The organism is Streptomyces sp. NPDC005438 (assembly GCF_040606315.1).
Lineage (GTDB): Bacteria > Actinomycetota > Actinomycetes > Streptomycetales > Streptomycetaceae > Streptomyces.
In genome coordinates, this window is sequence record NZ_JBEXEP010000002.1 from 1 (window position 1) to 57671 (window position 57671).

At 72.3% G+C, this 57671-nt stretch carries 43 protein-coding genes and 1 pseudogene (1 of these 44 running past the window's edge); 16 read left to right on the forward strand and 28 right to left on the reverse strand.

From position 1 onward, the window contains the following. Positions 1-115 precede the first annotated feature (115 nt). On the reverse strand, positions 116-838 hold the full coding sequence (locus ABZT14_RS04855; RefSeq protein ID WP_356297116.1) for an RDD family protein: 723 nt from the start codon (positions 836-838) through the stop codon (positions 116-118). A 359-nt stretch (positions 839-1197) separates the two neighbouring features. On the opposite strand from ABZT14_RS04855, the gene ABZT14_RS04860 reads away from it, so the two are divergent. The 5 genes and pseudogenes from ABZT14_RS04860 to ABZT14_RS04880 all read left to right on the forward strand — a co-directional run bounded on the left by ABZT14_RS04860 (position 1198) and on the right by ABZT14_RS04880 (position 6202). Beyond that, entirely contained in the window at positions 1198-2052 is an 855-nt protein-coding gene (locus tag ABZT14_RS04860; protein WP_356297119.1) for a bifunctional methylenetetrahydrofolate dehydrogenase/methenyltetrahydrofolate cyclohydrolase, read from the forward strand. Further along, entirely contained in the window at positions 2042-2575 is a 534-nt protein-coding gene (locus ABZT14_RS04865; RefSeq protein WP_356297122.1) for a DUF3017 domain-containing protein, read from the forward strand. The genes ABZT14_RS04860 and ABZT14_RS04865 overlap by 11 nt, the downstream gene beginning before the upstream one ends. A 189-nt stretch (positions 2576-2764) precedes the next feature. Further along, the gene (locus ABZT14_RS04870; RefSeq protein WP_356297125.1) at positions 2765-3979 is read left to right on the forward strand and encodes an NADP-dependent isocitrate dehydrogenase; all 1215 of its coding nucleotides are present in this window, start codon (positions 2765-2767) and stop codon (positions 3977-3979) included. A gap of 330 nt (positions 3980-4309) precedes the next feature. Then, positions 4310-4651: pseudogene (locus ABZT14_RS04875) on the forward strand (helix-turn-helix transcriptional regulator); the annotation flags it as partial. Positions 4652-4879: 228 nt separating this feature from the next. Next, positions 4880-6202 carry a DUF2690 domain-containing protein gene (locus ABZT14_RS04880; protein WP_356298510.1) on the forward strand — a complete coding sequence of 441 codons (1323 nt, stop codon included), beginning with the start codon at positions 4880-4882 and terminating at the stop codon, positions 6200-6202. Positions 6203-6558: 356 nt separating this feature from the next. Here the strand turns inward: ABZT14_RS04880 and ABZT14_RS04885 are convergent, their stop codons facing one another. Continuing rightward, complete coding sequence (locus ABZT14_RS04885; protein ID WP_356297128.1) at positions 6559-6714, reverse strand: hypothetical protein; 156 nt, start codon at positions 6712-6714, stop codon at positions 6559-6561. Between the two features lie 412 nt (positions 6715-7126). Between ABZT14_RS04885 and ABZT14_RS04890 the strand changes: the two genes are divergently transcribed. Together ABZT14_RS04890 and ABZT14_RS04895 are read left to right on the forward strand one after the other, a co-directional pair. Continuing rightward, positions 7127-8116, forward strand: coding sequence for a malate dehydrogenase (locus ABZT14_RS04890; RefSeq protein WP_356297130.1), 990 nt, complete (start codon positions 7127-7129; stop codon positions 8114-8116). Between the two features lie 286 nt (positions 8117-8402). Next, positions 8403-9266, forward strand: a complete 864-nt coding sequence (locus ABZT14_RS04895; RefSeq protein WP_356297133.1) for an SGNH/GDSL hydrolase family protein — start codon at positions 8403-8405, stop codon at positions 9264-9266. A 135-nt stretch (positions 9267-9401) separates the two neighbouring features. Here the strand turns inward: ABZT14_RS04895 and ABZT14_RS04900 are convergent, their stop codons facing one another. Both ABZT14_RS04900 and ABZT14_RS04905 read right to left on the reverse strand, forming a co-directional pair. Next, positions 9402-12425, reverse strand: coding sequence for a glycoside hydrolase family 38 C-terminal domain-containing protein (locus tag ABZT14_RS04900; protein ID WP_356297135.1), 3024 nt, complete (start codon positions 12423-12425; stop codon positions 9402-9404). A 593-nt stretch (positions 12426-13018) separates the two neighbouring features. After that, positions 13019-13354: a hypothetical protein gene (locus ABZT14_RS04905; protein ID WP_356297137.1), complete on the reverse strand. Its 336-nt coding sequence runs from the start codon at positions 13352-13354 to the stop codon at positions 13019-13021. A gap of 93 nt (positions 13355-13447) precedes the next feature. On the opposite strand from ABZT14_RS04905, the gene ABZT14_RS04910 reads away from it, so the two are divergent. Then, positions 13448-14425 (forward strand): helix-turn-helix domain-containing protein, encoded by a 978-nt coding sequence (locus tag ABZT14_RS04910; protein ID WP_356297139.1) that lies wholly within the window; start codon positions 13448-13450, stop codon positions 14423-14425. Positions 14426-14472: 47 nt separating this feature from the next. Here the strand turns inward: ABZT14_RS04910 and ABZT14_RS04915 are convergent, their stop codons facing one another. The 12 genes from ABZT14_RS04915 to ABZT14_RS04970 all read right to left on the reverse strand — a co-directional run bounded on the left by ABZT14_RS04915 (position 14473) and on the right by ABZT14_RS04970 (position 31955). Then, positions 14473-15972 carry an amino acid adenylation domain-containing protein gene (locus tag ABZT14_RS04915; RefSeq protein ID WP_356297142.1) on the reverse strand — a complete coding sequence of 500 codons (1500 nt, stop codon included), beginning with the start codon at positions 15970-15972 and terminating at the stop codon, positions 14473-14475. Between the two features lie 83 nt (positions 15973-16055). Further along, a complete protein-coding gene (locus tag ABZT14_RS04920) occupies positions 16056-17732 on the reverse strand; it encodes a condensation domain-containing protein (RefSeq protein ID WP_356297144.1) in 1677 nt (558 codons plus the stop codon). Positions 17733-17734: 2 nt separating this feature from the next. Beyond that, positions 17735-21133, reverse strand: coding sequence for an amino acid adenylation domain-containing protein (locus ABZT14_RS04925; RefSeq protein WP_356297147.1), 3399 nt, complete (start codon positions 21131-21133; stop codon positions 17735-17737). A gap of 51 nt (positions 21134-21184) precedes the next feature. Continuing rightward, positions 21185-22525, reverse strand: a complete 1341-nt coding sequence (locus ABZT14_RS04930; protein ID WP_356297150.1) for a M20/M25/M40 family metallo-hydrolase — start codon at positions 22523-22525, stop codon at positions 21185-21187. Positions 22526-22538: 13 nt separating this feature from the next. Then, positions 22539-23633, reverse strand: a complete 1095-nt coding sequence (locus ABZT14_RS04935) for an acyl-CoA dehydrogenase family protein (protein WP_356297153.1) — start codon at positions 23631-23633, stop codon at positions 22539-22541. Then, positions 23630-24796, reverse strand: coding sequence for an acyl-CoA dehydrogenase family protein (locus ABZT14_RS04940; RefSeq protein WP_356297156.1), 1167 nt, complete (start codon positions 24794-24796; stop codon positions 23630-23632). The genes ABZT14_RS04935 and ABZT14_RS04940 overlap by 4 nt, the downstream gene beginning before the upstream one ends. Next, a complete protein-coding gene (locus tag ABZT14_RS04945; RefSeq protein ID WP_356297159.1) occupies positions 24793-28104 on the reverse strand; it encodes an amino acid adenylation domain-containing protein in 3312 nt (1103 codons plus the stop codon). Before ABZT14_RS04945 ends, ABZT14_RS04940 begins: the two co-directional genes overlap by 4 nt. Continuing rightward, the gene (locus ABZT14_RS04950) at positions 28098-28991 is read right to left on the reverse strand and encodes a [LysW]-aminoadipate kinase (protein ID WP_356297161.1); all 894 of its coding nucleotides are present in this window, start codon (positions 28989-28991) and stop codon (positions 28098-28100) included. Before ABZT14_RS04950 ends, ABZT14_RS04945 begins: the two co-directional genes overlap by 7 nt. 13 nt (positions 28992-29004) lie before the next feature. Continuing rightward, on the reverse strand, positions 29005-30042 hold the full coding sequence (gene argC / locus ABZT14_RS04955; RefSeq protein ID WP_356297164.1) for an N-acetyl-gamma-glutamyl-phosphate reductase: 1038 nt from the start codon (positions 30040-30042) through the stop codon (positions 29005-29007). Next, entirely contained in the window at positions 30035-30217 is a 183-nt protein-coding gene (lysW, locus tag ABZT14_RS04960) for a lysine biosynthesis protein LysW (protein WP_356297167.1), read from the reverse strand. The genes argC and lysW overlap by 8 nt, the downstream gene beginning before the upstream one ends. A gap of 135 nt (positions 30218-30352) precedes the next feature. After that, positions 30353-31384 (reverse strand): BtrH N-terminal domain-containing protein, encoded by a 1032-nt coding sequence (locus ABZT14_RS04965; RefSeq protein ID WP_356297170.1) that lies wholly within the window; start codon positions 31382-31384, stop codon positions 30353-30355. Continuing rightward, positions 31374-31955: a hypothetical protein gene (locus ABZT14_RS04970; RefSeq protein WP_356297173.1), complete on the reverse strand. Its 582-nt coding sequence runs from the start codon at positions 31953-31955 to the stop codon at positions 31374-31376. Before ABZT14_RS04970 ends, ABZT14_RS04965 begins: the two co-directional genes overlap by 11 nt. A gap of 21 nt (positions 31956-31976) precedes the next feature. On the opposite strand from ABZT14_RS04970, the gene ABZT14_RS04975 reads away from it, so the two are divergent. After that, complete coding sequence (locus ABZT14_RS04975) at positions 31977-32882, forward strand: GNAT family N-acetyltransferase (protein WP_356297181.1); 906 nt, start codon at positions 31977-31979, stop codon at positions 32880-32882. Positions 32883-32909: 27 nt separating this feature from the next. On the opposite strand, the gene ABZT14_RS04980 is transcribed toward ABZT14_RS04975, so the two are convergent. From ABZT14_RS04980 to ABZT14_RS05010, 7 genes are read right to left on the reverse strand one after another with little or no spacing between them, the layout of a single operon-like run. Then, on the reverse strand, positions 32910-33911 hold the full coding sequence (locus ABZT14_RS04980) for a transketolase C-terminal domain-containing protein (protein ID WP_356297185.1): 1002 nt from the start codon (positions 33909-33911) through the stop codon (positions 32910-32912). After that, positions 33908-34750, reverse strand: coding sequence for a transketolase (locus tag ABZT14_RS04985; protein WP_356297188.1), 843 nt, complete (start codon positions 34748-34750; stop codon positions 33908-33910). Before ABZT14_RS04985 ends, ABZT14_RS04980 begins: the two co-directional genes overlap by 4 nt. Next, positions 34747-36099, reverse strand: coding sequence for a DegT/DnrJ/EryC1/StrS family aminotransferase (locus ABZT14_RS04990; RefSeq protein WP_356297191.1), 1353 nt, complete (start codon positions 36097-36099; stop codon positions 34747-34749). Before ABZT14_RS04990 ends, ABZT14_RS04985 begins: the two co-directional genes overlap by 4 nt. A 4-nt stretch (positions 36100-36103) precedes the next feature. Beyond that, entirely contained in the window at positions 36104-36430 is a 327-nt protein-coding gene (locus tag ABZT14_RS04995; protein WP_356297194.1) for a hypothetical protein, read from the reverse strand. Beyond that, positions 36427-37302 carry a lysine biosynthesis protein LysX gene (lysX, locus tag ABZT14_RS05000; RefSeq protein ID WP_356297197.1) on the reverse strand — a complete coding sequence of 292 codons (876 nt, stop codon included), beginning with the start codon at positions 37300-37302 and terminating at the stop codon, positions 36427-36429. The genes ABZT14_RS04995 and lysX overlap by 4 nt, the downstream gene beginning before the upstream one ends. Further along, on the reverse strand, positions 37299-38399 hold the full coding sequence (locus ABZT14_RS05005) for a M20/M25/M40 family metallo-hydrolase (protein WP_356297200.1): 1101 nt from the start codon (positions 38397-38399) through the stop codon (positions 37299-37301). The genes lysX and ABZT14_RS05005 overlap by 4 nt, the downstream gene beginning before the upstream one ends. Further along, entirely contained in the window at positions 38396-39148 is a 753-nt protein-coding gene (locus tag ABZT14_RS05010; RefSeq protein ID WP_356298512.1) for a 2OG-Fe dioxygenase family protein, read from the reverse strand. The genes ABZT14_RS05005 and ABZT14_RS05010 overlap by 4 nt, the downstream gene beginning before the upstream one ends. Before the next feature lie 157 nt (positions 39149-39305). Between ABZT14_RS05010 and ABZT14_RS05015 the strand changes: the two genes are divergently transcribed. Next, a complete protein-coding gene (locus tag ABZT14_RS05015) occupies positions 39306-44576 on the forward strand; it encodes a MupA/Atu3671 family FMN-dependent luciferase-like monooxygenase (RefSeq protein WP_356297202.1) in 5271 nt (1756 codons plus the stop codon). 5 nt (positions 44577-44581) lie between these two features. After that, positions 44582-45079 (forward strand): flavin reductase family protein, encoded by a 498-nt coding sequence (locus ABZT14_RS05020; RefSeq protein ID WP_356298513.1) that lies wholly within the window; start codon positions 44582-44584, stop codon positions 45077-45079. Between the two features lie 31 nt (positions 45080-45110). On the opposite strand, the gene ABZT14_RS05025 is transcribed toward ABZT14_RS05020, so the two are convergent. Then, positions 45111-46109: a helix-turn-helix transcriptional regulator gene (locus ABZT14_RS05025; RefSeq protein WP_356297204.1), complete on the reverse strand. Its 999-nt coding sequence runs from the start codon at positions 46107-46109 to the stop codon at positions 45111-45113. A gap of 472 nt (positions 46110-46581) precedes the next feature. On the opposite strand from ABZT14_RS05025, the gene ABZT14_RS05030 reads away from it, so the two are divergent. Next, complete coding sequence (locus ABZT14_RS05030) at positions 46582-47490, forward strand: LysR family transcriptional regulator (RefSeq protein WP_356297206.1); 909 nt, start codon at positions 46582-46584, stop codon at positions 47488-47490. On the opposite strand, the gene ABZT14_RS05035 is transcribed toward ABZT14_RS05030, so the two are convergent. The 3 genes from ABZT14_RS05035 to ABZT14_RS05045 form a co-directional block, all read right to left on the reverse strand. Next, positions 47466-48530: a hypothetical protein gene (locus ABZT14_RS05035; protein ID WP_356297208.1), complete on the reverse strand. Its 1065-nt coding sequence runs from the start codon at positions 48528-48530 to the stop codon at positions 47466-47468. The genes ABZT14_RS05030 and ABZT14_RS05035 overlap by 25 nt on opposite strands. Then, positions 48527-49570, reverse strand: a complete 1044-nt coding sequence (locus tag ABZT14_RS05040; protein ID WP_356297210.1) for an aspartate-semialdehyde dehydrogenase — start codon at positions 49568-49570, stop codon at positions 48527-48529. Before ABZT14_RS05040 ends, ABZT14_RS05035 begins: the two co-directional genes overlap by 4 nt. A 1290-nt stretch (positions 49571-50860) precedes the next feature. Beyond that, positions 50861-51595, reverse strand: a complete 735-nt coding sequence (locus ABZT14_RS05045) for a sulfotransferase family protein (RefSeq protein WP_356297213.1) — start codon at positions 51593-51595, stop codon at positions 50861-50863. A 226-nt stretch (positions 51596-51821) separates the two neighbouring features. Between ABZT14_RS05045 and ABZT14_RS05050 the strand changes: the two genes are divergently transcribed. The 4 genes from ABZT14_RS05050 to ABZT14_RS05065 are packed head-to-tail and all read left to right on the forward strand — an operon-like array spanning position 51822 to position 57306. Further along, the gene (locus tag ABZT14_RS05050; RefSeq protein WP_356297216.1) at positions 51822-54500 is read left to right on the forward strand and encodes a penicillin acylase family protein; all 2679 of its coding nucleotides are present in this window, start codon (positions 51822-51824) and stop codon (positions 54498-54500) included. Next, a complete protein-coding gene (gene cysC / locus ABZT14_RS05055) occupies positions 54500-55078 on the forward strand; it encodes an adenylyl-sulfate kinase (RefSeq protein ID WP_356297219.1) in 579 nt (192 codons plus the stop codon). The genes ABZT14_RS05050 and cysC overlap by 1 nt, the downstream gene beginning before the upstream one ends. Beyond that, positions 55075-56022, forward strand: coding sequence for a sulfate adenylyltransferase subunit CysD (gene cysD / locus ABZT14_RS05060; protein ID WP_356297222.1), 948 nt, complete (start codon positions 55075-55077; stop codon positions 56020-56022). The genes cysC and cysD overlap by 4 nt, the downstream gene beginning before the upstream one ends. 3 nt (positions 56023-56025) lie before the next feature. Next, entirely contained in the window at positions 56026-57306 is a 1281-nt protein-coding gene (locus ABZT14_RS05065) for a GTP-binding protein (protein WP_356297225.1), read from the forward strand. Here ABZT14_RS05065 and ABZT14_RS05070 read toward each other — a convergent pair. Continuing rightward, positions 57278-57671, reverse strand: the 3' portion of a protein-coding gene (locus ABZT14_RS05070) for an alpha/beta fold hydrolase (RefSeq protein WP_356297228.1). 383 nt of this gene lie beyond the right edge of the window; the window shows 394 of its 777 coding nt (coding positions 384-777); its start codon lies off the right edge, out of view; its stop codon occupies positions 57278-57280. The two genes, ABZT14_RS05065 and ABZT14_RS05070, sit on opposite strands and share 29 nt — an antisense overlap.

Genomic DNA, 57671 nt, shown 5'->3' on the forward strand with positions numbered 1-57671 from the left:
TATTATTTTTTTTTTTTTTTGTTTTTATTTTTTTTCATAAAACATACTGGTGATGGGTGGGGCGCCCCCCCCCCCCCCGCCCCCCCCCCCCCGACGGGGTTGATCCCGCGAGGGGTCAACGGGTCTTGATCACCAGCGTGTTGGCGGCACGGTCGTGCCAGCCCTGGAGCTTGCCGGAGTTGTCGAAGAACGGCGACAGCCAGACCAGGATCATGCCGATGTAGCACAGGAAGGCGCCGACCACCGGGATGATGTAGCGCACGAAGCCGTTGCCCAGGCCGGGGGGCTGGCCGGTGCCCTCGTTGACCACCTTGATGCCCAGGGCCATCTTGCCGAGGGTCGCGCCCATGGTGGAGATCATCAGCCACTCGTAGAGCAGCAGGAAGACCGACATCACGGCCATCATGGCGAACATGGCGCCCAGTGCGCCGAGGGACTCGTCGGTCCTCTCGTTCAGGCAGGTCGCGTAGTCCGGCGAGGCCGGGTCACAGTTGTTGGTGGTGCTCTCCGCGATGCCCAGGGTGCCGGCCAGGCCGGCGAACATCACGATGCTGACGACCACGCTCATGATCACGCCGTCCAGCAGCCGGGCGAGGAAGCGCTCGCCCATGGTGGCCAGCTTGACGGTGCCCAGGTACCCGATGTTGATGTAGCCGTTGTTGGCCTGGAGGGTGCCGGGCTGCTGGGGATAGCCGTACCCCGCCTGCTGGCCCTGGGGGTACCCGTAGCCGGGCTGCTGGCCGTATGGCTGCTGCTGCCCCTGCTGTGGGTAGCCGTATCCGGGCTGCTGGCCGTAGGGGTTGTTGGGGTCCTGGCCAGGTGGCGGTGGATAGCTCACTGGCGGTTACCTCCGAGCGGTGAGGGACGGAACGGGCCGGCGGGGTCCGGGTGCGACGGCTTCCGTCCCGCAGAGTGCTGCGTGAGGTGCGTGCGATACACGATGTCTCCCCCGAAACTCCAGCGCCGGGAGTCGGCCTCTTCACGAACGTGCCCCGGCGCCAGCCCACATGGTGGTCGCTTGGCCCACGTACTGTCCAGCGCGGGGGAACGAGTGTGGCGAAACCGCTACCTCCCAAGGGAAAACGGCTCCGCTCCGACCCGGAATCCGACCGGGAACCACGGGGCGGAGGGGACCGGTGAGTCCGGGGTGCGGGCACGAGTGGAGCCGGAGGCGGCGTATCCGACAAGATGGGGCGCATGTCCGCCCAGATTCTCGATGGCAAGGCCACCGCAGCAGCGATCAAGTCCGAAGTCGCCTCCCGGGTGGAGGCCCTGAAGGCCCGGGGCGTCACGCCCGGCCTGGGCACCCTGTTGGTGGGTGACGATCCCGCCAGCCAGAAGTACGTGGCGGGCAAGCACCGTGACTGTGCCCAGGTGGGCATCGAGTCCATCCAACGGCAGCTCCCGGCGACCGCCACCCAGTCCGAGGTCGAGGCGGTGGTACGGGAGTTGAACGAGGACCCCGACTGCCACGGCTACCTGGTGCAACTCCCGCTGCCCCGGGGCATCGACGCCAACCGGGTGCTGGAGCGGGTGGACCCCGACAAGGACGCGGACGGCCTGCACCCCACCAACCTGGGCCGGCTGGTGCTGGGCGAGCCGGCGCCCCTGCCCTGCACCCCGTACGGGGTGATCCGGCTGTTGCGGCACCACGGCGTGCCCATCGAGGGCGCCCGGGTGGTGGTCGTCGGGCGGGGGATCACCGTGGGCCGCTCGTTGCCGCTGCTGCTGACCCGGCGCTCGGAGAACGCCACCGTGACCCAGTGCCACACCGGCACCCGGGACCTGTCGGCCGAACTGCGCCGGGCGGACATCGTGGTGGCCGCGGCCGGGGTGCCGCACCTGGTCAAGCCGGAGGACGTCAAGCCCGGAGCGGCGGTGCTGGACGTGGGCGTCAGCCGGGACGAGAGCGGCAGGATCGTGGGCGACGTGCACCCGGGGGTGGCCGAGGTCGCCGGCTGGCTGTCACCCAACCCGGGTGGGGTCGGGCCGATGACCCGGGCGCAGCTGCTGGTCAACGTGGTGGAGGCGGCCGAACGTCATGCCGGCTGACCGTACCGAGACCGTGACCGGGGCCGGCGGGGCCGCCGCCCCGTCGGGGAACGACGACCGCCCGGCCGGTTCGCTCGCCGCCCGGGCGCTGGCCGTGGCGTGGCGTACCCGCGGGGCCGGCGACTCCGGCGCCCCCCGGCGCCGTTCCCGACGGTTCCCGGTGATCACCCGGGATACCGCCCGCCCCGAGGGCGGCGGCCGGGCCGCGTCCGGTGACCTGCCGGCGCCGGCCCGACAGTGGCCGCTGCTGACGGTGCTGGGTCTGACGGTGCTGGGCCTGCTGGTGACCCTGCTGGAGTTCCGTACCGGCACCCTGCTGGTGGGGGTGGCGATGCTGGTGGGGGCCGCGTTGCGCTGGCGGCTGCCCTCGGTGGGGATGCTGGCCGTACGGTCGAGGTTCACCGACCTGTTGACCTACGGGGTGCTGGGCGCGGCCATCGTGCTGCTGGCGTTGATGGCGCAGCCCAAGCCGCTGGTGGAGATCCCGTTCCTGGGGAGCCTGTTGCACTTCTCCGTCAGGTAGCGGCCGGCCCCTCGCCGGCGAGGTGGTGGGGCGGCCGTGGTGGGGGCCCGCTCGGGTGTCCAGTATCTTGATGGCGAGATAGTTTGACCGACACAGAGAACACACAGTGGCCGTCGAGCATCGTGACCGTGTCAACCAGGACCGGGGCGGGCGACGCCACGAAGCCGCGTGAGAGGGACGTACCACCTCATGGCCAAGATCAAGGTTGCCAATCCCGTCGTCGAACTCGACGGCGACGAGATGACCCGCATCATCTGGCAGTTCATCAAGGACAAGTTGATCCTGCCGTACCTCGATGTCGAGCTGAAGTACTTCGACCTGGGCATCGAAGAGCGTGACCGTACGAACGACCAGATCACGGTCGACGCGGCCAACGCCATCAAGGAGCACGGGGTGGGCGTCAAGTGCGCCACCATCACCCCCGACGAGGCGCGGGTCGAGGAGTTCGGCCTGAAGAAGATGTACCGCTCGCCGAACGGCACCATCCGCAACATCCTGGGTGGCGTCATCTTCCGCGAGCCGATCATCATGTCCAACGTGCCGCGTCTGGTGCCGGGTTGGACCCAGCCCATCGTGGTCGGCCGTCACGCCTTCGGTGACCAGTACCGCGCCACCGACTTCAAGGTGCCCGGTCCCGGCAAGCTCACCATGAACTTCGTGCCCGAGGACGGCTCGGACCCCGTCGAGCTGGAGGTGCACGACTTCCCCGGCTCCGGTGTGGCCCTGGGGATGTACAACCACGACGAGTCCATCCGGGACTTCGCCCGCGCCTCGTTCCGGTACGGCCTGGCGCGTGACTACCCGGTCTACATGTCGACCAAGAACACCATCCTCAAGGCCTACGACGGCCGCTTCAAGGACCTGTTCCAGGAGGTCTTCGACGAGGAGTTCAAGGCCGACTTCGAGGCCAAGGGCCTCACCTACGAGCACCGGCTGATCGACGACATGGTCGCCGCCGCGCTCAAGTGGGAGGGCGGCTACGTCTGGGCCTGCAAGAACTACGACGGCGACGTGCAGTCCGACATCGTCGCGCAGGGCTTCGGCTCCCTCGGCCTGATGACCTCGGTGCTGATGTCCCCCGACGGCAAGACCGTCGAGGCCGAGGCCGCCCACGGCACGGTCACCCGCCACTACCGCCAGCACCAGCAGGGCAAGGCCACCTCCACCAACCCCATCGCCTCCATCTTCGCCTGGACCCGTGGCCTCGCCCACCGGGGCAAGCTGGACGGCACCCCGGAGGTCACCAAGTTCGCCGAGACCCTGGAACAGGTCTGCGTCGAGACCGTGGAGAACGGCCAGATGACCAAGGACCTCGCGCTGTTGATCGGCCCCGACCAGGGCTGGCTCACCACCGAGGAGTTCCTCGCCGCCCTGGACGAGAACCTCCGCAAGAAGATCGGCTGAACCCGGGTCGGCCGCGCCGACACCGGTAGGTGAGTCCACCGCCCGCGGCGGGCCGGGCCCGGAGACGACCCCCCGGGTCCGCCCACCGCGGGCTGTGCTTACGTCCCCTTTCGCCCGGGCCCGGCCGGGGAGGGGGCGACGCGGAGGATCTTGAGCACCCGCCCGGAGGTGGCACACTGTCCACACATCCGGGCCAGGGGCGGCCACCGGGAAGCCGTGGCGGTCCGTCACCGGATACGCCCCCGAGCCCGTCCGTCGGGCGCCCCACCGGGCGAGGTCGGACGGGCTCGTCAGCACAGTCGGCACACCGGGGGGACGAGGGGGAGCGCGATGCCTCGATGGAGGTCGCTACCAGAGGAACTCGATCCAGAGATACGCGACTTCACCAACCAGCTGCGGCGGTTGGTGGATCGAAGCGGCATGAGCATCGCCACCATCGCCGACAAGACCGGGTACAGCAAGTCCTCCTGGGAGCGGTACCTCAACGGACGGCTGCTGCCACCCCGAGGAGCCACCCAGGCACTGGCCGAGGTCACTGGCACCGAACTGCGCCATCTGGCCACCCTCTGGGAGCTGGCCGAGCGCGCCTGGAGCCGCGCGGAGATGCGGCACGACGTGACCATGGAGGCCATACGGGTCGCCCAGGCCCGCGCCGCCCTGGAGGAGGCCGGGGCCGATTCCGGCCCCAAACGACGCTGGCGTCGAGGCCGCAAGGCCAAGGACGAAGCGAAGGGGACCCAGGGGACCAAGGGGGGCGCCGCTCCCGGCGCACCCACCCCGGCGCCTCCGCCGCCCCCGCCCGCCGCCTCCACCACGCCGCCCTCGGTCCCGCGCCAGGGCCCGCCCCCGCCGGGTGCCGTCGGTTCCGGCCCGGACCGACCGAGGGTGGAGCACACCACCGTGCTGTGGGGTTCCGGCCTGCGGAAGGGGCGTACCGCCCCACCCGAGGACGCGGACTCGGGGAGACCGCCCGGCCGGACCGCCCCGGACGGCACCACGGCCACCCCCCGGGGCGAGCGCCCCGAGGCCCCCGCCCGTCCCGGAGCCCCGGCGCCCGCCGAGGGCGCGTCGTCCGGGAGCGCGCCCGCTGACGAGGGCCGTCAGACGCCCTCGGAGGGCAGGGGGGCCCGCGAGGTCGACTGGCCGCGACCGGAGGAGCCCGGTACCGGGGCCACCCAGCGGCCCTCCGAACTCCCCGACCGCCAACCCGAGGGGCCGGCCGACGAGGCCGGTAGGGCCGGCAAGCCGGACCAGGCCGACGAGGCTGACCGGAAGACGTCGCCGGCCGAGCCCGGCACCGCACCGGCGTCGGACCCCGTCGGCCCCGAGCCCTCCTCCGGCACACCGGGGGCGGCCTCCCGCCGCCCGGCCGGTGACTTCCGGGTGGACCTCGACCTGTGGCGACCCCGTGGGCCGGAGTCGGAGGAGGAGGTGCCCGGGGTGGAGGAGCCGGACGCCATCTCCAAGTTGTTCGCCCCCGTGCCCCGGACCTCCGAGCCGCCGTCGGCGCCGGCCAACCCGGCCACCAGGCCCACCCCGGCCGCCCGGTCGGAGGACGGGACCGCCGTCACCCCGGCCGCGCGTCCCTCGCCCGGCCCCCACTCCCCGTACGGCGCGGGAAGCCCGTACGGCGCCGGCTCCCCGCCCCCGCCCTACGGGAGCCCTCCCGGTGCGGCGTCCCCCCAGCAGGCGCCCGGCCCGGAGGGGGCGTCCCGTTCCGGCCGCCGCCGCTGGGCGATGGTGGTCGTCGGGGTGGTGGGCGCCCTCGCCGTGGTGGGCGGGGCGTTCGCGGTGACCCAGTGGACCGGGGACGAGGGCAACGCCAGCCAGCCGTCCACCTCACCGACCCCCAAGGACCCGGACCTGCCCAAGGGCGTGAAGTGCGAGGGCAAGCACTGCGCGGGCGAGGACCCGGAGGAGATGGGGTGCGGCGGCCAGTACGCCCGTACGGCGGGAACCGCCCGGGTGGGCACCGCCTTCGTGGAGGTGCGCTACAGCGAGGTCTGTTCGGCCTCCTGGGCGCGGGTGACCGAGGCGCAGCCGAACACCAAGGTGCGGATCTCCTTTGGCAAGCGCGAGGAGTCCGCCGACGTGGGCCAGGACGACGACGCCTACACCGCGATGATCGCGGTCACCGACTACGACGACGCCAAGGCCTGCGCCACCACCACGGCCGGACAGCGGGGTTGCACCGCGGTGGTCCAGCCGGACGCGGACGAGTAACCCCCCAGGCGGGGGGGCCGGGTTCGGGCCTCGGGCGGGGCGCGGCCGTGGGTCGGCGGTGACTTCTCGGGAGGCCGTTTCCGGGGCACCCCAACGGTTTTCCCGTAGGCCTCGTTTTTTCTGGCATGGGTCGGTGGGTTCCGGGGCAGGCGTGCCGTAGCCCCCCACGGGTCACGCCGCGCAGCTGGTCACTCACTCACGGGAGCCGGGAGTGATCGCTGCGGCTGTTCGGGAAGCCCCAGGGTTCCGACCTCGCCGTCGGACCCCTGGGGCTTTTCAGTGTGCGGGCGGTGCCCCCGTGTCCCCGGAGGTTCCCGCCGGATCCGGTGCCCGACCCCAGGGGGCCGGTCACCGGATCAGAGGCCGGACTGGTGGAAGTCGGTGGGGGAGTGCCGGGACTGGTGGAAGTCGGGCGGTGCGGCCAGGGCGTCGGTGGCCCAGCTGAGGAACAGCGGCAGGGACAGGGACAGGGCGAGGAGCGCCGCCAGGGCGCCACGGGGTGGTCGTCTCATGTCAACTCACGCTATACGTGGGGCAGTTCACCCAACAGTGGCCGAAGCGGAACCCCTCGGTCAGGGCGAGGAGAACCGGGCCGAAAGTGGCCGCCCCTCCCCTACGGTGCCTCCTCGCACTCCCGGCTCCGCCCCACCCGGGGCTGGCCCTCGGTGGGGAGGCCGACCCTCCCGGCACGCCGGGCCCTCGCCCCGGAGGGGGCGGTGGTCGTGTCCGCGGGCTTCGGACCGGTCGGGGTGCCGGGGGCCCCAAGGGCCGGTCGGGGCCCGTGCGCTGGGCGGATGCGGTCGCGGAGCGGTGGTCGGATAGCCTGACGCGGGATCTCTCCACATCGAGAGACCTGAGCCAGGACCCGTCGGGCTCTACGACCAGAGTCCGGCTTCACCACCGCCAGGTACTACGGAGAACGCCATGACCCGCACTCCCGTCAACGTGACCGTCACCGGAGCGGCTGGCCAGATCGGCTACGCCCTGCTGTTCCGTATCGCCTCCGGCCAACTGCTGGGCGCGGACGTGCCGGTCAAGCTGCGCCTGCTGGAGATTCCACAGGGGTTGAAGGCCGCCGAGGGCACGGCCATGGAACTGGACGACTGTGCCTTCCCCCTGTTGCAGGGCATCGACATCACCGACGACCCCAACGTGGGCTTCGCCGGCACCAACGTCGCGCTGCTGGTCGGCGCCCGCCCGCGTACCAAGGGCATGGAGCGCGGCGACCTGCTGGAGGCCAACGGCGGCATCTTCAAGCCGCAGGGCAAGGCCATCAACGACCACGCCGCCGACGACGTGAAGGTGCTGGTGGTCGGCAACCCGGCCAACACCAACGCCCTGATCGCGCAGGCCGCCGCCCCGGACGTACCGGCCGAGCGGTTCACCGCCATGACCCGCCTGGACCACAACCGCGCCCTGTCGCAGCTGTCCAAGAAGACCGGCACCCCGGTGTCCGAGATCCGCCGGTTGACCATCTGGGGCAACCACTCCGCCACCCAGTACCCGGACGTCTTCCACGCCGAGATCGCCGGCAAGAACGCGGCCGAGGTCGTCAACGACGAGAAGTGGCTGGCCGACGAGTTCATCCCGACCGTCGCCAAGCGGGGCGCGGCCATCATCGAGGCCCGGGGCGCCTCCTCGGCCGCCTCCGCCGCCAACGCCGCCGTGGACCACGTCCACACCTGGGTCAACGGCACCCCGGCCGGCGACTGGACCTCCATGGGTATCCCCTCCGACGGCTCCTACGGGGTGCCCGAGGGCCTCATCTCCTCGTTCCCGGTCACCTGCGCCGACGGCCGGTACGAGATCGTGCAGGGCCTGGAGGTCAACGACTTCTCCCGCACCCGTATCGACGCCTCCGTGCAGGAGCTGTCCGAGGAGCGCGAGGCGGTACGCGGTCTCGGTCTGCTCTGAGTCCGGTACGCCGCTGACGACGGCCCGCCCCGAGTACGGGGGCGGGCCGTCGCGCCGTCCGGGGTGGGCACACCCGCCCCAACGGCACCTCCTCTCCCGGGAGTGCGGGGCCGAGGAGGTGCCGCGCAGGGATGACAGCCTGTCAACTCCGCCTTTTGTCAGTTTGGTGAGTGGTGTACGCCACAACGGTCGTCCATGATGAGCCTCGTTTCGTCAGGCCGCCCCACACGGTGTCGCAACGGACTGTTCTGGGCTGCCTCCCGTACCGAGAGTTCAGGAGACGACCATGCGCAAACTCGCTCGTGTCGGGGCGGTGGCCACCGCTGTCACAGGGCTGACCGTCTGTCTGAGTGCCCCCGGACACGCCGCCGAGGCGGAGGCGTCCCCCTACGTGGCGCTCGGGGACAGCTACAGCGCCGCCTCCGGGGTGCTGCCCCTGGACCTCTCGACCAACCCGCTGTGCGCGCGCTCCACCAAGAACTACCCCAACGTCATCGCGCAGGCCACCGGCGCGGACCTCACCGACGCCACCTGCGGCGGGGCGAAGACCGACCACTTCACCAAGTCCCAGTACCCGGGTGTGGGCCCGCAGTTGGACGCCCTGAGCGAGGACACCAAGCTGGTCACCCTCACCATCGGCGGCAACGACAACGGCACCTTCATCAACGCCATCCTCAAGTGCGGCCTAGCCGGGCTCACCAGCCTCGGCAAGGGCAGCCCCTGCAAGGACGCCAACGGCAGCAGCTTCGAGGACGACGTACGGAACAAGACCGCCCCGGCGGTCAAGGAAGCCCTGTCGCAGATCCACGAGCGGGCGCCCCAGGCCAAGGTCGCCATCCTCGGCTACCCGCACATCATGCCGGCCGCCTACGACAAGTCCTGCTTCCTCAAGATGCCCATCGCCGAGGGCGACGTGCCCTACCTGCGGTCGTTGCAGAACACCCTCAACGGGGTGGTGGAGAAGGCCGCCGCCGACACCGGCACCACCTACGTGGACATCGCCTCGGCCTCCGAGGGCCACGACGCCTGCTCCAGCGACCGCTGGGTGGAACCGGCCCTGTTCGGCACCAACTTCGTGCCCGTCCACCCCAACGCCAAGGGTGAGGCCGAGATGGCCAGCCTGACCATGAAGACGCTCGGTCTGAACTAGGGCGAGCCGTTCGGATCCCGGGCGAGCGGGTGAGCGCGCTCCGGTGTCCGTGCGCCGTGGGACAGCGGAACGGTGGGGGTCGTCGACGCGACGCGTCGACGACCCCCACCGCCACACCCGGTGGTGTGAGCGCCGTCAGTCCCCGACGGCCAGCCGCAGGGTGAGGATCTGGAACGGCCGTAGCCGCACGGTCAGTTGACCCTCGTCCAGTGCGACGTCCCCGCCCTCCTCCACGGGGCGCTCCAACAGGTCGGTGACCCGGGCGGAGGCCACCGGGAAGTTCGGGGTGAGCGTGGCCGAGGCCCGGCCGCCCCGGCACTCGTACAGCCGCAGCACCACGTCACCACTACGGTCCTCGGCCAGCTTCACCGCCTCCACCACCACCTGGTCGTTGTCCGAGGTGACCAGGGGAGCCACGTCCCGCGCCCCGAGCAGCACCCGGGGCGGCAGGTTGACCTGGTGGCCCTCCCGTACCGCGTCCACCAGACGGGCGCCCGGAGCCAGGGCGTAGCGCAGCAGGTGGGTGCCCTGGTCGGTCTCCGGGTCCGGGTAGCGGGGCGCCCGCAGCAGGGACAGCCGGACCGTGGTGGTCTGGCCGCCGTCCGGGCGTACGTCCCGGGTCACGTCGTGCCCGTAGGTGGAGTCGTTGAGCACCGCCGCGCCCCAGCCCGGTTCCTCCACCTGCACCCAACGGTGGGCGCAGATCTCGAACTTGGCCGCCTCCCAGGAGGTGTTGGTGTGGGTGGGCCGGTACACGTGCCCGAACTGGGTCTCCGAGGCCGACCGTTCGGCCTTCACGTCCAGCGGGAACGCGGCCTTGAGGATCCTCTCGGTCTCCCGCCAGTCCACCTCGGCGTCCAGGTCGACCCGTACCGCCCCGGCCCGCAGGGTGATCCGCTGCTCCACCGTGGAGTCGCCGAAGGCGCGGCGGACCACCACGGTCGCCGCCTCCCGGTCGGCCGGGGCCAGTTCCAGGGAGGTGACCTCGGTCAGGTCGGTGACCTGGTGCCGGTAGAAGGCGTCCAGGTCCCAGGCGTCCCACATGTTGGGGAAGTCGGGGTGGACCTGGAGCAGGTTGCCGTACCGGCCGGGGGCCAGCGCCTCCCGGTCGGCCCGCAGGTCGACCACCGAGGTCAGCAGGCCCCGGTGGTCGACCTCGACCGACAGCAGCCCGTTGTCCAACCGCCAGCCCCCGTCGGCCCGTTCGGTCACGGTGACCGGGGTGTCGGCGGGTACGGCCGGGGCGGCCCCGCCGGCGGGCACCCCGTCCCGCTGGTGCGGCGCCCCGTTGAACACCAGCCGACGGTCACCCTCACCGGCCAGGGCGCGCTGCGCGGAGTCGATCAGCTCCTCCAGTTCGGCCCGCACCCGGGCGTAGGTCTCCCGGGCCTCGCGGTGCACCCAGGCGATGGAGGAGCCGGGCAGGATGTCGTGGAACTGGTGCAGCAGCACCGTCTTCCACAGCTCCTCCAACCGCTCGTACGGGTAGGAGTACTCCGGCACCCGTACCGCCGCCGTGGACGCCCACAGTTCGGCCTCCCGCAGCAGGGACTCGCTGTGCCGGTTGCCCTGCTTGGTCTTGGCCTGGGAGGTGTAGGTGCCCCGGTGGAGTTCGAGGTACAGCTCGCCGGCCCACACCGGGGCGTCCGGGTACTCGGCGTGCGCCTTGGTGAAGAACGCGTCGGGCCGCTCGATCTCCACCCGGGGCGAACCCTCCAGGTCGGCGGTGCGCGCGGCCCGGGCCAGCATCTCCCGGGTGGGGCCCCCGCCGCCGTCGCCGTGCCCGAAGGGGGCCAGCGAACGTGAACCGGCGCCCTTCTCCTGGTAGTTGCGGGCCGCGTGGGCCAACTCCCCGCCGGTCAGCTCGGAGTTGTAGGTGTCGATCGGGGGGAAGTGGGTGAACACCCGGGTCCCGTCGATGCCCTCCCACCAGAAGGTGTGGTGCGGGAACTTGTTGGTCTGGCTCCAGGAGATCTTCTGGGTGAGGAACCAGTCCGACCCCGACAGCCGGACCAGCTGGGGCAGGGCGGCGGTGTAGCCGAAGGAGTCCGGCAGCCACACCTCCCTGGTCTCGACGCCGAACTCCTCCAGGAAGAACCGCTTGCCGTAGAGGAACTGCCGGGCCATGGCCTCACCGCCGACCATGTTGGTGTCCGACTCCACCCACATGCCGCCCACCGGTACGAACTGGCCCTCGGCGACCTTCTTCTTGACCCGGGCGTACACCTCCGGCCGGTGCTCCTTGATCCACGCCAACTGCTGCGCCTGGGACATGGCGAACCGGAACTCCGGGTGCTCGTCCATCAGGTTGACCACGTTGGACGCGGTACGGGCGACCTTCCGCACGGTCTCCCGCAGCGGCCACAGCCAGGCCGAGTCGATGTGGGCGTGGCCCACCGCGCTGATCCGGTGCGCCGAGGCGCGGGCCGGCGCCGAGAGGACCTCGGCGAGCTGTTCCCGGGCGGCCGGGGCGCTGCCGACCACGTCGGTCAGGTCCACCGCGTCCAGGGCGCGTTCGGCCGCCCGCAGCAGCTCCCAGCGGCGGGCGTCCTCCGTCGGCAGGTGGGTCATCAGCGACTCCACCACCTCCAGGTCCCGCACCAGTTCCCACACCTGCGGCTCCCAGACGGCCAGTTCCATCCGCCGCAGCCGGTACAGCGGCTGGTCGGACGCGGTCAGCCGGTCGCCCTCGTCGGTGGGGTGGTGGTCCACCAGGATCGGGTTGGAGGCGGCCTCCACGTACAGTTCGACCGACTCGCCACCGCGCACCGGGGAGCCGATCCGCACCCAGTCGTTGTGGGGGTGGAGGCCCTTCACCGCCTCACCGTCCGGCCGGTACACCAGCCCCTCGCACTGGAAGCCCGGCAACTGCCGGTCGAAGCCCAGGTCGAGTACGGCCTCCACGGTGCGGCCGGCCCAGGCCTCGGGCACCGTCCCGGTCAGGCGGAACCAGGTGGTGCCCCAGGCCGGGCCCCACTCCTGCCCGACCCGCCCCGGCTGGTACGGGGCCGCCAACCCCTGGGCGACCGGCACCGGTTCGCCCGGCGCCTCCCAGCGTTCGAGGGTCAGCGGTGCGGTGGAGGAGTGGACGGCGGGCCGGATACGTTCCTGGAGGACCCGCCTCAGGCGGGCCTCCACAATGGCGCGGTCGTCGTGCATCACGTCGCTCTTTCGTCGGGGGTCGTCGGGGGCTGTTCGGGGTTTCTGACCGGTCGTGATCGACCGTGCCCGGTGTGGGCCCCCGATAGTCGGTCCCGGTGCCCCGGACTTGCGGCCCGGCCGGTGGCCCCGGCCCACGGTCCCGGCCCGGGGAGGTGCTGACCAGGGCCGGGGTGCCTTTCGGTGTCCGCCTCGTCGGCGGTCGGTGCCTCGGGTGCCTCCTGGTGCCCGGCCGTGGTCCCTGCTCCCTGCTCCCTGGTCCCTGCTCCCTGCTCCCTGGTGTCTCGGGCGCGTGGGGCTGGTGGTGCGTGGGGTTGGTGGTGCGTGGAGGTGGCGGTGTTCGGTACGTCCTTGCCGGTGCGGTTCGCCTCTGGCGGCTCCCGGCGCTCCTGGTGGGGGTCGCTGGTCTGGGGCGCTGCCTTGGGGCGCTGTCTTGGGCCGGCCGGTGTGGTGCCGGCCGACCTGGTGGCCGCCCCCGTGGGGGCGCCTGGGGCTCGACCGGGGTCCGGCGGTGGCTGGGGTGTGAAGTGGGGGCGGACGCCCTGGGCCCACCCCCTGGGGGAGTGGGCCGGGTGCGGGTGGACCGCCTCCGGTCACAGCAGCGCGGGGCGGCGGGCCGACTCGGGGGCGGCCGGCGGCCGTTCACCCTCCGGGCGGCGCCGTCGGGAGGTGGCGGAGGTGGCGGGTGAGGTGGTCGAGGGGGCGGGAGTGGCGGGAGCGGCGGGGGTCGTCGGAGGGGTCGCCGTCTCCGGTGTCGAGGGGGAGGCGGGTAGGGGCTGGCGCTCGCCTCGTTCGGCGGCGCGGAGTCGCCTGTCCACGCGGTACTCGGCGAGGGCGCCGATCACGGCGGGGGCGGCCAGCAGGGCCACCAGGCCGAGAAGTGCGGTGATATCGCGGATGTCACGGATGAGGTCAACTGTGGTGTTCATGTCCTCAAGGGTGGTCTGCCGGGGCGCTCGGCGGCAGTGGCAGGACTGACCGCAACCCTCGAATTACTGCCAACGGTGCGGCATACTGTCCCCATGCTGAAGAACGTCGCCGTCGCCCTCACCCACGGAGTCCACGCCTTCGAACTCGGCGTGGTCGCCGAGGTCTTCGGCCTTGACCGCAGCGACCAGGGGCTTCCGGTCTACGACTTCGCCCTGGCCGCCTGCGAACCCCGCCCCCTGCGGGCCCACCCCGGCTACACCATCGACACCCCGCACGGCATCGAGCGGCTGGCCGAGGCGGACCTCATCGCCGTACCCGCCGGGGACGACTACGGGAGCCGCGAGTTCCCCCCGGAGTTGCTGGAGGCGCTGCGGGCCGCCGTGGACCGGGGGGCCTGGGTGCTCAGCGTGTGTGCCGGCGCCTTCCTGGTGGGCGCCGCCGGACTGCTGGACGGCCGCCGTTGCACCACCCACTGGCGGTACACCGACGAACTGGCGCGGGCGCACCCCCAGGCACGGGTGCAGGCGGACGTGCTCTACGTGGAGGACCGGGGCGTGATCACCTCGGCGGGCACCGCCGCCGGTATCGACGCCTGCCTGCACCTGGTGCGCCGCGAACAGGGCAGCCACGTCGCCAACGGCATCGCCCGGCGCATGGTGGTGCCCCCGCACCGGGAGGGCGGCCAGGCCCAGTACATCGAGCACCCCCTGCCCCGCCAGTGCGGCGACGACGCCATCGGCGGGGCCCTGCGCTGGATGGAGGAGCACCTGGACCAGGAGGTGACCGTGGCCGCCCTCGCCGAGCGGGCCCACCTGTCGGCCCGTACCTTCGCCCGCCGTTTCCGGCAGGAGACCGGCACCACCCCGTACCAGTGGCTGCTGGGGCAACGACTGCTGCGCGCCCGCCACCTGCTGGAGGACACCGACCTGACGGTGGAGGCGGTGGCCCTGCGCTGCGGCTTCGGTGACCCCGCCGTGCTCCGCCACCACTTCCTCAGCCGGCTGTCCACCACCCCCCAGGCCTACCGCCGCACCTTCCGGGGCCCCACCGACCTGTCCCGGGCGGGGTAGCCCCGGAGCTACCGCAGGCCGTGGGCGCGGGCCACGGCTCCGCCCCGTCACCCCACGAGCGCGCGGCGGTCCACCTTCCCGTTCGGTGTGAGGGGGATCTGGTCCAGGACCGCCAGGCGCCCCGGCAGCATGTACACGGGCAGGGTTCGGCGCAGGTGTGTGTGGAGTTCGCCGAGGTCCGGGACCTCGGTTCCGGCGACGTGGGCCACCAGGACGTCCTCGTCGGCCGTGCCCGCCGCGCGGGACAGGGTCACGACCGCGTCCTTGACCCGTGGATGGGTGAGCAGCGCCTCCTCGACCTCACCCAGCTCGATGCGGTGGCCGTGGAGTTTGACCTGGGTGTCGATACGGCCCATGAACTCCAGGCCGCCGCCGTCCTCGGTACGACGCACCAGGTCACCGGTGCGGTAGAGGCGCTCGCCGTGCGCGCCGAACGGGTCGGGGACGAAGGCCAGGGCGGTGAGGCCGGGGCGTCCCAGGTAGCCACGGGCCAGGCCCGCCCCGCCCATCAGCAGTTCACCGGACTCACCGGGCGGCAGGTGCCGGCCCTCCTGGTCCACCACCAGTGCCCGCAGTCCCGGGACCGGCTCCCCGATCAGCGGCTTGGGGCGGTCGGCGGACGGGTCGTGACTCTGTTCGGTGCAGGCGATGGTCACCTCGGTGGGGCCGTACACGTTGTGCACCGTCCGGGTGGGGGAGGACCAGCGGTCGGCCTGGTGGCGGCTCAACTGCTCCCCGCCCACGATGAGCGTCCGCAGGTCCGGCAGGTCGGCCGGTTCCAGCAGGGGCATCATCGCCGGCGTCGTGGAGATCGTCGTCACCCGCTCCTCGCGCATCAGGGCGGTGAGGGCGCGCGGGTCGAGCAGGGTCAGGGCCGACCCCAGTACCAGGGTGGCGCCGTTGGTGAGGGCCCCGAACATCTCCATGACGCTGGGGTCGAAGCACGGGTTGGTCAGCTGGAGCCAGCGGTCACCGGGGCCGAGGGAGAACCGTCGGGCGATGTGGTCGGTCAGGTTCAGTACGCCCCGGTGCGTCAGCAGTGTGCCCTTCGGACGCCCGGTGGAGCCGGAGGTGTAGATGACGTAGGCCAACTGGTCCCGGTGCGGCGGCTGTTCGGGGGGCTCGGCCGGTGCGAGCCCGGCCAGCATGTCCACCGTGAACGGGTCGTCCAGACACAGCGGGACGGCCTCGTCGCACACCAGGTGCGCCAGCCGGGTGTGGGTGAGGACCAGCTCGCAGCCGGCGTCCCGCATCAGGTGGCCCAGGCGGTCCGCCGGCTGGTCCGGGTCCATCGGCAGGTACGCCCCGCCCGCCTTCATCACCCCCAGGGCGGCCAGCGGGAGGTGCGGGCCGCGATCCGTGAGCACGCCCGTGACCGATTCCCGGCCCGCACCCATGCGGCGCAGGTGCGCGGCCAACTGGTCCGCCCGGGCGTCGAGTTCGGCGTACGTCCACTCCTCACCCTCGAAGCGGAGGGCCGGTGCGTCGGGTGTGCGACGTGCCCATTCCCGTACCCGCTCGTGCAGGCAGTGGTGTTCCTCGTGCATGAGTGCCCCGTCGTGTCGCGAGGGAACGTGCTCGTTCCTGGGATTGGTGCCGGTGCCTGGCGGTGCCCGCTCGTCCGGCCGGTTCAGCCGGTCAGCAGTTCCCCGGAGTCCGCCGTCTCCGGGACGGGCTCCGCCAGCAGGTCGTGGATGGTGTGGCGGCCCAGCATCCGGTCCAGCGGCAGTTCCAGTCCGTGTTCCCGGGCGGCCATCACGATGCGTACGGCGCGCATCGAGTTGCCCCCCAGCGCGTAGAACTCGTCGTGGACGCCGACCCGAGGGGCCTCCAGCGCCTCACGCCACAGCTGCGTGAGCAGGTGCTCGGCCGGTGTACGGGGAAGCCCGTCGGACGACGGCGCGCTCCCGCCCGGGTGGGCGCCCTCGTACTCGTCGGCGGGCGGGTCCTCCACCTCCGTGCGGTCACGTGCGGCGAAGGCGTCGGCCACCGGGCAGGGCAGCGCCGACACGGGGGTGCTCGGCGCCGCCGCGGCTGCCCGCAGGACGTTCGTCAGCGAGGTCGCCACCAGCCGTGCCGTCTCCTCCGTGAACAGGTCGGCCGCGAGGGAGACGTGACCGCCGATGGCGTCGTTCTTCTCCGACAGGTCGGCGACCACGTCGAAGTGGAGCGAGGCGTCGGGCAGGTCCACCGGTTCCAGTTCCACCCCGGCGATCTCGGCGAGGCCGAGTGGCGCCGGTTGCTGCACGTTGAGGAGCGTCTGCGCCAGGGGGAGCCGTCCCGCCCGGCGGTCGGCGTGGGCCCGCTCCACCATCAGCTCGAAGGGGACGTCGGCGTTCGAGTACGCCTCGACGCACCGGTCGCGTACCTGACCGAGCAGTTCCGCGAAGGTCGGATCGCCGGAGAGGTCCAGACGCACCGGCAGGGTGTTGACGAAGAACCCGACCAGTGCTTCGAGGGCCACGTCGCCGCGCCCCGCGACCGGCATACCGACCACGAGGTCCTGTTGCCCGCTCCACCGGGACAGGACCACGCCGTACGCGGCGAGCGCCACCATCGTCGCGGTCACGCCCGTGCTCGCCGTGGTGAGGCGCAGCTGTCGCACCACGGGGGCGGCCACCTTCACCGGAGCCGATACCGCCGTCCAGTCCCGGTGCGCGCCGGCGCGCCTGTCGGTCGGCAGCCGCAGGTCGCGTACGCCGGCCAACCGCGTGCCCCAGTAGTCCAGTTGGCCGTCCAGCTCGCCCGACGTCACCTGCTCCGCTTGCCACACCGCGTAGTCCGCGTACTGGATGGGCAGCTCCTCCAGCGTGTGCGGTGTCCCGGCGAGGGACGGCGCGTAGAGCAGGGTCAGCTCGTGCAGCAGGACGCGCAGGGACAGGCCGTCACAGACGCTGTGGTGGACCAGGGCCAACAGGACGTGGTCGTCGTCGGCGAGCTTGAGGAGCGTGCAGCGCAGCAGCGGCCCCTGGGCGAGGTCGAACGGCTCCCGGCTCAGTTCGTCGGCGGTGGCGACCGCGCCTTCGAGGCCGCCCGACACCTCCCGTACCGGCAGGTCGACCGGGCCGGGGGCGTACACCACCTGGGCGATGTCGGTGCCGTTCAGACGCAGTACCGTGCGCAGGACCTCGTGCCGCTCGACCACCGTGGTCAGGGCGTGGCGCAGCGCGTCCGGGTCGATCCGGCCGCGCAGCCGCAGGGCGGCGCGCATCGTGTACAGGGCGGTGTTCCCCTGCGTCGCCTGTTCCACCAGCCACAGTCGGCGCTGACCGAAGGAGCTGGGAAGGGCGAAGAGTTCCTCGGTCATGCTCAGGACTCCGTAACGGACGTAGCGGATGTAGGGGACGCCGTGGACGCCGTGGACGCGGTGGCCGGGGTGGACGCGGTGGCCGGAACGCGGTAGGCGGACCGGTCGACGCGGCGCAGTGCCGGGCCGCCCGTCGGGCGGCGCCGCGCCTCGGCCACCGCCTCGGCCAGGGCGCGCACCGTGGGCGCCGCGAAGAGTCGGTTCAGTGACAGCTCCACGCCGTAGTGGGCGCGGACCCGGGCGACCAGCTGGGTGGCCAGGAGCGAGTGGCCGCCCAGGTCGAAGAAGTTGTCGGTGGCGCCGATCGGCTCGACGCCGAGCACCTCCGCCCAGAGGGCGGCCAGTTCCCGCTCGACCGGTGTACCGGGGGGTTCGTGAGGCGTCGGGGAGTGGACGGGCTCGGGGGAGGGGAGCCGTCCACGGTCGAGCTTGCCGTTGGGGCTCAGGGGCCAGTCGGGAACGGTGACGAAGGCTCCGGGGACCATGTGGGCGGGCAGCGACTCCCGTACGTGGGAGCGCAGTGGGGCGGCGTCGGGTACGTGGTCCGGGCTTGCCGGGCGTACGTAGCCGACCAGCATCGGGGTGCCGGAGCCGCCCGTGCGCAGGGTCACCACCGCCGAGTCGACGGCCGGGTGCGCGCACAGCGCGTGTTCGATCTCGCCGGGTTCGATGCGCATACCGCGCAGCTTGACCTGGTGGTCGAGGCGGCCCAGGTACTCCACGGTCCCGTCCGGGCGCCACCGGGCGAGGTCGCCGGTGCGGTACAGCCGGCCGCCGGGCTCCCCGTACGGGTCGGGCACGAAGCGTTCGCCGGTCAGGCCGGGGCGGTGCAGGTAGCCCCGGGCCACGGCGACACCGCCGATGAGGAGTTCGCCCGGCACACCGACCGGTACCGGCTGGCCCCGGTGGTCGACCAGGTGGACCCGGGCGCCGTCGATGGGCCGGCCGATCGGTACCCGGGTGCCGTAGCCCTCGGCGCAGGCGTACACCGTGACGTCGACGGCCGCCTCGGTCGGGCCGTACAGGTTGAACACCGCCGTCTCGGGCAGCAGTTCGGCGCACTCGGTGACGAGCGCGGCGGGCAGTTCCTCGCCGCTGCACACCACGCGGGTGAGGTGGCCGCGTACGCGCGGAAGACCTGTGGCGCTCAGGAACGCGGCCAGCATCGACGGCACGAAGTGGACGGTGGTGACGTCGGCCGTGGCGACGAGTTCGGCGAGGTACTCGGGGTCACGGTGCCTGCCCGGCTCGGCGAGGACACATCGGCCGCCGACCATCAGCGGCCAGAACAGCTCCCACACGGACACGTCGAACCCGGTGGGTGTCTTCTGCAGGACGCCCTCACCGACGTCGAGTCCGAAGGCGCGGTGCATCCACAGCAGGCGGTTGACCACCGCGCGGTGCTCGTTCATCGCGCCCTTGGGGCGGCCGGTGGAGCCGGAGGTGAAGAGGGCGTACGCCAGATCGCGGGCACCGACCTCGACCCCTGGACGCTCGCACGGGCGGGACGAGATGTCGGCGGCGTCCTCGCGGTGGCACAGCGTCGCGGCGCCGGAACGGGTGATCGCGTCCAGGAGTTCGGCGGGGACGGCGCCGGCGTCGGTGACGACGATCGGGGCACGGGCGTCGGTGAGCACCGCCTCGGTGCGGGCCGGCGGGTAGTCGGGCTCCAGCGGCAGGTACCCGGCTCCGGCCTTGAGTACCGCGAGCAGCGTGACCATCAGGCGGGGGCCCCGGGGCAGCGCCACCCCGACCACCTGGTTCCGGCCCACGCCCCGCTCGCGCAGTGCCCACGCCAACCGGTTGGCCTGGCGGTCCAGTTCGGCGTAGGTGAGCCGGACGTTCTCGTACTGCACGGCGACGGCGTCGGGGGTGCGGTCGACCTGCGCCTCGATGTGACCGTGGACCGTGGGCACGTCCGTGGGTACGGCGGGACGGCGCCCGCCGCTCCAGTCCCGGGTGAGCAGCTCGTGGTCGGCCTCGGTGAGGACCGGCAGGGCGGACAGCGGGGTGTCCGGGTCCTCGGTTCCGAGGACGAGCCGCAGGGCGGTGGCGAGGCGGTCGGCGGTGGCGCGGTCGAAGAGTTCGCTGCTGTACTCGATCTGGCCGTCGTAGCCGCCGTCGGTACGCGGGGTGAGGAGGACGGCCAGGTCGAACTTGGCCGTTCCGGTGCGCAGTCGTACGGGATGCATCACCAGCTCGCCCGCCACGATCGGTGCCTGCGGCGCCTCGTCCACCTGGAAGAGGTGGCGGATCAGGGGTGCACGTCCGCCCGCGTCGCGAGGGGGCCGCAGCTCGTCCACGAGGTGGTCGAAGGGGATGTCGGCGTTGCCCCGGGCGTCGAGGGTCGTGTCGTGCAGGCGGCGGACGAGGTCGTTCAGACCCGGGTCGTCGGACACGTCCACGCGTATCGGCAGGGTGTTGACGAAGAAGCCGACCAGGGAGGCGGTCTCGGCCCGCCCCCGCCCGGAGACCGGGGTGCCGACGACGAGGTCGCTCTGCCCGCTGAAGCGGGCCAGTACGGCGAGGAACGCGGCGATGCCGACCACGAACGGGGTGGTGCCGTGGGCCTCGGCGAGACGGGCGACGCGGCGGGCCGCGTCGGGCGCGACGGTGAAGGTGGCGAGTTCGCCGGCGAAGGTCGGCCGCGCGGGGCGCGGCCGGTCGGTGGCCAGGTCGACGAGTGTGGTGCCGGTGAGCCGCTCGCGCCAGTGGTCCAGCTGGGCGCGGGCGGCGGGCGAACCGGTCCAGTCGGTCTGCCAGTGCGCGTAGTCGGCGTACTGGACGGGCAGTTCGGGGAGTGTGGGCGTCCGGTCCTCGGTGTACGCCCGGTACAGCTCGACCAGTTCGCGGACGAGCACCTGGAGGGACCAGCCGTCGGAGACGACGTGGTGCATGGCCAGGACGAGCAGCCGCCCGCCGGTGCCGGTGCGCAGCAGCCGGGCCCGCAGCAGTGGCCCCTCCGCCAGGTCGAAGGGCTCGGCGGCGACGGCCTCCGCCCGCTCCAGCGCGGTGCTCTCCTCGGCCTCCGCTCCCAGGTCCAGCGGGTGTACGGGGCAGGGGGCGGGGGGCCGGACGCGCTGGCGGACCTGCCCGTGTTCGTCGGTGTCGAAGACGGTCCGCAGCACCTCGTGGCGGCGTACGACCTCGGTGAGGGCCCGCTCCAGGGCGTCGTGGTCGAACGGGCCCTCCAGCCAGACGCCACAGCCGATGTTGTACGCCGGGTTGCCGGGCTGTAGCTGGTCGAAGAACCACAGCCGGCGCTGCCCGTGCGACAGCGCGGCGGGTGCCGCGCTGTCGGGACGTACGGGGATGCGCGCCTGGCCACCGCCCAGCCCCCGCTGGCGGCGCAGACGTTCCAGCAGAGCGGCCCGCTGCGGGGAGAGGAACTCAGATGACATGGGTATCTCTGGCCTTCGTCTCGGGCGGCGTACGAACGGGTCTTCGCCGGGTCAGGGGTAGTCGCGCAGCAGGTCGGTGAGGCAGCGGGTGCCGAACTCGAGGGCGTCGACGGGGACGCGCTCGTCCGCGCAGTGCAGCATCCGGCGGTAGCTGCTTCCGGCGGGCAGCAGGAGCGGGAGCCAGCCGTAGCAGCGGATACCGAGCTGGGCGAAGAGGCGGGCGTCGGTGGACGCCGGGCTCATCATCGGCAGCGGCACACCGTCCGGGTCGGCCTCGCGCAGGAGGGATTCGAGGCGGTCGAAGAACGCCCCGAACTCCGGCTCCACGATGCGGTCCTGGTGGACCTTGCTGCCTTCCAGGAGCAGTTCCATGGGCACGTCGTCGCCGATCAGCGCGCGCAGTTCCGCCGTGAAGTCGGCCACGTCGAAGTCGCCGGGCAGGACGCGGCCGTCCACGTCGACGGTGATCTCCGCGGGCACCATGTTGGTCTTGTCGCTGGTGCGCACGATCGTCGGGTTCACCGTGTGCCGCAGCACCGAGTCGAGCTGGAGCGCCTCGGCCTGCGGGATGCCGGCGGGGGGCGCGTCGCCGGCGGTGTCGGCCCGCAGCTGGGAGATGTGGCCGGCCAGCGGTTCGGGCAGCGTCTCGGCGAGCGCGGCCAGCATCCGGTCGGCCGCCGGCATCTGGTGGCGCGGCAGTCGTACGCCGCTGAGCGCGGTGAGGATCCTGCCGAGGCGTGCCATCGGGTTGTCGGGCGGTGCGAGCCGTGAGCCGTGGCCGCCGGGGCCGCGCAGGGTCAGACGCAGCCAGGCGGCGCGCTTCTCGGCGACGACGATCGGGTGGAAGCGCACGCCGGCGAGTTCGATGCCGGCGCCGCCCTCCTCACCGATGGCGTAGCGGATGCCCTCGAAGAGTTCGGGATGCTCCCGTACGAGATAGCCCGCGCCCTCCCTGCTCCCGTTCTCCTCGTCCGCGACGACGGCGAGCACGACGTCACCGGCGGGGCGTTCACCGCGTTCGATGAGGCGGAACAGGGCGGACAGCATCATCGCCAGGCCGCCCTTCATGTCGATGGCGCCACGGCCCCAGACGTGACCGTCGACGATCCGGGCTTCGAACGGCGGGTGCGTCCACTGCTGGTCGGTGACGGGGACGACGTCGGAGTGGGCGTGCAGCAGCAGCGGGGGCGCCTCGCCCCGGCCCGGTATCCGGGCGACGAGGTTGGTGCGTTCCGGGTTCGGGCCCAGGACCTGGTACTCGATGCCCGCGTCGACGAGGAGCTTCTCCAGGTAGGTGACGCAGGCGCTCTCGTTGCCCGGCGGGTTGGTGGTGTCGATGCGGATGAGGTCCTGTAGCAGCGGTACGGGGTCGGTGGCGAGCGGGGCAGACATGGGGACCTTTCCGTCAGTGGGAGGACCGGGCGGAGGCGAGCAGCCGGCCCGCCTCCCGGAGCAGGCTGGTGCGACCGCCCAGCCACTGGGCGTCGATGGCGGCGCGCCGGTAGAACAGCTGGGCGTCGGAGCCCTCCGTCATGCCGAGGGCGCCGTGCAGGTGCACCGACTCGGCGGCGGTACGGCCGGCCAACTCCCCGGCGAGGGCGAGGAGTTGCGCCGCCAGTTGCCGCACGTCGGCTCCCGTGTCGGCGGCTCGGGCGCAGCCCTCGGCGAAGGCGCGTACGGCGGCGGTCTCGGCGGAGAGGGCGGCCAGCCGGTAGGCGAGGGCCTGCTGTTGGGCGAGTGTCCTGCCGAACGCCCGCCGGGACGTGAGGTGTCCCACGGCCAGCTCCGTGCCGCCTCGGGCGGCACCCGCGAGGTACGCGGACCACCTGATGCGCGCCCGGGCCAGGGCGTCGGCGTAGTGGTCGGTGACCCGGTGCACCACGCCGCCGTGTACGGGGGCGGCGGTGAACGTCACCTCGTAGAGGTCACCACGGCCGAGGTCGTCCTGGCGGCGGACGCGTACTCCCGGAGCGTCCGGTGCGACCAGGGCGAGGACGATCTCGTCGCTGTCGCTGTCGCTGTCGCCGTCGCGGCCCACGAGGGCCAGCAGGGCGCTGTCGGGGGCGAAGGCGACGAAGCGGCGGGTACCGGTGACCGTGTGGCCCTCGACGCGGACCGGTCCGGGCTCGGACGGGTCGCAGGTGCCGTGCTCGCGGAGCGCGACGGCCACCGGGCAGCCACCGTCCCGGAGGGCGGCGGACAGCGCGCCGTCGGTGAACGTGGCCGTGCGCTCCAGGAGTTCGGCCGCGAGGAGGGTGTCGGCCCAGGGGCTCTGGTACAGCGCCCCGCCCATCATCTCCGCCACCTCGACCAGGTCGGTCTGGCGGTGCCGGGCCAGGGCCCCGGCGCCGGCCAGCGTGTCCCAGACCGCGGTGCGGGTCTGCGCGTCGGCGGGGTCGGGCGCGGCCTTCGCGCCCGCGCCACGGTCGCGTTCGCCGAGGCGGCGCAGTGCCGGCGCCAGGTCGTCGCCGAACAGTTCCCTCAACTCGGGCGTCGTCACAGCAGCCCCAACCCGTTGGTGGCGATCAGATAGAGCATGACCTCGGAGGTTCCCGAGGCCAGCCGGTGGGAGGGGCCCATGCGGTAGCCCGCCTCCAGCAGTCCTCCGTCGGGGGCGTGCCCGTCCCAGGCGGTCAGCGCGGCGTCCAGTCCGTACAGGTCGAGCCCGGCGTCCAGTACCGGCCGCGCCTGCTCCGAGGCGTACCACTTCGCCATCGCGGAACGGACCGGGTCCGGGCTGCCCGCGTCCAGCCGGGCCACCTGCTGCCAGGCCAGCGCGTGCGCGGCGTGCAGCTTCGCGTCGAGTTCGGCCAGTGGCACCGCGTACGCGGGGTCGGACAGACGGCCGGTGGCCGCCGCGCGGTCGAGGACGAGGTCGAGCAGGCGGCGCGCCTTCGCGTGGAAGTCGACGCCGGTGCGCTCCAGTTGGAGCAGTTCGTTCATCAGCCGCCATCCGTCGTCGACCTGGCCGACGACGTCCGCCTCGGTCAGGCGTACGCCGTCGATGACGACGAGGTTGAACGTGTCGTTGCCCAGGCTCGGAACCGGCTCGACGTGTACGCCGGGGGAGCGCAGCGGCAGCAGGAACAGGGTGATGCCGTGCATCGGCACCGGGGACGCGGTGGTGCGGGCGGCGCAGACGGCGAACTCCCCGTAGCGCGACTTCATGTTGTAGACCTTCGAGCCGTACAGGCGCCAGCCGTCCCCGTCCGGCTCGGCCCGGGTGCGCAGCGCCGACAGGTCGGAGCCGCACTCCGGCTCGGTGAACAGCACCGTGGCGATCTGCTCCCCCGCCGCGAGCGGCGGCAGGTGGGTCTTCCTCTGTGTCTCGGTGCCCTCGTGCAGGAGCATCATCCCGACGATGTCGATGCTCAGGACCTGTACGTCGTCGGGTATGCCGGCGCGGGTCAACTCCTCGGTCACCAAAGCGGCTTCGGCGGCGCCCAGGCCGCGCCCGCCGTACTGGGCCGGCCAGGCGGGGGCGAGCAGCCCCTCCGCACCGAGCCAGCGGCGTACGTCCAGGTGGGCGGCCTCGGTGTCCGGCGGGTAGGCGGCGATACGGGCCGCGCTCTCCCGTACGCGCTCCTGGGAGAGCAGCGCCCGTATCTCGGTGCGGAACGCGGCCTGGGCCTCGTCGAGGCCGGCCATGAGGTCCTGGATCATCGGGAACCGTCCTGTTCCGCCTGCTCCAGGAGCGCCAGCAGTTCGGCGTCGTCCGCCGAGGCCAACTCGCGCTCCTCGATGAGTTTGGCGAGTTCGCCCAGCGTGCTGTTGACGAACAGGTCGCGCAGTTCCAGCTCCACCCCGAAGCGGTCGCGGACCCGTGCCCCGAACTGGGTGATCTTGAGCGAGTTGCCGCCGACCGCGAAGAAGCTGTCGTGGACACCGAACCCGTCGGTGCCGAGGAGGTCCGTCCAGATCTCCGCGACGGCGAGCTGCGTCGGGGTGCTCGGCGCCTCGAACGCCGTGGCGGTGGTGTGGGCCGTCGGTTCGGGAAGCCGCTTGCGGTCGAGCTTCCCGCTGGCCGCGCGGGGGAGTTCGGGCAGCGGCACGACCACCGACGGCACGAGGTGGGCGGGTAGTTCGACACCGAGGCGACGCAGCAGGTCGCCGGTGTCGGGTTCGGTGCCCGGGGCGGCGGTGACGTAGGCGATCAGGCGGGCCCCGCCGCCCTGCCCGTGTGCCACCACGACGGCCTCGCCGACGTCCGGCTGCCCGGTGAGGGCCTGTTCGATCTCGCCGGGCTCGATGCGCAGCCCACGGATCTTGATCTGGTTGTCGACCCGGCCCAGGAAGACGAGGTTGCCGTCCGGGCGCCGCACCACCAGGTCGCCGGTGCGGTAGAGGCGCTCGCCGTCGCCGCCGAAGGGGTCCGGTACGAACTTCCGCTCCGTCAGGTCGGAGCCGCCGAGGTAGCCACGGGCCACGCCCACGCCGCCGACGAGGAGTTCGCCCGGTACCCCGACCGGGACGAGGGAGTCGTGCCGGTCGACCACGTGCGCCTGGTAGTTGGGCAGGGGGGTGCCGATGGGCGGCATGGTGTCGTGCGGCACGTGGGGGCAGGCGTAGTTGATGCAGGCGACGGTCGCCTCGGTGGGGCCGTAGCCGTTGTGGAACTGGCGGCCCTCGGTGTTCCAGCGGTTCACCAGCTCGCCGGGGAAGGCTTCGAGCCCCACGAACAGCGTGCGCAGATCCGGGAGTCGCTCCGGGTCGAGCAGACCGAGCACCGCCGGCGGCAGGTCCGTCACGGTGATCCGCTCCTCGGCCAGCAGCGCGGCCAGCGCCTGCGGGTCGAGCAGGGTGCGGCGCGGTGCCTGGACGAGGGTCGCGCCGCTGGTGAGCGCGCCGAAGAAGTCGAAGAGGCTGACGTCGAAGGAGGGGTTGGCGAACTGTAGTACGCGGTCGCCGGGGCCCATGTCGAACAGGTCCGTGATGCCCCGGGCGAAGTTCACGATGGAGCGGTGCTCCACGGCGACGCCCTTGGGCCGGCCGGTCGAGCCCGAGGTGAAGATGACGTACGCGAGGTCGCCGGGGCCGGCGGCCGAGGGAAGTCGCGGGGCGGGGCCGGTGGTGAGTTCCGGCGCGTCGGCGAGGACGGCGGTCACCTCCTCGGGCAGCGAGGTGGCCAGGTCCCCGGTGGTGACGACCAGTCGGGCGGACGCGTCCGCCAGGAGCGTCCGGCGCCGCGCGTCCGGGTGGTCGGGGTCGAGCGGCAGGTAGGCGCCGCCGGCCTTGAGGATCGCGAGGAACGCCAGGGGCAGTGCGGGACCCCGCTCGGCCAGCACACCGACCACGGTGTCCGGTACGACACCCCGCTCGCGCAACACCGCCGCCAGCCGGTTGGCGCGTTCGTCCAACTCCCGGTACGTCAGCGCCTCGCCCTCGAACGTCAGGGCGGCGGCCTCGGGCGTACGGTCGGCGGCCCGCTCGAAGAGCTGGTGCAGGCACAGGTCGGCGGTGCCGAAGTCGCGCGCCGTGTCGTTCCACGAGCGCAGCAACCGCTCGCGCTCCTCGTCGGTGAGCAGCGGCAGTGCGCTCACCCGCAGCGACGGGTCCTCGGCCACCGCCCGCAGGACGCGGGTGTAGTGGCCGAACAGTCGCTGGATGCGGTCCTCGTCGAACAGTTCGGTGGAGTACTCGGCCCACAGCCGCAGCCCCTCACCGGGCACCTCGGTCAACTGCACCGCGAGGTCGAACCGGGCCGTGCCCGGGTCCGTCGGGTACATCCGCGCCTCGATGTCGCCGACCCGGCCCGAGGCGGGGGCGGCGTGCTGCATGGTGAAGCAGACCTGGAAGAGCGGGTTGCGGCTCGGGTCGCGCTCGGGGGCGAGTTCGTCGACGAGGGTGCCGAACGGCAGGTCCTGGTGGAAGTGCGCGCCCATCACCGTCTCGCCGGTGCGGCGCAGCAGTTCACGGAAGTCCGGGTCGCCCTCGGTCGACGTACGCAGCACCAGGGTGTTGGAGAGGAAGCCGATCAGGTTCTCGATCTCGGGTCGGGTACGGCCCGAGAAGATCGACCCGAGGACGATGTCGTCCTGCCCCGTGTAGCGGGACATCAGGGCGGTGAAGGCCGCCAGGGCCACGGTCAGCGGCGTCGCCCGCTCGGCGAGCGCCAGCTTGTGGAGGTCCTCCTGGAGGTCGGAGGGCAGCATCTCCTCCAGGACGGCTCCGGCCCGGGTCGGTACGGCGGGCCGGGACCGGTCGGCGGGGAAGTCCAGGGTGGGCAGGTCCGCCAGGCGCTCGCGCCAGTAGCCGAGTTGACGCTCCAGGACCTCGCCGGTGAGGTGGCCGCGCTGCCACACCGCGTAGTCCGCGTACTGCACGGGCAGGTCGGGCAGCAGGGGTGGCCGGTTCTCGGTTCGCGCCTGGTAGAGCTCGATCAGTTCCCGGACGAGGATGTCGGTTGACCAGCCGTCGGTGGCGATGTGGTGCATGGCCAGGACGAGGATGTGCTCGTCGTCGGCCAGCCTGACCAGCGAGGCACGCATCGCGTGCTCCTCGGCCAGGACGAAGCCGTGTCGGATCTCGTCGAGGATGTACGCGCGGGCCGCGTTCTCCTGGTCGTCGGACCCGGACAGGTCGATCACCGGCAGCGGTACCGGCGCGACGGGGTCGACGTGCTGGTAGGCGACACCGTGCTGCTCGGGGTAGCGGGTGCGGAGCACCTCGTGGCGTTCGGTGAGCCCGGTCAGCGCCCGCTGGAACGCGTCGACGTCCAGCCGTGCCCTGAGACGGGTCACCAGCGGGGCGTTGTAGACCGGCTGCCCCTGCGACCAGGTGTTGAGGAACCACAGCCGTTGCTGGGTGAACGACAGCGGGAGCGTGCGGTCCCGTGCGGCCGGCGTGATGGCGTCGTCGCGGGTCGCCTTCGCCGCGCCGCGCTGACGCTCGCGTGCGGCGAGCAGCGCCTTGCGGGTCTCGGCGAGGCTGCGGGCCCCTCCGGGCCCCGGCCTGCCTGAGGTGTTCAGCATGGTCGGACTCCCACCGTGGTCGTTTCTGTTTCGGGTGCCCCGGCGAACGCGCCGTCCGTGTCCGGTGCGGCGAGCCGGACGCGGGTGCCGCCGCCCGCGAAAGCCGCCGAGAGCGGCGCGTTGACGCGCCCGTCGGCCACCACCACGTCGGTCACCCCGCCGAGCAGGGCACCACGGGCCGCCTGGAGCTTGGCCGTCATACCGCCCACCGCCGCGTCGCCCACCGGACCCGACGGGGCCACCGGGAACGTGGGCAGCACAGAGGACTCGTCCCGGTGGTCGGCGAGCACGCCCGGGGCACCGGTGAGCAGCACCAGTCGGGCGGCCCCGAGCGCGACGGCCACGGCGGTGGCCGTACGGTCGGCGTCCACGTTCACCGGCGTACCGTCCTCGGCCAACGCGGGCGGTGAGAGGACCGGAGTGCAGCCGTCGCCCAGGAGCAGTCGGAGGAGCGTCGGGTCCACCTCACGGATGCGGCCGTTGTGGTCGTCGCGGATCATTTTCTTGCGGCCGTCGAGCACCGCGTGGTGTGCCGCCGCTCTCCGGGCCCTCAGGACGCCGCCGTCCATGCCGGTCAGGCCGACCGCCCGGGCACCGTTCCGGTTCAGGGCGGCCACCAGCTCCGGCTTGACCTTGCCGGCCAGGGCCAGTTGCAGCACTTCCAGGGTGGCCGGGTCGGTGTAGCGGCTGGAGGAGCCGCTCGGTGTGGTCAGCCTGCGCTGCGGCACGCCGAGCCGTTGCGCGAGCCGGTCCACCTCGGCGGCGCCGCCGTGCACCAGGACCACCCGGTGACCGGCCGAGGCCAGGGCCGCGACGTCCCGGCACAGCCCGGCCCGGTCGATGAGCGGACTGCCTCCGCACTTGACCACGGTGACGTCGTGATTCATGTCGTGCCGCCTCTCAGATCGGGTGCAGACCCGGGAAATCGAGGCCGGTGCGCTCGTCCCAGCCCATGCGGATGTTCAGGCACTGCACGGCGTTGCCGGCCCCGCCCTTGACGAGGTTGTCCAGGGCGGAGATCACCAGCAGTTGGCGGGTGTCCGCGTCGTGGGCGAACCCCACGTCGCAGTGGTTGGAGCCGAGGAGGATCTTCGGCTCGGGGTAGCGGTAGTTCCCGCGCTTCTGCGCCACTACGCGGACGAACGGCTCGTCCGCGTAGTGCGCGCGGTACGCCTTGCGGACCGCCGCCTCGGTCACACCGGGACGGGTGGTGGCCCGGCACACGACCTGGACACCACGCACCGCGTCGATGCCGGTGGCCGTCATCCGCGCGTCCAGGCCGGTGGCCTGGCTGACCTCCGCCTGGTGGCGGTGGCCGAGCGGGGCGAACACCCGTAGGACACCGCTGCGTTCGGAGTGCAGGTTCATCTCGCCGGCCGACGCCCCCGAGCCGCTGGAGCCGACGCGGCCGTCGAGGGTGACGGTCTCCTCGACCAGGTCCTCGCGGGCGAGGGGGTTGAGGCCGAGGACGGCGGCGGAGGCCATGCAGCCCGCGACGCTCACCAGGTCGGCCGTGCGCAGCAGTTCACGGTTCAGCTCGGGGATGCCGGTGACCGCCTGCTGGCACAGCTCCGGCTCCGGGTGGGTACGTCCGTAGTGCTTCGCGAACAGGTCGGTGTCGCGCAGCCGCAGGTCCGAGCTGAGGTCGTAGACCACCTTGGCCCGGCTCGCCAGACTCGCCCTGGTGGCCGGGTCGTCCAGGCTCGACGAGGTGAAGAACAGGACGTCGACCTCGGGGAGTTGATCCGGTCGGCAGTAGGCCAGGGAGGTACGGCCGCGCAGGTTGGGGTGACCGCCGTCGACGCGCCGGCCGGCCAGCCGGGTCGACGTCGCGGCGACGACGTCGACCTCGGGGTGGCCGAGCAGCAGACGGAGCAGTTCGCCTCCGATGTAGCCCGCGCCACCGACGATGCCGGCCCGGATCGGGGTGCTACTCACCCCAGTCCTCGTCGGCCTCCGGGGCGAGCGCCAGGGTCAGCGGATCGCGGGAGACGATTTCGAGTTCCGCCATGCACTCGCCGCATTCGACGATTTCGTGGAGTTCGACCTCGGGCGCGACCGAAACATCTCCCTGGCATTCTGGACAGGTCTGCTTGGTCAGGATGTCAGCCAAGATTCCATTCCTTTCGATGAGTATTCCCGGTACGGCTCGGGGCGGTTTTCCGAGGAGAAGACCTCGTGAAGCGCGGTCCTTGAACCGGTTGAATCCTCCCGCCCCGCACCGGCCGGCATGAGTCGGGAGAGTCCCCTACAGGGACAGCCAGGCGGACATCCGCTCCAGGACGTCCTCGTGGGTGCCGAGCAGCGCCTTGGTGCGGGACCTCAGCCCGGCCTCGGCGCCCGGCCCCACCTCGGCGGCGGTCGCCACGGCGATCCGCAGGGCCGACCAGTGGTGCGCCACCTGGTCGACCTGGCGGGCGAGTTCGGTGAGCCGGGGTTCGGCCAGGCGGTGGCCGGCGGCACGGAGGAACTCGGCGTGCAGACCGGTGACGGCGAGGACCGGTCCGATGACGACGAACAGTTCGTCGCCGGCTCCCGTGGCGTCCCCGTCGGCCAGTCCACGGGCCAGTTCCTCGACACCCGTGTCGAGGAACCCGTGCAGACCGCTCAGGCCACGTGCCGTCCCGTCGACGGGCGGCGCCCGGAACGCGTCCACGTTCGCCGCCACCACCCGCCGTACGAACTCGCGGTCGAGGACCGGCTGGTCGGGGCCGATCTCCAGCTCCAGCCAGCGGTTGCCGATCGGGTTGGCGGTGAAGAACATGTCCCGGTCGTGCAGGACCGGGTTGCCCGAGTCACGGGCCGCGTTCAGCGCCTCCAGGGGGAGGGCGCCCTGGAAGGCGGGGGGTACGGGGTCGGCGACGAGCACGTCCCCGCGTTCCTCGTCGAAGCCGTACAGCACCATCAGGTGGTTGGTGTGCACGTCGCGGTACGCGGGCCGGAACGGCAGGTGGAAGTTGTCCGCGGCGACCGCCACCGGCCGCCCCGCGCACAGCGCCTCGCGGACCTCGCGCCAGCCCTGCTCGGCGTCGGCGGGTTCGTGCCACCGCGAGGACAGGGCGTGGAACGGGGCGAGCCCCGCGAACAGGTCCTCGGCGCCGCCCGGCAGGTAGTACTCCTCACGGCGCACGTCACCTGCCGGGTAGGTGAACCCCCAGGCCGCGCCCAGGGCCTGGACCGGGTCGATGCCGTGGTGGTCGAGCAGGACGCCGGCGGTGGTGTGCAGACAGTGCGTCAGTTCGTGGCGCCAGTACCGTACGGGGGACAGTTCAACTCGCAAGGCGGCTCTCCTCGTCGGTTCCAAGGCTCATCGCGAAGACGTGCATGGCCGGGTTGTCCGGCAGCCGCAGCGCCACCAGGGGTTCGGGCACCGCCACCGGTACCCGCTGGCGCCAGATCGACGGGGCGTGGTCCCGGTGCGTGTGGCGCGGGTAGCGCATGGCGGTGGTGCGGAAGGCCAGCGGCTCGGCGAAGTACGCCTCCGTCTGCGGCCAGAAGTCGGACATCCGCAGCCAGGCCCCCAGGACCGTGCCGTCGGCGTAGTGCAGCTCGACCTGGTCCTCGGTGCGCCGCTCGGCGGCACCCAGCAGATGGATCCAGTCGTAGCGCCCGGCGGGCAGCGCGACCAGCTGGCCCCGGCAGCGGATGTTGTCGCCCCCGGGCACGTCCTCGGAGGGGAAGGCGAACCGCGCGCCCGCCACCTCGACGGTCGAGCCCGGCGTGGGCAACTCCTCGGCGGGAAAGGTGTTCCGCCAGATGTTGAATCCGTACGCGCCGTCCGTACCGGGTGGTTGGATTCCCCGGTTGTTGTAGTGCGGGGACAGATCGACGACGGTGTTCTCCAACCTCATCACATCCATTAGGTTGCGGGAATGGCCATTACTGGGGCGGCGGCGGCAGCCGCCGTCGACATACGACGGGTCGAGCGCGTTTCCGGCGAACTCGCCGGAGAGGTCGCCGGGGTGACCTCCGCCGCCTACGAGGTCGGGGACCTGGTGCCCGGACTTCCGGTCGCCGACGGCGCGCACGAGACCGCGCGGGACGTGCTCGCCGACGTGGCCGCCGGACGCTCGCTGTGGATCGCCGTGGTGGACGGGCGCTGTGCCGCGTCGGTCCGCGCGGTGCCCCGCGCGGACGGCGACTGGGAGGTGCGGCGCCTCGCGGTGGCTCCCTGGGTACGCCGGGGAGGCCTGGGCACCCTGCTGCTGCGCCGCCTGGAGCGCGACGCCTCGGGCGCGGGCGTCGGACGGGTCGTCCTGGACGCGGTGGTGGAACGAGGCAACCCGGCCTTCTACGCACGTGCCGGGTTCCGCACCGTTCACCACTTCGCCGCCGACGACAAGCCGCTCTCCGAGGTGCACATGGAGCGCGACCCGTCGACCCCCGCCCTCGCGCGGCCTCACCCGGAGAACGGCCCCCGGCCGGGCTGGGCGGTGACCTGGTGGGGCGTGGGAAGCACCACCGTCGCCTGCCCGGGGCCGGACGTCCCCCCTCCCGCCGGTGCGCGGGCGCTGGGGGAGGACCGGCTGGTACGGGCCGGCGCCAGCGGGGAGGCCGCCAGCGCGGAGGTCACCGACGGAGAGGTCACCGACGGGCAGATCACCAGTGAGGAGATCACCGCCCTCCTGACGGCCGGCGCCGACCGGAGCGAGCCGGACGGCTCGCTGGTCTTCGGGCGGCCCGCCGCCCGGATCAGGGCGTTCGCCCAGCCCCGGCTGACGCACACCCACCTTCTCGCCTGGTGGCGCAGTCCGGCGGTGCGCTCCCACGGTGGCTGAACCGTCCCCTGCCGCCCGTCCGGCCCGTCACCGGGCCGGACGAACGAGGGCGAGGGCCTCCTCGGCGATCCGCCGAGGGCTCACGCCCGCCGTCTCCAACAGCTCGCGCTCGTCGGCGACATGGTCGAAGAACCGGTCCGGCACACCGACCCGGCGTACCCGGCAGGGCAGTTCCTCCGTCACCACCTCGCAGACGGCGGCCCCCAGGCCACCCGTGACCACGTGGTCCTCGACGGTGACGATCCCGCCGGTCTCGGCCGAGGCGCGCACGATCGCGGCCCGGTCGACCGGCTTGACGGTGTGCATGTTGAGCACCCGCGCCGACACCCCCCGCGTGGCGAGGAAGGCGTGCGCCTCCAGCGCCATGGAGACCGGGTAGGGGCCGGTGGCGACCAGTGTCACGTCGTCGCCCGCGCGCAGTTCGCGCGCCTCGCCCAGCCGGAACTCGTACGGCTCGGTGTGCACCAGCGGCGTCGCGGCCCGGCCCAGACGCAGGAACAACGGGCCCGGCAGGTCGGCCGTGGCCCGCACCGCGTACTCGGCCTCGACCGCGTCGGCCGGGACCACCACCGTCATGTTCGGCAGGGTCCGCACGATCGCGAGGTCGTCCACCGCGTGGTGCGTGGGGCCGTAGTGCCCGGCGGACAGGCCCGCGTGCGTGACCACGACACGTACCGGCAGGTCGTTGCCCGCGACGTCGACCTTCAGCTGCTCGCAGGCCCGGGTCGCGGCGAAACCGGAGATGGTGTTGGCGTACGGGAGGAGTCCGGTCGCCGCGAGGCCCGCCGAGACACCCATCAGGTTGGCCTCGGCGATGCCCACGTTGACGTACTGCCGGGGGAGTTCCTCGCCGAACAGCGTCTCCAGGCCGCCCATGTCCGAGTCCACGCAGAAGATCCTCGGATCGGTGCGGGCCAGCTCGACGAGCGTCCTGCGGTAGACGTCGCGGGAGGCCACGGCGTAGCGCTCCTCCCAGTCGGGGTCGACGGCCGCCGTGACGGGCCGAGCCTCGTCCAGTGCGGTGGTCATCGCTTCCTCCTCGCGTTCAGGCCCGCCGTGGCGCGCTGGAACAGCCGGGGTGACAGCTGTACCGAGTGGGATTTCCTCTTGCCCTCGAACAACGGCACGCCACGGCCCTTGACGGTCTGCGCCAGGACGACGGTGGGCCGCCCGGCACTGTCCGGTAGCGCCGCGAAGGTGGACCGCAGCGCGTCCAGGTCGTGGCCGTCCACCGTCACGGTGTGCCAGCCGAAGCTGCGCCACCGGTCGGCGAGCGGTTCCAGGCTCACGCACTCCTCGGTGGAGCCGGTGATCTGCAGACCGTTGCGGTCGACGACGGCGACCAGGTTGTCCAGGCCGTAGTGGCCGGCGGTCATCGCCGCCTCCCACACCGAGCCCTCCTGGAGTTCACCGTCGCCGAGCAGGACGAACGCCCGCCCGGGGGCGCCGCTCCGCTGGTGCGCCAGCGCGACGCCCGAGGCCAGTGAGAGCCCGTGACCGAGTGACCCGGTGGGGAACTCGACTCCGGGCAGCCGCCGCAGCGGATGGCCGGCGAGCCGGCTGCCGGCCATGCCGTAGGTGTCCAGCTCGGCCCGTTCGATGAAGCCCCGCTGGGCGAGGACCGCGTACAGGGCGGCGCTCGCGTGTCCCTTGCTCAGGACGAACCAGTCCCGCTCGGGCCACTCCGGCTCGTCCGGTCGCAGCCGGAGGACGTCGTGGTAGAGCACGGTCAGTACGTCGGTGGCGGAGAGGCTGCCGCCGACGTGGGTCCCGTTCGGGTTCGTGCCCATCCCGAGGACGAGTGCGCGCACCTCGTGGGCGAGGTCGGCGAGTTCCGCGGTGGTGGTGCCGGTGACTGCGGTGCTCATGACGTCTCCTCCAGGTTCCGTACGGCCTTGTGCCACGGCGGCCGGTACTCCGTCGCCCGGGCGAGGGGGAGCAGCTGGTCGAGCTGGTCCCACACCTTGACGAAGGCGTCCGCGCAGCGGTCGAGGAGCGGGCCCGACGCCGGGTTGAGGTGTAGCCGCTGAAGCGTCAGCGAGTCCTCGATGACGGCCAGCGAGACCGGGAAGCTCTCGATGCGGTAGTCGGGTCGGCGCGCGCCGGGCAGCGTCCACGGCAGGCCGCCCGCCTCGGTCAGTTGCTGGAACGCCCGCTGTCCCGGCAGCGGCACCACCTGGTACGGGGCCACCGGTACGCCCTCGGCGCGCAGCGCGCGGTGCAGTACGGCGCGCAGCGCGCCGGAGTGGACGTCGTCGTGACCGAGCGCCTCGGCGGAGAACCGCAGGCGCAGGATGTGCCAGGAGTGGGTGCGGTCCGGCGGGCAGTACGGCACCGTGACCCCGGCCAGCTGTCCGACGCGGTCGAGGAACTGGGTGACGTTCTTCGAGCGCAGCTCCGCGTACTCGTCGAGCCTGGCGAGCTGGCGGCGGGTGAAGGCGGCCTGGACGGCGCTGAGCTTCTCGTTGCCCGCCATGACCCGTGAGATGTAGTCGCGCTCCCTGCCCGGGCGCAGGTCCTCGCCGAACTGCCGCCGCAGCACCACCCGTTCGTGCAGTTCCTCGTCGTCGGTGGTGACGAGACCGCCCTCGCCGCAGGTCGGCAGGTTCTTGACCACGTTCAGGCTGACGGCGTTGATGTCGCCGATGGAGCCGGCCATGCGGCCCTGGTACGTCGCGCCCTGCGCCTGGGCCGCGTCCTCGATCAACCGCAGCCCGTGCCGGTCGGCCAGGGCGCGCAGCGCCGTCATGTCGGCCGGGAGCCCGTGCAGGTGCACCGCGATGATCGCCCGGGTACGGGGGGTGATCGCCGCAGCCGCCGCCTCGGGGTCCATCGTGTACGTCACCGGGTCGACGTCGACGAAGACCGGGACCAGCGTCCGCTGGACGACCGGTATCGCCGAGCCGATGAAGGTGAGGGCGGGCACCAGGACCTCGTCGCCCGGCTCCAACTCCAGGGCCGCCAAGGCGAGTTCGAGGGCGGCCGTGCCGTTGGAGACGGCCGCGCAGTACCGGGTGCCGGTGTAGGCGGCCCAGTCCCGCTGGAGGGCGGAGACCTCTCCCCTGCCGGCGTCGTTGGAGGTGAACAGGCCGCCGTCGAGCACCCCGAGGACGGCCTGGCGCTCCTCGTCGGTGACCACCGGCCAGCCGGTGAGGTCCTTGGTCATGTCCTGGCGCCGCAGGGACCTGGGGCCCCCGAACATCGCGAGCTTCGTCATCTGGTCAGCCCTCCCGGGCGGTCGCGACGGTGGTCAGGGACGACAGGGCGAGCCCGGGCCGCTCCGGCAGGCGTACCGAACGCAGCTCGCTGCCCTGCCGGGTTACCGGCACCCGGACGGAGACGGTGTCGCCGGCCGGGACCTCGAACTGTTCGGGATCGGTGCCGTCGGCGTAGTGCAGCCAGACGGTGCCCACCGCGGTGGTGTCGGCCCTCAGGGTCAGGTGCAGCCAGTCGTAGTGGGCGGCGGGCAGGTCCAGGTGCCGGCCGTCGAAGGGGACGGGCGTCGTCAGCGGCAGGGTCCGCAGCCGGCCGGTGTCCCGGGCGCTCACGCCGCGTCCCGCTCGTCGAGGAGCCCGACCACGTAGTCGACGTAGGCGCCGACCAGGTCGGTGCCCAGCACCTCGATGGCACCGTGGAACTCGGGGGTGTGGTTGACCTCGTTGACGTACATCCGGCCGTCCCGGTCCTCGATGACGTCGACGCCCAGCACTCCCTCGCCGATGACCTCGGCGGTCGCGGTGAGCAGCTTGACCAGGTCGTCGGTGAGCGGGCAGACCTCGGTACGCCCGCCGAGCGCGGTGTTCGTACGCCAGTTGGTCTCGGAGATCTTGTAGATGGCGCCGACCACCTCGCCGCCCAGGACGTACGCCTTGATGTCCCGGTCCGGCTTGTCGACGTACTCCTGGACGTAGGTGATCTGGTGCTGCGGCCCGGGCAGCGCCGCGCGGTGCTCGAACACGGCCTCGGCCATCTCGTGGTCGCGCAGCCGGGCGCCCATCCGCCCCCAGGAGCCGGTCAGCGGCTTGACGACGGCCGGGTACCCGAAACCGTCGAGCGCGTCGAGGACCGAGTCCGGGACCAGACCGACCAGGGCACGCGGCGTGGGCAGCCCGCCCTCGCGCAGCGCGAGCGCGGTGAGCAGCTTGTCGCCGCAGAGGTTGATCACGCGCGAGCTGTTCACGACCGGTACGCCGGCGTGCTCCAGGAGGCGGCTCGCGTAGGCGTTGCGGGTGTGGGAGATCTCGCGGCTGAGGGCCCCGCGGTAGGGCAGGGACGCGGCACCGTCGAGGGAGAAGGTCACCGCGCGGGTGTCGACCTGCTCGAACTCGATGTCCCGCTTGCGCAGTTCGGCGAGGAGCAGTCGCTCCTCGACACGTACGCGCGAGGTCAGTACGGCCAGCGGTCGTCGGTCGGTGGTCACGGGGCCTCCAGGGAAGTACGGGAGTCGAGGGGCCTCATCGAGGCGGCCAGGCGGGGCAGCGCGGTGCCGAGGACGTCGATGGCGGTCAGGTATTCCGGCAGGGCGATGTGTTCGCCGTCGGTGTGGCACAGGTGCGAGTCCCCGGGTCCGTACGCCGCGGTCGGTACGCCCCACACCGGGCCGACGACGTTCCAGTCGGCGGTGCCCAGCTTGAGCTTGGCGGTGGCACGGGCCCCGGTGTCCCGGATGCCGGCGCTGAGCGCCTTGACGACCGGGTCGGTACGCGGCGAGCGCATCGCCGGCACGTCCTCCACCACGGTCACCGGACGCCCGTCGGCCAGCTCCTTCAGGACGGTGCGGAACGCGGCGGCGTCGAAGTCGACGGGCACCCGGACGGACACCTCGATCCACGCCTCCTCCAGGTCGCCGCCCAGGCCGATGACCGACGGCAGGGCCTGGTCGAAGAGGGCGGTGCGGTGACCGTCCCGGGGCCCGTAGCGGTGGGCCAGCCAGTCGCGTGCCGCCGACCAGAAGTCCGTGACCAGCTCGGCGGCGGTGGGCTGCGGTGAACTGGTGTGCGCGGCCGGCTGGTGGGCGGTCGTCCGAAAGCGGAAGACGCCCTTGTAGCCGATGCCGACGCAGTGGGCGCCGCTGGGCTCGCCGATGACCACGGCGTCGGGAGCCGGTCGCCGCGTCAGGTGCCGGGCGCCGAGCGAGGCGCGCTCCTCGTCGACGGCACCGACCACGACGATCCGCGCGCCGGAGTCCGCGTTCAGGGCCGCCGCGCAGATCATCGCCGCGAGGGGCCCCTTGGCGTCGACGGTGCCCCGTCCGTGCAGCACGTCACCGGACAGCCGCGTGGGTACGGCGCCCGGCACGGTGTCCATGTGCCCGAGCAGCATCAGCTCGGGCCCGGACGGATCGCCGACCGCGCCGTGTACGTTCCCGACCTCGTCGAGACGGGTGTCGAAGCCGAGCCGCTCCATCCGTTCGGTCAGGAAGGCGCCCAGGGCCTGTTCGTCGCCGGAGACCGACGGGATCTCCACCATCGAACGGAGCAGTTCGACGCGTGCTTCCCGGTTCAGGTCGGTACTCATCGGGCCGCTGTGGGTTCGGCGGCCGGGTTGAGGTCGACGAGCAGCATGTCGCGGATGCCCGTGTCGCCGGCCGGAGAGATCGGTGTCACCTCGTGGGTGAGGCGTCCGTCGTCCACCAGGACGGAGTCCAGTGGCCTGGCGAGCGTCAGGTCCACCGTGGTGGCGTCCTCCAGGTGCAGCGTGGAGTGGCCGCCGGTGAGGTGGTCGCGACGCAGCAGGTGCATCCCGACGAAGGCGTGGCCGTCGCGGTGCCGCCCCTCGGGTGTCGGCTCACCGTCGGCACCCGGCTTCGCCAGGATCCGCACCAGGTGGATGCCCACGTCCCAGCGGGTGACGCCGGACACGGCCGAGGCGATCTCCACGTCGAGGCCCACCAGCGCACGCATCGCGCCGTGCAGCAGCGTGTCGGCGGCGACGGGGGCGAAGACCCGGTTCTGGCCCCGCCACATCTCGATGGCGTCCTGCCGGAACGCGGAGTGCGCCAGCGCCTCGAACTCCGTGCCCGAGGGGCCGGGTTCGACCCGCAGCCGGCCGTAGCGGCGCAGCCGGAACTGCTTGCCGCCGGGTATCTCGGTGTCCAGCTCCAGGTCCTCCCAGGCCGCCTGGAAATCCTCCAGGACACCCTCGCCGAGGAGGGGCCGCACCGAGGCGTGAGGCAGGAAGGCGAAGCCACGGCGGGCGGTGGACTCGATGTACTCGTCGACCACGGACCGGGGTGCGGTGCCGGTCGCCGTCGCGGTCACTTCCATAGTGCTCAAGATGGCCCCTCGTGTGTGATGCGCCAGATTGGTGAGCACGCTCCCACCGGCGACGGGACGGCGGTGAGTCCGTAGTTCCCCTGACTGCTCGTCGACGCCCGGGGCGAAGAGGCTGCGGCAGCAGGACACATCGACGAGGAGCCCCGGCATGTCGCGAAACGTCAAGGACCGTCTGGACCGACTGACCCCGCACCAACGTGCGGCGCTGCTTGCTGAGTTGCGCGCACAACGTGAGCGGCGTCCCGACGCCGGCCGGATCCCCCTGGCCGGCCGTGGCGAGCCGCTGCCGCTGTCGTACGTGCAGCAGAGTCTGTGGTTCCTCGACCAGTGGTCCGACGGTCTGGCCTTCTACAACACGCCCCTGGCCCTGCGCCTGCGCGGCCCCCTGGACACCGAGGCGCTCGGCTCGGCCCTCAGTACGGTGATCGCCCGCCACGAGACGCTGCGCACCCACTACGTCTCCACCCCGGACGGCCCCCGGCAGGTGATCGGCGCGGCCGGCCAGGGCCCGGCCCCCCTCACCCACGTCGACCTCAGCGCCCTCCCCGAGGACGAACGGACCGCGCGCACCGAGGAACTCGCCCGCGCCGAGGCACGCCGCTCCATCGACCTGTCCCGCGACCCGATGCTGCGCGCCACGCTCATCAGGCAGGGCCCGCAGGAGTACGTCCTGGTCATCGCCATGCACCACATCGCCACCGACGGCTGGTCGACCACCCGCATGGTGCGGGAACTCACCGAGTGCTACCTGGCACGGCGGGAGGGGAGAACCCCCGGGCTGCCCGAACTGCCCATCCAGTACGCGGACTACGCGGTGTGGCAGCGCGACCGGCTGGCGGGCAGTGCCGGCGAGGCGTCCCTGGCGTACTGGCGGCGGCAGTTGGAGGACCTGCCCACGCTCCAGTTCCCGGCCGACCGCCCCCGCTCCGACGACCCGAAGTGGAGCGGCGACGTCGTCGACGCGTTCCTGGAGCCCGGACTCCACCGCGACCTGACCGCCCTGGCCACCGCCGAGGGGACCCGCTTCCTGCCGGTCACGGTCGCCGGCCTGAACGCGCTGATGTCCCGGTACACCGGACAGGACGACATCGTCCTCGGCTCGGTGTTCTCCGGGCGCACCCGCACCGAGTTCGAGCCGTTGATCGGCTACTTCGCCAACACCGTGGTGCTGCGTACCTCCACGGCGGGTGACCCCACCTTCCGCGAGCTGCTCGCCCGTACCAGTGGCGTCGTCCTCGACGCGCACGAGCACCAGGACCTGCCGTTCGACCAGCTCGTCGGCGAGCTGCGCCCGGACCGCGACCAGAGCCGCAACCCGCTGTTCCAGCAGGCGATCTACCAGCTCGGCACCCCGCTGGAGACCGTGCGGATGGGCGACATCGAACTGTCCGGCCTGCCGCTGCACATGGGAACCTCCAAGTTCGACTGCACCATCGGCGTCTCCGAGCGCGGCGCCGGCGGCGTGGACCTGATGGCGGAGTACGCCACCGAACTGTTCGACCGCGACCGCGTCGAGCGGATGCTGCGACACCTCACCCGCGTCCTGGAGTCGGCCGCCTCCCGCCCCGACGCCCGGTTGAGCGAACTCGCGCTGCTCACCCCTCCCGAACACGAGCGGATCGTCACCACCTGGAACGACACGGCGGTCGACGTGGACGTCAGCGGCGGTGTGCCGGCGGCCTTCGAGGCCCGGGCCGCCGAGACACCGGACGCGGTCGCGGTGGTCCACGGCGACGCCGAGCTGACGTACGCCGAACTCGACCGCCACGCCAACCAGGTGGCCAACCGGCTGCGCGCCCTCGGCGTACGGGGCGGGGACCTCGTCGGGGTCTGCCTGAGCCGCTCGGCCGAGATGCCGGCCGGACTCCTCGGGGTGCTGAAGTCCGGTGCCGCGTTCGTTCCGCTGGACCCCGAGTACCCGACCGCGCGCCTGGGGCACGTGATCGGTGACGCCCGGCCGGCCGCCGTCCTGGTGGACTCCGTCGCCCGCGCGGCCCTGGACGCGGCGGTCGAGGCGGCGGACAGCGCGGCGAACCCCGCGGTCGTCGACCTCGACGACCCGGCACATCCCGGTACGCCCACCACCGCACCCGACACCGTGGTCGACGCGCACGACCTCGCCTACGTGACCTACACCTCGGGCTCGACCGGCACGCCGAAGGGCGTCATGGTCGAGCACGCGCAGCTGCTCAACCTCTTCCGGGGGCTCGACGACCGGCTCGGCGAGGACACCCCGGGCAACTGGCTGGCGATCAGCAGCATCTCCTTCGACATGTCGGAGGTCGAGATGTTCTGGACGCTGACGCGCGGCTTCAAGGTCGTGGTCGCCAGTGGCCAGCCGCACGAACTGCTGCGCGCCACACGCCCCGAGCGCACCAGGCCGCTGGAGTTCGGGCTGTTCTACTTCGCCAGTGACGCGAGCGACGGCGCCCCGGGCAGCGACCGGTACCGGCTCCTCACCGAGGGCGCCAGGTTCGCCGACCGCAACGGCTTCAGCGCCGTGTGGACACCGGAACGGCACTTCCACTCCTTCGGCGGCCTCTATCCGGCGCCCTCGGTGACCGCCGCCGCCCTCGCGATGATCACCGAGCGGATCTCCATCCGCTCCGGGAGCGTCGTGTTGCCGCTGCACCACCCGGTGCGCGTCGCCGAGGAGTGGTCGGTGGTGGACAACCTGTCCGACGGACGGGTGGGCATGGCTTTCGCCTCGGGCTGGTTGCACGACGACTTCGTGTTCGCGCCGCAGCACTACGGCGACCGCAAGCAGGTCATGATCGACGGTGTGGCCACCGTACGTTCCCTGTGGCGCGGCGAGTCGGTGTCCCTCACCGCGGGCAACGGCGAGGAGATCGACGTCGCCATCCGGCCCCGTCCGGTCCAGCCCGAACTGCCCGTGTGGCTCTCCTCCGGCGGCACCCCCGCCACCTTCCGGGCGGCGGCCGAGCAGGGCGTCAACATCCTCACCCACCTGCTGGGGCAGGACCTGGACGCGCTCGCCGAGAACATCCGGCTCTACCACGACACCTGGCGTGAGACGTGGGGGGAGGACGGCGGCAGGGTCACCCTCATGCTGCACGCCTTCGTCGACGAGGACCGGGAACGCGCGTTGCGGCTGGTGCGCGGCCCCTTCATCGACTACCTGCGCACCTCGCTCGACCTGGTGCGCGTCCTCGGCCAGCGGATGGGCGTGGACGTCGACCCGCGCAACATCAGCGAGGACGACCTGGACGCCCTCCTCAACCACGCCTTCGACCGTTACGTCCACACCAGCGGCCTCTTCGGCACCCCCGAGGACTGCCTCGCCCTCGTCGACAGGCTGAAGGCGGTCGGTGTCGACGAACTGGCCTGTCTGGTTGACTTCGGCATCGACACCGAGGACGTCCTGGGCGGCCTGGCCCACCTGAACCGGCTGCGGGTCCTCAGCAACCCGGCCGACGACAGTGCCGAAGCCAGCACCGAAACCAGTGCCGAAACCGCCCCGGCCACCCTGGCCGAACTGGTCCACCGCCACGAGGTCACGCACCTCCAGTGCACCCCGTCCCTGGCCCAGCTCATGCTCGACGACCCCTCCGGCGAGGCCCGGGCGGCCCTGGGTCGGCTCAGGGTCCTCCTGGTGGGCGGCGAGGCGGTACCCACGGCCCTGGCGCAACGGCTGCGCGAGGCCGTCCCCTCCGGCACGGTGCACAACATGTACGGGCCGACCGAGACCACGGTGTGGTCCACGGCCGGCCGGGTCCTCGCCACCGACACGGGAGCGCCCACCACACCGGTGGGCACCCCGGTCGCCAACACCTCGGTGTACGTGCTGGACGCGCACCGCCGGCCGCTCCCGGTCGGCGTACCGGGTGAGCTGTACATCGGCGGCGACGGTGTCGCCCGTGGCTACTTCCGGCGCCCCGAGCTGACCGAGGAGCGGTTCCTGCCCGACCCGTACCGGCCCCCGTCGGGGACGCGCCCGGCCCGCATGTACCGCACCGGCGACCTCGCCAGGTGGCTGGCGGACGGCCGCCTGGAGATCCTGGGCCGCGGCGACGACCAGGTGAAGATCCGGGGCTTCCGCGTGGAACTCGGTGAGGTGGAGACCGCGCTGTGCGACCACCCCGACGTGGCGTCCGCGGTCGTCACCGCCCGTGGTGATGCCGGAGCCCGGTACCTCGCCGCCTACGTGGTCCCCGCGCCGGGCCGTACGGCGGGCGACTCCGAGGCCCTGCGCGAGCACCTGCGCGCCCGCCTCCCGGAGTTCATGGTCCCCGCGCGCTGTACGTGGCTCGACGAACTGCCGCTGAACTCCAACGGGAAGGTCGACCGTCTCCGCCTGCCCGAGCCGGCGGCGGGCCCCGCCCAGAGGACGTCCACACCGCCGACCACCCCCGTGGAGAAGGAACTCGCGGAAGCCTGGTCCCAGGCCCTGGAGATCGACCCGATCGGCGTCCACGACAACTTCTTCGAGTTGGGCGGCCACTCCATCACGGTCATCCGGGCCGTCGACTTCGCCAACAGGCGCGGAGTCCGGGTGACGGCACGCCAGCTCTTCCAGCACCAGACCATCGCGGAACTGGCGGTCGTGGCCGAACAGAACACCTCGGCCACGACGTCCGGCACCGACGACCTGCTCGTGCCGCTCAAGACGACCGGCGCCCTGCCGCCGCTGTTCTGCCTGCACTCCAGCACCGGTACGGCCACCTCCTACGTCCCGCTCGCCGGGCGGCTCGCCGAGGACCGGCCCTGCTACGGCCTCGAAGCCGCCCCGATCGTTCCCGGGGAGCCGGAGGAGTCCGTCGAGGCGCTCGCCGAGCGGTACTGCGCGGCCATTCGGACCGTCCAACCGGAGGGCCCGTACCACCTGTTGGGCTGGTCGCTCGGCGGCGGCATCGCCTGGGCCATGGCCTCCCTACTACAGTCGCGGGGCGAGGAGATCGCCCTGCTCGCCCTGCTCGACACCCAGCCGCCGGCCGAGCTGCCGGAACCGCTGGGCCACGCGGAGTCGGTGTGCGCCTTCGCCGACAGCCTCGCCCTGTCCATGGGGGGCCAGACCCTCGGCATCGACCCCGGCGGCATCGCGCACCTGTCGCAGGAGGCCCAGTACGAACGGGTCCTGGGCGCCCTGCGGGAGAAGGGGCTGGTACGGGACGGCGAACACGAGGCGATGGGGGCGCGGGCCCGCATGTTCGTGGCCATGACCAGGGCGGCCTCGGTCTGGAGGGCGACGGACTACCACGGCCCCGTCGAGCTGTTGGTCGCCGACGATCCCGGTGACGTCCACTGGTTCGCCCAGGGCTGGCAGCGGCACGCCGACGGACCGGTCAGGACCCGGCTGGTGCCGGGCAACCACTTCACCGTGGTGCAGAGCGCCGGCGCCCCCGCGCTCGCCGACGCGCTGGAGGAACTGCTCACCGGCACCGGGACGGAGGCGTCATGACACTCATGGACACCCGGGAGACGGTCCCGATCCCGACGGCGGAGCGCGTGGACCTGTTCCGTACCGCCTTCCGGGGCCACCCCGCCGGGGTCGCGGTGGTCACGGCGGCGGGGGAGCGCCCCACCGGATTCACGGCGACCTCCCTGATCTCGGTCTCCGCCCGTCCACCGGCCCTGGCCTTCGGCATCGACACCGGCTCGTCGAGCTGGCCGGTGTTCGCGCGGGCGGACCACGTCGGCGTCCATCTGCTGACCCGGGACCAGACCGACCTGGCGGCCCGGTTCGCCCGTAGCGGGGTGGATCGGTTCGCGGGAACGGAGTGGCGGCCGGGCCCACATCGGGTCCCCCTGCTCGCCGACCCTCCCGCCCACCTGGTGTGCCGCGTGCTGTCACGGGTGGCGGCGGGCGACCACCACCTGGTGGTGGCCGAAGTGGAGTGCGGGCAGGCCGCCGAGGACTGGAGCCCGCTGCTGTACCACCGGGGCGGGTTCGCGGAACTCTAGTGGGGCTCTGGGGGGTGCCGCCGGCGCGGACTCATGGCTCGAACGGCAGCCATCCCTGCCGGACCGCCCGTACTCCGGCCTCGAACCGGCTCCTCGCCCCCAGCTTCTCCATCAGGGTCGTGGCGATCCGCCGGGCGGTCCGGGGCGAAACCCCGAGCCGCTTGGCGATGCCCTCGTCGGTGTGCCCTTCGGCGAGCAGCTTCAACGCCGCCTGGTCCTGCCGGCTGATGTTGTCGGGGTCCTTGCGGGGGGCCTCCCCGAGCGGGGTGGCCAGCTCCCACACGTTCTCGAACAGCGAGCACAGGGCGGTCAGGGTGCCGTGGCCGCTGAGGCGTACGGCCGCGGCGCCACTGTCCTCGCTGTCGACGGGGATGATGGCGGTCGTGCGGTCGACGATGGTCATGCGGGTGGGCAGCGTGGCCACGGTGCGCACCTGGCCGCCGAGCCCCGTGATCCAGTTGGCGTGTTCGACGGTCGGCTGGCTGTTGCGCACCGAGTCCACGTACACGGTGCGCATGGCGACCCCCCGCCGCAGGACGCTCTCGTTGAGCGGGCGGGAGGCCTCCATGTTCTCCGAGGTCTGGCCGCCGTCCGGGACGAACGCCATGACCTCCTGCTGTACCTCGTCGGTGAGCCGGAGCAGGCAGGCGCGTATCTCCGCGACCCCGTTGAGGTAGTCCACCCCCGGGATGTGGGACGGGGCCGGATGCAACCGGCTGTACTCGGTGATGAGTTGGGAGGCGGCGGCCCGGGAGGCCGCGATGCGCTGGCGGTGCGCCGCGAACTCCGCCTGCTGGCGGGTGAGGAGGAGTTCGAGACCGAGTTCGGGACTGATGGCCCGCATGAGTCCGGGGCGGTCCGGGACCGCCTGCACCAGTTGCAGTTCGGACAGCCGGGCGTAGGCTTCGACGATCTCCTGTGGCGCCATGCCCAGCCGAGCCGCGAGCGCCACGGCGTCGTCCAGTGGATGCGCCAACATCGCCCGGTAGACCGTCTCCGATGATCTGTCGAGGCCCAGCGAATCCATCATGAACATCCCCCTCGTCACGCTCTTATGCGACCTGGCGATACTGCCAAAGGTCGCGGGGGTAATCGAGCCATGTGCAGCTCCTCCCGCGCGGTGGGGGGCGGCTTGCCCCGAATGGTTCCCGGCGGTCGCCGCGGCGGGTCCGGGTGGACTGAAAGGGCCATGGCCCTTTCAGTCCACGTGTTTTCCCTTTCCCCGCCGGGGCCGCTCACGGATGCTTGTCGTGCACCGTGGGGAACAGCCGGAGCAGCGGGCCGCAGGGCCTCTCCGAGCCCCACGAGCCCAGCGACCGTGTCACGAAAGGGAAGCATTGTGTCGTTCTACGCGAGCCTTGTGAGATCCGCCGCCAGGTCCGGCCTCGACCACGCCGTCGACCCGGCTCCGGCCCCGACCGTGGCCGCCGACAACGGCGACGACCTCGGCTGGCAGTGACGGCGGACCGCTCCGAACGACCGAAGCAGCCGGAAGGTCTCTCGTGGACATACGACAGCTGACCAGCTTCCACCGTGTCGCGACCCTGCTGAGCTTCACGCGGGCGGCGGCCGAGCTGAAGTACGCGCAGTCCAGCGTCACGGCCCAGATCAAGACGCTCGAAGTCTCCCTGGGGGTCGAGCTGTTCGAGCGTCTCCGTGGACGGATCCGGCTCACCCAGGCGGGAGAGCGGCTCATGCCGTACGCCGAGCAGATCCTGTCCCTGACGGACGAGGCCCGCGCGGCCACCTCGGGAACCGGCGAGCCGACCGGTGTCATCACGGTGGGCACCATGGAGAGCATCACCTCCTACCGGATGCCCCCGCTGCTGGAGTTCTTCCACCACCGCTACCCGCAGTTGCAGATTGTCCTGCGCCCCAGCGCGGGCACCGAACTCTGCCAGGCCCTGCGCCAGGGCACCGTGGACATGGGGTTCCTCATGGACGCCCGGACCGAGCGTCCCGGTGTGCACTGCGAGGTCCTGGGTGTCGAGGAACTGACCGTCGTGGCCTCCCCGGAACACCCCCTCGCGCGGACCGGCGGCATCACCACCGAGGACCTGCGACGTGTGCCGGTGCTGGCGCCCGAGGCCGGATGCGGCTACCGGGAGCTGTTCGACGCGGAACTCAACACGGGTTCCGGGGAGCCGGTGTCCTTCCTGGAGTTCGGCAACATCGAGTCGGTCAAGCGCGGTGTCGCCGTCGGCCTCGGCGTCAGCCTGCTGCCCACCATGGCCGTGACCGACGAGCTGGCCGCCGGCACGTTGACGGCGCTCGACTGGACACCGCCCTTCGAGGTCCACACCCAGCTGGCCTGGCGGCAGGGCAAGCAACTGAGCCAGGAGATGCGGCTGTTCGTGGAGCAGACCGCGCAGTTCACGGCGGAGTACTACCGGACGCTCGTCGCCGCCTGAGCCGGCGAGGGGAGGAGCGTCCGGTGCAGGCGGCGGGCCAGACGCAGCGCCGCGTCCCCGTCGGGGGCCAGGAACTGGGTGGCCCGGGCGCCCCGCAGTACGGTGACCGGCACCCCCGCGTAGACCCCTCCGGCGGCCCCGTGCGGCCGTTCGTACTCCGCCAGATCCGTACCGCGCAGCGCCACCACCGGCCGGCCGAGAGACCGGACCGCCTCGAACCCGGCGGTGTGGAAGGCCGCGAAGGCACGGTCGGCGGCCGTCTCGTCGGCGTACCGCAGCCCCTGGGACGACCGTTCGCAGACCACGGCGGCGACCGGCGCCCCACCCCCAGCGACAGCAGTCCCCTCCGGTCCTTCAGCGACAGCAGTCCCTTCCGGTCCTTCAGCGACAACGGTCCCCTCCGGTGCGAGCGGCCGTGACTCCCGGCGGAAGACGAGGCGCACCCGGTGTCCACGGGCCATCCGCACCGCCCGGGGGTCGAGCACCCGTGCTCCGTGCCGGCCCAGCAACGCGGCGGTCTCCCAGGAGACTTCGGGCAGCGGGCGCGCGCCGGGAACCGTACGGGGGTCGGCGGTGAACACCCCGCCCAGCTCGGAGTGGAACTCACACCAGCCGGTGCCCAGGGCGGCGGCGAGGGCCACCGCCGTCAGGTCCGCCCCGTGTTCACCGAGCCACGCCGTCCGGCCGCCGGCTCCCACCGCCTCACCGCCCGGTACCACCACCACCTCGTGCCGCAGGAGCGCCCGACGCAGCGGCACCGGGTCCGTTCGCACCAGCCGGTCCCGTGGACCGACCGGCTCCGCGACCAGTCCGAGCCCGCTCCCGTCGCGCGCGGTCACGTCCCGACCGGTCGCGCGCAGGGTGTCGCGGAGTGCCCTGGCGACAGCGGCGCCACCGCCGCGCCGGTCGGGATGTCCGACGACCACCACGAGGCGCTGTCCCAGGTCCAGGCGCTGGCCCAGACCACGGGCGACGTTCTCGTAGGTGCCCGGCGAACGCAGTGACCCACGAGCGAACTTGAGGACCGCGACTCCTCTCACATCGTGCCCCGGTCACGCAGTTCCTCGGCGATCCGCACGGCGTTGAGAGCGGCCCCGGCGCGCAGGTTGTCGGCGACGATCCACAGCCAGAACCCGCGCGGGTTGAACGCCGAGACCCGTACCCGGCCCACGTGGATCCGGTCGGAGTCCGCGCAGGTCGCCGGGGTGGGGTAGGCGTGGTCGCCGGGCTCCTCGTACAGGGTGATGCCCGGCAGCGAGTTCAGGTGGGCGATGATCGCGTCCCGTCGCACCGGCTGCCGGCACTCCACCCACACCGACTCGGCGCAGCCGTTGAGCGTCGGCACCCGTACGCACGTGGCGTTCAGGTCCAGGTCCGACAGCCCGAGGAGACTGCGGACCTCCGGGGCGAGGAGTTCCTCGTCCAGGAGGCCGCCGCTGCCCGCGAGGGAGGCGGTCTGCGGGACCACGTTGAAGGTGAGGGGCGGGTTGAACCGTTCCGAGAGCGGCGCGGCGTGCGGATCCTGGAGGACGAGCCGGGTGCCTTCCTGCAACTCCTCGACTCCGGCATGTCCCAGACCGGACGCTGCCTGGTAGGTGCTCACCACCACCTGGCGCAGCCCCCAGTGCTCGTCGAGCCCGTGCAGCACGCGGGCCAGGGGGAGGGAGACCGACGTGGGGCAGGACAGGACGCCGCCCGGGGGGCGGCGGTCCAGGACGTCGCCGTTGATCTCCGGTACGACCAGGGGGGTACCGGGGTCGGCCGAGAAGGCCCCCGTCATGTCGACGACCGTCGCGCCCTGTCCGACGGCGACGGGCACCCACTTCCAGCTGATGTCCGCACCGGCACAGAAGAAGGCCAGGTCGGTGGTGTCGAAGCTGAAGTCCTCCAACGCGTGCACCGGCCAGGTGTTCGCGCCCACCCGCAGCGTGCGGCCCGCCGAGCAGGCGGACGCCACCAGTTGCAGTTCCTGGTGGTCGAGGCCGCGCTCGGCGATCAGTTCGAGCAGGGTGAGGCCGACCGCGCCGGTGGCGCCGATGACGGCGACGCGCGGGGAGCCCGGGTGGTTCACAGGGGGCATGTGACTTCTCCGATAGAGGCGGAACGGTGCGGGACAGAAGACGGGTCCCGCTGTGCCGCGGGCGGCCGACGGCGAGTCCGCGGGCCGCACAGGAAGTCGCTGAACTCGTTCAGATCAGCGGCACACACGAAGACGGCGTCATGGCCGTCCCCGGTGAGTTCTTCGACGAGTTCCGCTCTCGCGCCGGGGTCCTCCCCGACGCCGAGCCGGCCGTCGAAGACTACGTGGAACGAGGCGTGGGCCGCACACTTTCGCACCATTCGCACGCGGCGCGTGACTTCGCGGGTGCGACGCACGTCCGGCCGCCTGGTCACCGGGACCTCGGCGGCTCCCGTGGGGCCCGTGCCGACCTCCCGGTCGGAGGGCCAGGCCCCGGGGTTGAGGGGTTCGGGTCCGTGACCCTGAGGGGGCCGCCACGAGCGGACCGGGGGCTCCGTCCGAGGGGCGACGGGACTCCCCGACGCCTCCCGGAGGGAGGACCGCGTGGGTCCGCGGTGGGACTTCAGCATGGGCACCTCGTTGTCCCGGTGATCGCGCGTGGCCTGGCTCTCATCGTCAGGGCGGGCGGGGGCCGGCGGCAACGTGTTCACGGACTGCGTGCCCGATGACACGGATCGAATCCTTCGATGCGGTGGGCGCCCGGGTGGGTTCGCCGGGGGGCGGGTACGCGGACGGTGTCCGCGAGGCGCCGGGGAGCCGGAGAAGCGGGGTGGGCGAGGTCGTTCGGGAGGCCGTTGACCGGGGGTGGGCCGTGCCGGGGCCACGACCCCGACCTCTCGCCCGCGCGGCGGGCGGGCGGTGGGGATCGTCGACGACGAGGGGCACCCGTCCTGGCGGTGTTCCGGTCCGGGGCGGCAGCGGCCGATCGACCGCGTCGATGACCCGTTCGGGCAGGCCGGGCAGGTCGGGCGGTGCGGCACCGGGCGTCCACCCCCGGGGCGGCCAGCGGCGGTTGGGGCCGGTGCCGCCCGGTGGCACGTGCCCCGGCGGGCAGGTGACCCGGCGGCCCCTCGGAGCGGCGGGGGAGGTCCTGGTCAACGGCGGGACGCCGCTCGCCCCTCGATCCGTGCGGGACCCGGGACCCGGGACCGACCGTCCCCGGGGCGCACGCCACGGAGGCGGGGCGACGAGGTGCTGGACCAGGTCGCCCCGTGGACGGCGGCCGTTCCCCCTCAGCCGACGGCCGTCGCGGACGTCACCCGGGGACCGGGAACGGGCGGGCGGCCAGCGCGCCGAGCGGGCGCCGCTCGGTGGCGCGAAGTCCGGTTCCGACGGCGTTCACCGGACCGGTCAGGACGTGACCGTCGTCGGTTCCTCCACGGTCAGCCGCAGGTCACGCAGCGCCTCGTAGAACGGGCGGTGGTGGGCGCTGAACTCCGCGAGGCTCGCGTTGTTGTCCACCGTGTGCTGGTAGGTGGCCCGGTTCCTGGAGAAGCCGGTGCTGTTGCTGACGGCGACGTGCCAGCGGTCGGTACGTTGCCACTCCTCGCGACGGGCCGCGTCCCAGGAGAGGGCTTCCGGGCGGAACGGGATGCCGACCGCCGTGCAGTAGGCCGCCATCGTGGCGGCGGGCCGTTCGACGAGGTCGTCCGAGTCGATGACGACCGGGGCGTGGCCGCCCGCCGCGAGCACCGCCTGGTACAGCTCGTACATGCCCTCCAGACCGATGTCGGAGACGGTCATGTCCGGCTGGAGCGCGTAGTAGGAGGCCGCGATCTCCTCCGGCCGGCGGATCAGGAAGGTGTGCCGGGCCTCGGCCAGGAACGTACGGTCGGCGAGCACCTCGGGGTACTGGTGGTCCGTCGTGTCCTTGAAGAAGACCGTCCGCCGCCCTGCCAGTTCCCGCATCGAGTCGAGGAGTTCGCGTTCGCCGTGGACGGTCCGCCCGTCCACGTCGGTCTCGCCGAAGTCGGCCAGGTTGCAGAACGGCTCGTGCAGGACGGCGAGTTCGCCGTGCTGGACCATCGACCGGAAGAACGCGGTCGAACGTGAACGGGGAGCTGCCCAGAGCGCAATGACCTTCATGTTCCGCCTGTCTGTGAGCTGTGGTCGGGGCGCCGGCGAACCGGGGAGCCCCGCGTGAACCGTCCGGTGCCATCGAGCCGCTGTCCATCGGCCACCACGGCAGGCGGCGCGCCGAGTCTGCCAGCCCCGGTGGCGCGCGCGGAGTCGGGAGATCCCCTGGCTTACGTCTCCCCGGTACTGCTGTCACCTTCGGTTTCGTGAAGACCGCCGAGCAGGGGAAGCCGAGATGAGCGAAGTGTTGGAACCGCTGACCGTGCCGCACACGCCGGATACAGCGGACGCTCCGCACAAGGGAGGCGCCGGCACCCCACCCCAGGCCCCCGAGCGCCACCCGTCGCGGTGGCGCCGACGCTTGTGGCTGACCGCCTGGTTCGCCGTCTTCCTGCTGATCGTCACGGTGTGCGCCGGGGGCCTCGGCGCGACGTGGATGGTGCGCAGCTCGTTCCCGACCGTCTCCGGCAAGCTGACCGTCCCCGGTCTACAGGGTGACGTGACGGTGCGGCGCGACGGCGCGGGCATCCCGCAGATCTACGCGGACACCCCGCACGACCTCTTCCTCGCCCAGGGCTACGTACAGGCGCAGGACCGGTTCTGGGAGATGGACGTCCGCCGCCACATCACCTCGGGGTCCCTCGCCGAACTCTTCGGTGAGGGGCAGGTGGAGACCGACTCGCTGATCCGCACCATGGGGTGGCGGCGGGTCGCGCAGAAGGAGGTCTCCCTGCTGTCCACCGGGTCCCGGAACAACCTGACCGCCTTCTCGGCCGGCGTCAACGCCTATCTGAAGGACCATCAGGGCGCCGACCTGAGCGCCGAGTACCCGATCCTCGCCCTGGGCGGACTCGACTACACCCCCGCCTCGTGGAGTCCCGTCGACTCCGTCGCCTGGTTCAAGGCCCTGGCGTGGAACCTCAACGGCACGCTCTCCGACCAGATCCGGCACGCCCTGCTCGCCACCACCCTCACCGACAAGCAGGTCGACACCCTCTTCCCCGAGTACGACCACGAGCGCTGGCAGTCGATCGTCGAGGACGGCGCCAGCAGTCAGGGCACCGTTCCGGGCAAGGCCCGTGGCAGCCGCCCCGCCGACACGCGGACGCGGACCGCCGCGTCCCCGACACGTCCGCTGAAGGACACCTCCGACGCGCTGGACCAGCTCGACGGGGTGCTCGGCCCGCGCGGCACGGGCATCGGCTCGAACTCCTGGGTGGTGGCGGGCAGTCGCACCACCTCGGGCAAGCCCCTGCTCGCCAACGACCCGCACCTGGCCCCGTCCATGCCCGGCACCTGGTACCAGATCGGGCTGCACTGTACGAGGACCGGCCCGGACTGCCCGTACGACGTCTCGGGTTTCGGGTTCTCCGGTATGCCGGGCGTGATCATCGGGCACAACGCGCGGATCGGCTGGGGCGTCACCAACCTGGCGCCGGCCGACATGGACCTGTACGTCGAGAAGGTCTCGGGTTCGCGCTACGAGTTCCGGGACGAGAAGCTGCCCCTGCGGGTCCGCAAGGAAGTGCTGAAGGTCGCGAACGGCAAGGACCGCACGATCACGATCCGCTCCACCCGGCACGGACCGATCATCTCGGACAGCTTCCCCAAGGCCGAGTCGGTGGCCACCAAGGGCCGGATGCCCGGGGTACCCCGCGACGGCAGCACCTACGCCGTCGCCATGCGCTGGAGCGCCCTGGACCCGGGCCGGACCATGGACGCGGTCTTCGCGCTCAACAAGGCCGCCGGCTGGAAGGACTTCCGGTCCGCCGCCGCGCTGTTCTCCTCACCCGCCCAGAACCTGACCTACGCCGACCGGCGCGGCCACATCGGCTACCAGGCACCCGGCCGGATACCCGTCCGCGCACGGGGCGAAGGACGCTACCCGGTGCCCGGCTGGACCGGTGAGCACGAGTGGAAGGGCTACATCCCCTTCGACAAGCTGCCGCGCTCGTACGATCCGAAGTCGGGCTACATCGTCACGGCCAACAACGCCGTCGTGGACGACGACTACCCCCACCTGATCACCAGGAACTGGGGCGACGGCTACCGCAGCCAGCGCATCACCGACCTGATCGAGCGGGCCGGGAAGCTGGACACCGCCGACATGCGGCGCATCCAGCTCGACGCCCACAACGCCAACGCCGAGACGCTCGTCCCCCACCTGCTGCGCGCCAAGCCCGCCGGGAAGAAGGCCCGACAGGCCCAACGGCTCCTGCGCGACTGGGACTTCCAGCAGGGCGCGGACTCGGCGTCGGCCGCCTACTTCAACGCCGTCTGGAGCCATCTCCTCAAGCTCACCTTCCGCGACGACCTGGCCGGCAACCCGGCCAAGCTGCAGGTCGACGGCGGCGGCCAGTGGTACGAGATCGTCCGCAAGCTGCTGGACCGCCCGGACGACGCCTGGTGGCGCAACTCCGACGACCCCCGCAAGCTGCGCGACCGCGACGACGTCCTGCGCGCCGCCATGCAGGACGCGGCCCGGGAACTCACCCACAAGCTGGGCGACGACCCCGAGAAGTGGCGCTGGGGCGCCCTGCACCAACTCGTCCTGCGCAACGACACCCTGGGTACCGGAGGGCCCGCCCCCGTCCAGTGGCTGCTCAACCACGAGCCGATCGAGGTGGGCGGGGGATCGTCCACCGTCAACGCCACCGGCTGGGACGCCTCCAAGGGCTACGAGGTGAACTGGGTGCCCTCCATGCGCATGGTCGTCGACTTCGCCGACTTCGACGACTCCCGGTGGATCAACCTGACCGGCGCGTCGGGCCACGCCTTCAACGACCACTACGACGACCAGACCGAACTGTGGCGCAAGGGCGAGTTCCTGCCCTGGCCGTCCGGGCGCACCGCCGTGCGGGACGCCGCACACGACACCCTGGCCCTCGTCCCCGACGGAACGGCAACCTCCTGATGAGCTCCCCTTCCGTGGCGGCACCGCCACACCACTGCACCTGCTGGCCCGGCGCGACCATCTGGCTCACCGGCTTGCCCAGCTCCGGCAAGACCACCATCGCCGAGGCCGTCGCGCGGCGACTGCGCGAGGAGCACCGGCGCGTGGAGGTCCTCGACGGCGACCGGGTACGCAGGGCGCTCTCCCCCGACCTCGGCTTCAGCCGCGAGGACCGCAACACCAACATCCAGCGCGTGGGCCTGATCGCCGAGGTCCTCGCCCGCAACGGCGTCACCGTCCTGGTCCCCGTCATCGCGCCCTACGCCGAGGCGCGGACCGGCGTGCGCGAACGGCACGCGCGGTCGTCCACCCCCTACCTGGAGGTGCACGTCGCGACACCGGTGGAGGTCTGCTCCGCACGCGACGTGAAGGGCCTGTACGCCCGGCAGGCGGCGGGTGAGATCTCGGGTCTGACCGGGGTCGACGACCCGTACGAGGAGCCCCTGGCCCCCGATCTGCGGATCGAATCGCAGCACCAGAGCGTGGCGGAGTCGACCGAGGCCCTGTACGCGCTGCTCACCGAGAGGAACCTGGCATGACGAGCGTGGCGGTGACGACTCCCGTGACACGGGGGGCTCCTGGGCGCGGTGACGCGCTGAGCCACCTGGACACCCTGGAGTCCGAGGCGGTGCACATCTTCCGTGAGGTGGCGGGCGAGTTCGAGCGGCCGGTGATCCTGTTCTCCGGCGGCAAGGACTCGATCGTCATGCTGCACCTGGCACGGAAGGCGTTCGCCCCCGCGGTGGTCCCCTTCTCCCTGCTGCACGTCGACACCGGGCACAACTTCCCGGAGGTCCTGGCGTACCGGGACCGTACGGTGGCCTCGCACGGGCTCACGCTCCACGTGGCCTCGGTACAGGACTACATAGACCGGGGCGTGCTGCGCGAACGCCCGGACGGGACGCGTAACCCGCTCCAGACCGTCCCGCTGAACGAGAGGATCCAGAGCGAGAGGTTCGACGCCGTCTTCGGCGGTGGACGGCGGGACGAGGAGAAGGCCCGCGCCAAGGAACGGATCTTCAGCGTCCGCGACGAGTTCTCGCAGTGGGACCCGCGACGTCAGCGCCCCGAACTGTGGCAGCTCTACAACGGCCGCCACGCGCCCGGCGAGCACGTCCGCGTCTTCCCGCTGTCCAACTGGACCGAGCTGGACGTCTGGCAGTACATCGCCCGCGAGGGCGTCGAGCTGCCGGAGATCTACTACGCGCACCGGCGCCCCGTCTTCAACCGGGGCGGGATGTGGCTGACCGCCGGCGACTGGGGCGGGCCCGGGGAGGGGGAGACGGTCGAGGACCGCCTCGTCCGCTACCGCACCGTCGGCGACATGTCCTGCACCGGAGCCGTCGACTCCGACGCGACGGACGTCCACCAGGTCATCACCGAGATCGCCGCCTCCCGGCTCACCGAACGGGGCGCCACCCGCGCCGACGACAAGCTGTCCGAGTCCGCGATGGAAGACCGCAAGCGGGAAGGGTACTTCTAAGAGATGTCTGCTCCCACTGTCACCGAGACCACCGTCGAGGCCGGCACACTCCGCCTGGCCACGGCCGGTTCGGTGGACGACGGCAAGTCCACCCTGGTCGGCCGGCTCCTGCACGACTCCAAGTCGGTCCTCAGCGACCAGCTGGAGTCGATCTCCGTCACCGGCACCCCGGATCTGGCGCTCCTCACGGACGGCCTGCGCGCCGAACGCGAACAGGGCATCACCATCGACGTCGCCTACCGCTACTTCGCCACCCCCCGGCGCCGTTTCATCCTCGCGGACACCCCGGGCCACGTGCAGTACACCCGGAACATGGTCACCGGCGCCTCCACCGCCGAACTCACGATCATCCTGGTCGACGCGCGCCACGGCGTCGTGGAGCAGACCCGTCGGCACCTGGCCATCGCGGCGCTCCTCCGGGTCCCGCACGTCGTCCTGGCGGTCAACAAGATGGACCTGGTCGGTTACGAGGAGTCCGCCTTCGCCGCGATCGCGGCCGAGTTCGCCTCGTACGCGGGGGAGTTGGGCATCCGCGAGGTGACCGCGATCCCGATCTCCGCGCTCACCGGGGACAACGTCGTCGACGCTTCCGCGCACATGGACTGGTACGCCGGACCGACGGTCCTGGAACACCTGGAGACCGTGCCGGGCGCCGGGGAGTCGCCGGACGCACCCGCCCGCCTGCCCGTCCAGTACGTCATCCGCCCGCAGACCGCCCAACACCCCGACTACCGTGGCTACGCCGGCCAGATCACCTCCGGCACCCTGCGGGTAGGAGCCCCCGTGACCGTTCTCCCCTCGCGGCACGTGTCGACCATCGCCGCCATCGACACACTGGACGGGCCCGCGACACAGGCCCGGGCCCCCCAGTCGGTCACCGTCCGGCTCACCGACGAACTCGACGTGTCGCGCGGCGACCTGATCGCGCCGACCGAGGCCGCGCCGGAGACCACGCGCACGGTCGTCGCCACCGTCTGCCACGTCGCGGACCGCCCGCTGCGCCCCGGCGACCGGGTGTTGCTGCGGCACACGACACGCACCGTCCAGGCGGTCGTGCGGGACATCCCCGCCAAGCTGGCACTCCAGGACCTGTCCCAGGAGCCCGCCGGAGGCGAGTTGCTCGCCAACGACATCGGCACCGTGGTGCTGCGTACCGCCGAGCCACTGGCGCTCGACGCCTACCGGGAGTCGCGTCGGACCGGGTCGTTCCTGCTGATTGACCCGGCCGACGGGGCCACTCTCACCGCGTGCATGGCTACCGGGTCACCGGACGTGCCGGAGTGAGCAGTTCCGCCACGATCACGTCGAGGAGCGCGGCCTCGGCGTCCTCCAGGTAGAAGTGCCCGCCGGGGAGGACGTGCCGGTTCCAGGCGCCCCGGGTCAGCCGTGACCAGGCGTCGAGTTCGGCCGGGCCGCAGTCGGTGTCCCGGTCGCCGCCCAGCGCGGTGACCGGGGCGCTCAGCGGCCCGGCCGACCGGGGCGGACGGTAGGTGGTGAGCAGGCGGAAGTCGGCGCGGAGCGACGGCAGGAGCAGCTCGCCCAGCTTCGGGTGGGCGTAGAGCCCGGCGGCCGAACCGCCCTGCTGGTCCACGAACGCGAGGAGCGCGCCGTCGTCCTCGGGATCGGGCAGGTAGGTGCGGTCGTGCCCC

What these genes read in the sequence shown, in the direction of transcription:
- ABZT14_RS04930 (WP_356297150.1), bottom strand. Translation starts at nt 22,525, where the DNA reads ATGTCTGCCCCGCTCGCCACCGACCCCGTACCGCTGCTACAGGACCTC.
- ABZT14_RS05065 (WP_356297225.1), top strand. Translation starts at nt 56,026, where the DNA reads ATGTCTGCTCCCACTGTCACCGAGACCACCGTCGAGGCCGGCACACTC.
- ABZT14_RS04860 (WP_356297119.1), top strand. Translation starts at nt 1,198, where the DNA reads ATGTCCGCCCAGATTCTCGATGGCAAGGCCACCGCAGCAGCGATCAAG.
- ABZT14_RS05045 (WP_356297213.1), bottom strand. Translation starts at nt 51,595, where the DNA reads ATGAAGGTCATTGCGCTCTGGGCAGCTCCCCGTTCACGTTCGACCGCG.
- ABZT14_RS05020 (WP_356298513.1), top strand. Translation starts at nt 44,582, where the DNA reads ATGGACACCCGGGAGACGGTCCCGATCCCGACGGCGGAGCGCGTGGAC.
- ABZT14_RS04865 (WP_356297122.1), top strand. Translation starts at nt 2,042, where the DNA reads ATGCCGGCTGACCGTACCGAGACCGTGACCGGGGCCGGCGGGGCCGCC.
- ABZT14_RS04970 (WP_356297173.1), bottom strand. Translation starts at nt 31,955, where the DNA reads ATGAGGTTGGAGAACACCGTCGTCGATCTGTCCCCGCACTACAACAAC.
- ABZT14_RS04980 (WP_356297185.1), bottom strand. Translation starts at nt 33,911, where the DNA reads ATGACCACCGCACTGGACGAGGCTCGGCCCGTCACGGCGGCCGTCGAC.
- ABZT14_RS05050 (WP_356297216.1), top strand. Translation starts at nt 51,822, where the DNA reads ATGAGCGAAGTGTTGGAACCGCTGACCGTGCCGCACACGCCGGATACA.
- ABZT14_RS05015 (WP_356297202.1), top strand. Translation starts at nt 39,306, where the DNA reads ATGTCGCGAAACGTCAAGGACCGTCTGGACCGACTGACCCCGCACCAA.
- ABZT14_RS04945 (WP_356297159.1), bottom strand. Translation starts at nt 28,104, where the DNA reads ATGCTGAACACCTCAGGCAGGCCGGGGCCCGGAGGGGCCCGCAGCCTC.
- ABZT14_RS04990 (WP_356297191.1), bottom strand. Translation starts at nt 36,099, where the DNA reads ATGACGAAGCTCGCGATGTTCGGGGGCCCCAGGTCCCTGCGGCGCCAG.
- ABZT14_RS04885 (WP_356297128.1), bottom strand. Translation starts at nt 6,714, where the DNA reads ATGAGACGACCACCCCGTGGCGCCCTGGCGGCGCTCCTCGCCCTGTCC.
- cysC (WP_356297219.1), top strand. Translation starts at nt 54,500, where the DNA reads ATGAGCTCCCCTTCCGTGGCGGCACCGCCACACCACTGCACCTGCTGG.
- ABZT14_RS05005 (WP_356297200.1), bottom strand. Translation starts at nt 38,399, where the DNA reads ATGAGTACCGACCTGAACCGGGAAGCACGCGTCGAACTGCTCCGTTCG.
- ABZT14_RS04905 (WP_356297137.1), bottom strand. Translation starts at nt 13,354, where the DNA reads ATGAACACCACAGTTGACCTCATCCGTGACATCCGCGATATCACCGCA.
- ABZT14_RS04900 (WP_356297135.1), bottom strand. Translation starts at nt 12,425, where the DNA reads ATGCACGACGACCGCGCCATTGTGGAGGCCCGCCTGAGGCGGGTCCTC.
- ABZT14_RS05010 (WP_356298512.1), bottom strand. Translation starts at nt 39,148, where the DNA reads ATGGAAGTGACCGCGACGGCGACCGGCACCGCACCCCGGTCCGTGGTC.
- ABZT14_RS04985 (WP_356297188.1), bottom strand. Translation starts at nt 34,750, where the DNA reads ATGAGCACCGCAGTCACCGGCACCACCACCGCGGAACTCGCCGACCTC.
- ABZT14_RS04895 (WP_356297133.1), top strand. Translation starts at nt 8,403, where the DNA reads ATGCGCAAACTCGCTCGTGTCGGGGCGGTGGCCACCGCTGTCACAGGG.
- ABZT14_RS04910 (WP_356297139.1), top strand. Translation starts at nt 13,448, where the DNA reads ATGCTGAAGAACGTCGCCGTCGCCCTCACCCACGGAGTCCACGCCTTC.
- ABZT14_RS04925 (WP_356297147.1), bottom strand. Translation starts at nt 21,133, where the DNA reads ATGTCATCTGAGTTCCTCTCCCCGCAGCGGGCCGCTCTGCTGGAACGT.
- ABZT14_RS04920 (WP_356297144.1), bottom strand. Translation starts at nt 17,732, where the DNA reads ATGACCGAGGAACTCTTCGCCCTTCCCAGCTCCTTCGGTCAGCGCCGA.
- ABZT14_RS04940 (WP_356297156.1), bottom strand. Translation starts at nt 24,796, where the DNA reads ATGATCCAGGACCTCATGGCCGGCCTCGACGAGGCCCAGGCCGCGTTC.
- ABZT14_RS04890 (WP_356297130.1), top strand. Translation starts at nt 7,127, where the DNA reads ATGACCCGCACTCCCGTCAACGTGACCGTCACCGGAGCGGCTGGCCAG.
- ABZT14_RS04915 (WP_356297142.1), bottom strand. Translation starts at nt 15,972, where the DNA reads ATGCACGAGGAACACCACTGCCTGCACGAGCGGGTACGGGAATGGGCA.
- ABZT14_RS04950 (WP_356297161.1), bottom strand. Translation starts at nt 28,991, where the DNA reads ATGAATCACGACGTCACCGTGGTCAAGTGCGGAGGCAGTCCGCTCATC.
- ABZT14_RS05040 (WP_356297210.1), bottom strand. Translation starts at nt 49,570, where the DNA reads ATGCCCCCTGTGAACCACCCGGGCTCCCCGCGCGTCGCCGTCATCGGC.
- cysD (WP_356297222.1), top strand. Translation starts at nt 55,075, where the DNA reads ATGACGAGCGTGGCGGTGACGACTCCCGTGACACGGGGGGCTCCTGGG.
- ABZT14_RS05025 (WP_356297204.1), bottom strand. Translation starts at nt 46,109, where the DNA reads ATGATGGATTCGCTGGGCCTCGACAGATCATCGGAGACGGTCTACCGG.
- ABZT14_RS04870 (WP_356297125.1), top strand. Translation starts at nt 2,765, where the DNA reads ATGGCCAAGATCAAGGTTGCCAATCCCGTCGTCGAACTCGACGGCGAC.
- ABZT14_RS04975 (WP_356297181.1), top strand. Translation starts at nt 31,977, where the DNA reads ATGGCCATTACTGGGGCGGCGGCGGCAGCCGCCGTCGACATACGACGG.